The organism is Dyella psychrodurans, assembly GCF_003363265.1.
Taxonomy (GTDB): domain Bacteria; phylum Pseudomonadota; class Gammaproteobacteria; order Xanthomonadales; family Rhodanobacteraceae; genus Dyella_B; species Dyella_B psychrodurans.
Window position 1 is genome coordinate 1 of record NZ_QRBF01000004.1, and the last position, 57,490, is coordinate 57,490.

Here is a 57,490-nt window from a genome sequence, read left to right on the forward strand (position 1 = left end):
GTCTTTCCAAGCCGTGCGGCGCAGCCTGCGGGCCTTCTGGACATCACCCATCATTAAAATTTCAGCACGTGGGGCCAGCTCTGTTTGTCCGCATGCCTTCCTCGCTCCTCAGAGCAGGGCACATCCATGTGCCCTCCCCGCGTGCGGTCCGTCGTCTCGACAGACGGCCAGTCTGCCTTCGCCGACGGCCCTGTGGCCTGCGAACAAACAGAGCTGGTGACGCCTACGAAGAATGGATCAGAGCATCCCTAACACTTTCCCGGGTGCTGCCGATTACTTATTGATGTGGGCCATGGCGGCCGGCGCGTAGCGCGCACCGGCGACGGCCTCGATCGGGAAGATCTCCGCGATGGAGGCAAGCTCGGCCTTGCTTAGCTCCACATCGAGTGCGCCGAGGTTTTCGTCCAGGCGCGAACGGCGCTTGGTGCCCGGAATCGGCACGATGTCCCGACCCTGCGCCAGCACCCACGCCAGCGCGAGCTGCGCGGGCGAGCAGCCCTTTTCTTCCGCGAGCGCTTCGACCTGCTTCACCAGCTGCAGGTTGCGCGTGAAGTTCTCGCCCTGGAAACGCGGGTTGGTGCGGCGGTAATCGTCGGCGTCGAAATCTTCCGGACGGGTGATCGCGCCCGTGAGAAAGCCGCGGCCCAGCGGCGAATACGCCACCAGCGCGATGCCCAGCTCGCGGCAGAGTGCAAGCGTGTCGTTCTCTTCCGGATCGCGCGTCCATAGCGAATATTCGCTCTGCAACGCGGTGATCGTGTGCACCTTGCTCGCGCGTTCGATGGTCGTTGCCGAAGCTTCCGACATGCCCAGGTAACGCACCTTGCCGGCCGTTACCAGCTCGGCCATCGCGCCGATGGTTTCCTCGATCGGCACGGTCGGATCGACACGATGCTGGTAATACAGATCGATGTGATCCACGCCCAGGCGCTTCAGGCTGTTGTCGCAACTGGCGCGTACGTAATCCGGACGGCCGCTGACGCCGCGGTTCTGCGGATTGGCCGGATCGCGCACGATGCCGAACTTGGTCGCCAGGAACACCTGATCGCGGCGCCCCTTGATGGCCTTGCCGACCAGCTCCTCGTTGGTGAACGGTCCGTACATGTCGGCGGTATCGAGCAGCGTGACGCCGCGATCCAAGGCGTGGTGGATGGTGGCGATCGACTCGGCATCATCCCGCTGTCCGTAGAAATCGCTCATGCCCATGCAACCGAGCCCGAGCGCGGAAACGGTGGGGCCATTCTTGCCGAGTATGCGTGTCTGCATGGTGGGGTCTCGCAGTGGGGAAAGAGTGCGCGCATCTTCGGCTCGTGCGGGGTTTCGATAAATGCTCAATAATGAGCATCACCATTCCATTTGGATCAACAATCCATGGACCGCCTCGATGCCATGCGCCTGTTTGCGCGAATCGTCGAACTGGGCAGCTTCACCGCGGCGGCGGACGACCTGAACCTGCCGCGCGCCACCGTCACCCACGCCATCAAAGGATTGGAAGAGCGACTGCGAACGCAGTTGCTGCAGCGGACCACGCGACGCGTGCGCACCACGCGCGATGGCGAGGCGTACTACAACCATTGCGTACGCCTGCTGGCCGACGTGGATGCGGTCGAAACCGATTTTCGCGAGACCAATGTGCAGCCGCGCGGGCGCTTGCGCATCGATCTGCCGGCGCAGATGGCCAAGCTCTGGTTGATTCCGTCATTGCCGGCTTTTTTTGCGCGCTATCCGCAGATAGAGCTGGATATCGGCACCGGCGATCGCCTCGTCGACTTGCTGCGCGAAGGCGTCGACTGCGTGCTGCGCGTCGGTCAGTTGCCCGATTCCGGATTGGTGGGGCGGCGTGTCGGCACGCTTGAACAAGTCACCGTGGCGAGTGCGGCTTATGTGCGTCGCGAAGGATCGCCGCGCACACTGGCGGATCTGCAGGACGGTCACTACGCGGTGAACTGGGCGTCGCCGACGACACATCGCTCCGAACCGCTGGATTTCATGGTGAAACGCAAGCGGCGCGAGGTGGTATTGCCCGGGCGCGTGACGGTCAGCGGGGTCGAGGCGTATTTGAGTTGTTGCGAGGCGGGTTTGGGCATTGCGCAGTTTCCGCGGTATCGGGCGGCGGAGGGATTGGCGAGTGGGCGGTTGAAGGAGATTTTGCCGGAGACGCCGCCGCCTTCGTTGCCGGTGACGGTGCTTTATTCGGCGCATCGGCAGATGCCGGCTAGGTTGAGGGTGTTTGTGGATTGGTTGGTGGGGGTGATGGCGAAGCAGCTTTGATGTCGCTTGTGCTTTTGCTTCGTTGCTCGCGTCACGTCTCCTGGTCGTCATCCCGGCGTAGGCCGGGATCCAGTGGCGTCGGTTTTTAGTTGTGCGTTGACGCCAGATTGCTCGCCTACGCGGCGGGCGTTCCGACCGCCTGCCGGCGGCCGGGTCACTTTTCTTTGCTTGCCCAAAGAAAAGTAACCCAAAGAAAGGGCAGCCCCGAGTACCCGCTTTGCGGGCTTTGCCCGCAAAGTGCGCGGAGGGATTACGGGGTTTTTCGACAGCACATCCTGTGCTGACGAAAAACGAGCCGGCATCCATGCCGGCTCCCCTACGGGCTGATCCTCCATCCCTCCGCCGGGTCCAAGGGGCCCCAAGGTCAAGAGCAGGAGCTAGAGCCAGAGCAGCGCGCGATGTGCGCCCTCGATGCCGGCGCGTAGCGCCGGAAAGAGCGGGTGTGTCGTTGCATGCCGCTCTTTGCTCTTTTGCACGGGCTCTAGGGTTTTAGCTCTTTTTAAAAGTGCGCGCTGCGCGCGCCCCGGGCCCCGTAGGCGGTGAGTGAGCTGGGGACGAAAAGGCCCGCAGGGGGATCGGCAGGGATGCCGATCCCTTTTCGCCAGGGCAGGAGCCCTGTCGAAAAGCCCGGCCCCAGCTCACGCCTCGGAGGGCGTAGCCCGGAGAGCACCGGCTCCGGGGTGCCCTTCTCTTTGGTTATCTTTCTCTTGGGCAAGCAAGAGAAAGTGACTCGGCCGTCGGCAGACGGTCGAAACGCCCGCCGCGTAGGCGAGCCATCTGGCGAAAACACACCAGCACAGCCAAAAACCAAAGTCACTGGGTCCCGGCTTCCGCCGGGACGACGAGCGTGATGCATTGCGCGAGCAGTGAGGCGACTAGGCGCGGACCAAAACCATGGAACAACAATAAAAATCAGCCCCGCGGAAACCCATAACGCGGCACCCCACACCCCATCGTCCACTCCGTAAGCGGCGCCCCCGCCGCCACCAACGCCTCACGCTGCTGCGCCAAAGGCAACCGCAACATGCTGTCCTCCAACCGCGCCAACTTCTGAAACGAAGGCAACGCAAGCATCCGCTGCACAAGCGCCGCCACACGCGGCCACTTCTCGGCATCCACCGCATAACGCACAAACGACGCGGTACGGAAATAACAGGCAAGGCTGATATCCGCGATCGACAGTTCACCGAAAACAAAGCCGTCCACCGGCAACTGCGTCTCCAGATAATCGAGCGCGGAAGGAATATCCACCTCGCGCGCTTTCTGCACCACGGCCTCGTCTGTCGTCTCGCCAAACACATGCCGACGAATCGCCAGCTGATAAAACAGCCGCCATATCAGCACATCCGCCAGCCGCGTATCGGCAAACTCTTCCAGCCAGCGCGCTTTCGCGCGTTTGACGATATCGACCGGATAAAGCGAGGGCGTCGGATATTTGTCTTCCAGGTACTGGCAAATCACCGACGAATCGTTGAGCACAAGATCGCCATCGATCAGCACCGGCACCCGCCGCAATGGACTCAGGCGTGTGAATTCGTCATTGCCGATAAAGGGCGCGATCGGGTCGATCGCGTAATCGATTCCCTTCAGGTCCAGGCATACCAACACCTTGCGGACGTAGGGCGAGACGTAATTGCCAATGACGGTCAGTGTGCTCGACATGGGCGATATTCCTCAGGCAGAAGGCAATGATGGCACCGACGTGGGCGAACCGTTGGAATCCAGCGCGATCATCACGAAGCGGCCGGTGGTGCATACGCGGCGATCGCCGGTAAGCGGATCTTCGGCAGTCATCTCCACTTCCACCTGCATCGAGCTGCGCCCGGTGCCGACGATGCGCGCCACCAGTTCCACCAGCTGACCGTTGCGCACCGGCACGCGAAAGTTCACTTCTTCCGAGCGCGCCGTGACCACGATGCGCCTCGCGTGGCGCGAAGCGACGATGAAGGCCGCCTTGTCCATCCACGCCAGCGCCTGGCCGCCGAACAGCGTGCCGAGATGATTGGTGTGATCGGGGAAAACCATTTCCAGCAGGCGGGCTTCGGGCAGCGTAGGGCTCATGGGTTGCGGGGTGTGGGAGGGGAGCGCACACAATACGGCGTGGCCTGTCCGGGCGCCATCGTGCCAAGTACCTTTGGCAGGGGTCGGGGTGTGCGGCGGGCATTACGATGAAGGGTGGTGACAGTGTTGGGGTGGCCGCATCCGCGGCCGTTCGTTTTTCAAGGGGAGTAAGCATGCATTCGAAGATCGGCATGTCGCGCCTGTACGGCGCTCTGGTGTGCGGGCTGTTGGCCGCCACCTCGTATGCGGGCAACGCCGCGGCCCAAGGCCGTACGCTGACGGCGCAGGATTATGCGCAGGCCGAGCGTTACATGGTCTACAACACGCGGCCGCTGGTGGACCATGACGTCGGCAAAGTGCACTGGCTGGACGATGCGCACTTCTGGTATCTCGACCACGATGCATCCGGCGATCATTACAAGCAGATGGATGCGAGCAATGGCAACGTCTCGCCGCTGCTCGATCAGGCGAAACTCGCCGCGGCATTGAGCAAGGCCACCGGCAAGCCCGTGAAGGCCGACAAGCTCGAGATCACCGATTTCCGCGTGGCGGCCGATGGCCGCGACGACATCGAAGTGCACGGTACGCACTACCTGTGCGACTTCAAGGGTGCCGGTCATTGCGTGGACAAGAGCACGGTCGTGAAAACCGGCAAGGAGCCGGGCGTGCTTTCACCGGACCGCAAGCAGGAAGCGTTCATCCGCGACTGGAACCTGTGGGTGCGCGATGTCGCCACCGGCAAGGAAACCCAGCTCACCACCGATGGCGTCGAGAACTTCGGCTACGCCACCGACAACGCCGGCTGGAAACACACCGACAACGCCATCCTGGAGTGGTCGCCCGATTCCAAGCAGATCGCGACCTTCCAGCAGGATCAGCGCAAGGACGGCGACATGTATCTGGTGACGACGAAGCTCGGTCACCCCGAGTTGCAGTCGTGGAAGTATCCGCTGGCCGGCGACAAGAACGTCACGATGATCGAGCGCGTGATCATCGACGTGCCCGGCCACAAGGTCGTGCGCCTGAAGATGGAGCCCGACGAGCATCGCTCCTCGCTGTGCGACGACATTAGCTGCGGCGAAGACGGCGGCTGGGATGACGTGAAGTGGGCGCCGGACGGCAACACGCTCGCGTTCGTCTCGACCTCGCGCGATCACAAGCACGAAACCTTCCGCATCGCCGATGCGAAAACCGGCGAAGTGCGCACCGTGTTCCACGAAGACGTGCCCACGTATTACGAAAGCGGCAACGGCGCGGTGAACTGGCGCTATCTGCCGGGCACGAACGAAGCCATGTGGTTCAGCGAGCGCAACAACTGGGGCAATCTGTATCTCTACGATCTCGCCGACGGCAAGCTCAAGCATGCCATCACCACGGGCGACGGCAACGTCACCGAAGTGCTTAAGGTGGATGCGAAGACGCGCACGGTGTGGTTCCGCGGCGTGGGCCGCACGCAGGGCGTCAATCCGTACTATCAGCAGTTCTGGAAGGTAAGCCTGGACGGTGGCGAGCCCGTGCTGCTGTCGCCGGAGCCGGCCGATCACACCGTCACGATGTCCGACGACGGCAAATACTTCGTCGACAGCTATTCGACCACCGACAAGCCGCCCGTCACCGTGCTGCGCGATGCGAACGACGGCCACACGGTGGCGACCGTGGCCAAGGCGGACATTTCGCGCCTGCTTGCCACGGGCTGGCAGCCGCCGCAACAGATCATCGTGAAGGCGCGCGACGGCAAGACCGATCTGTACGGCTTGATGTTCAAGCCCACGCATTTCGATCCGAGCAAGAAGTATCCGGTGATCGATTACATCTACCCGGGTCCGCAGACCGGTTCGGTGTACACCTACGGCTTTGCGCCGGCGCAGGCCGATCATCAGTCGCTGGCCGAGCTGGGCTTCATCGTCGTCGCCATCGACGGCATGGGTACGCCGTGGCGCTCCAAGTCGTTCCACGATGCGTGGTTCGGCAACATGGGCGACAACACGCTGCCCGACCAGGTGACTGCCATCAAGCAGCTCGGGCAGCGTTATCCGTGGATCGATCTGGATCGTGTAGGCATCTGGGGACACTCCGGCGGCGGCAACGCCACGGCGGACGCGATGTTCAGCTACCCGGACTTCTTCAAGGTCGGCTGGGCCGAAAGCGGCAACCACGAAAACCGCGAGTACGAGGACGACTGGGCGGAGAAGTGGCAGGGTCTGCTGGTCACCAACAAGGACGGTACGACCAACTACGACAATCAGGCCAACGAGAACATCGCCAAGAACCTCAAGGGACGCCTGATGCTGGTGCACGGCTCGATCGACGACAACGTGCCGCCCTACAACACCTTGCTGGTGATCGATGCGCTGATCAAGGCCAACAAGAACTTCGACATGCTGTTGATCCCGAACGTGCATCACGGTTACGCCGCGGCGACGCCGTATGCGACGCGTCGTCGCTGGGATTACTTCGTGACGTATCTGGCCGGCGACACACCGCCGACGGAATATCAGCTCAAGGCCTGGCCCTGGCGCTGAGGCAAGCGATGCGAGCAGCAGCAAGCGCAACGTGTCTGCTGCTGCTCGCGGCATGCCTGCCGGTGGTTTGCGCGGCATCGTCGCCGGATATCACGGCATCGTTCGCCGCTTTCTGGCAGGCCGCGCAAGGACAACCCTTTGCGAAGCAGGAACAGCTTTGGGATGGCGAGATCGAGGCGCCGCGTCGCGATCTCTATGCATCCGTCGTGTGGGAAGAGCAGGATCATCCGGATTGGCAGGCGCGCAAGCAGCGGTTCCTGCAGGCGCGTTTCGCCGAATATCCGAGGATCGCCTCGGATATTCCGGCCGAGTCGCGTGCGTTGCAGAAAGCCGTCGATACGCACTACCCAGACTTCCGCCGCCTGTTTCCCGATGCTGCCGAGCATCCGCCGATAGCGTTCGTGCTTGCGCCCAATTTCGATGCCAAGAGCGGCGTACTGCCCGATGGGTCGCTGGTGCTGGCCTTTGCGGTCGACTCGCTGTTGCTGGAGCAGGCGAATCTCGACATCGTCGTGCCGCACGAATCGTTTCATGTCTATCACGCCATGCACGCCGGCATTCGCAACGACGGCGTGATGCCGGGCGTGGCGCTCACGCTGCCCTTGTTCGAGGAAGGGCTCGCCACGTACGTGAGCGGAGAACTTTCGCCGGGACATACGGATGGCGAGCTGTTGTTGCAGGACGATCTCGGAGCGATAGCCAAGAGTCGCCTGCCCGCCATCGCTTCGCGCTTTCTGACCGACGCGCGCAGCAAGGCGATCGATCCCGAGCACCCGGAAATCTTCAAGCGCTGGTTCAACGCCGCCGCATCGCCTTATCAGCAGGATCTGCCCAACAGGTCGGGTTACTGGCTGGGATTGCAGGTGATTCGTCATCTGCGCAAGACATACGCCTTGACGCAGATCGTGAGCTGGTCGCCCGCGCAAGCCGATGCGCGCGTCATGACGGCGCTGGCGCAGATCATCCACGGGCACGAATGATGTCGTGTGTTTTCAGGCGGAGCGGGTTGCGACCAAGGGCGGGACGGCCGCCGCGCGCAACGCAGGGCCGAGCACGGCCAGCTGGCCAAGGAGCCATAGTGCGACAGCGCTGAAAGCCACATAGGACACGGGCAATCGTGGTTGTTCGTAATGCGTCATCAGCAGCACATTCAGCGCATACGCCAAAAGCGAGCCGAGCACGATGCCGGTCGTGACGATAAGAAAGTTTTCCGTCTGGAAATAGCGCAGGATGTCGTGACGCGTGGCACCCACAGCGCGACGGATACCGATGGATCGCTTGCGCTGCTGCACCCAGAAACTGGCGAGGCCGGCAATGCCGAGTGCGGTGACGAACAGCAGTCCGGCGGCCGCCATGATCAGCAAGCCGATCATGGTGCGGTTGCGATGAAAGTAGTCGGCGCGCAGCTGCGTGAACGTCTGTGCATGACGAAGAATGCGGTTGCCGTATACGCGGTTCAATACTTCGGGCATTTCCTTCAGTACGCGGTCGCGGTTCTCCGGCGAGGTGCGAAGCACGTAGGTGACATCATTCCCATCCGGCAGCATGGGTAACAGCGTCGCGTACTCGCCTTCGTCGCCGTCATGCGTATGCGGGCGAATAAGGTGATCCACGATGCCAACGATACGTACGGGTTTTTCGTCGGGGTAGATCGATTTGCCGAGCGGATCCTGCCCGGGAAAGAGTTGATTGCCCAGTGCGCGGGTGATGATCGTGACAGGGACGCGATCGATGCCCGCCCAGTCGTGCGCGGTATCCAACGGCACGTATTCGGCCGGCAGGAAATCGCGACCTTCGACGAGATGCAGTCCGAGTGTCGCCAGTTCGCCGGGCGTGCCATTGAAGGCTGTCGCGGCGGCACGGGCAGGGCCGTCCTGCACGAGGGCGATGCCGTTGCTCCAATCGTTGAGATTGAACGGCAGCGCATCGACGGCGGCGGCGGACTTCACGCCGGTTATCGCACGCAGCGCGGCGAGGTCGGTGTCATGGCGTACGAGTTGCGGGGCGCTGCCGTCGAGATCGGTGCTTTCGATCGACACCAGTTCGTTTTCGGCCACGCCGCTGGGAAGGTGTAGCTGCGTCGCGCGATGCACGATCATGAAAGCGACATTGCAAACAATGGCGCACGTCAGGCTTACCTGCAGAACAAGAAGCCACGCGGTGAGCTTGTGGCGGGTGAGGCTGGCGACGATAGGTGGCAACGGCATGATATGGCCTCACTGGGTCTTGAGTTGCAAGGCAGGCGTGACGTTGCACGCGCGCCAGGCGGGCAGCAGTCCGGCGAGCAGGCTGGCCACGACAGCGAGTGCGAATGTTTCCAGCAACATCGCCATATCCATTTGCGCCAGCTGCGCGTAGCCATCCGGCCGCTGCCGCACGCTCCAGAGGCCGAGCTCTGCGATGACCAGGCCCAGAACGCCGCCGGCCAGGCCGATGACCGACGATTCGATGCCCAACTGCATAAAGATGTCGCGTCGCCGCGCGCCCAACGCGCGACGCACACTGATCTCGCCAGTTCGACGCAGAAACTTGGCAAGCAGCAGGCCGACGATGTTGACCATGCATACGAAGAGAAAACCCAGTGCCAGCCAGAGCTGCAGGCGCAGGTCTTCGGGAATGACGTGCTGGACGGTCAGCCAGTCGAGCAATCCGTAAAGCTGCGGATTGACCGGGCGCGGAAAACGGCCATGCGCCTGTTGGTCGTGCCAATAATCGGCGAGAAAATGGCGATAGGCGTACGCGTTGACGGGGTTGTCGAGTTGAACCCAGAACTGCAGCCAGGCGCAGTGATCGCTGGTGCGTGCATCGCCGCCGCTGCCCCAGCACGTCATGCGTCCATTGAAGTCGAGTTTCAGTTCCTGCGCGGTTTCCAGCGGCAGGAAAAACTGATCGCCACGGCCAAATGCGCGATCGTCGATCTGCGCGTAGAACGTCGGTTGGGGACGCCAGTCGTCCAGCACGCCGATGACCCGGAAATCCGTATTCTTCAGCCGCACCGTTTTCCCGATACTGGGCGCGGTGCCGAACAGCTTGCGGTTGAGCTCCGCATTGAGTACGACGACACGTGCGCGTTCGGCATCATTCTGCGCTGTCCAGCCGCCACCGGCGTGGAAGGGCGTGCCGAACATCAGGAAGAAATCGGCGGTGACGTAGTGCCCGAATTCGAAAAACGGATGCAGCGCGTTCTCTGTCGGCCGAACAGGCAAGGCACCGGCTGCCATTGCGGCTTGTCGATCTGCGCGAGCGGCATGCAGCAAGTACATCGCGTCCGGCCAGGTCATGTTGCCGTCCGGTGTCGTATCTTTGGGCTTGATGCCGCTTACCGGACGCGGGTCAATCAAAGGTACAAACAGTTGCGCACTGCGTCCCGGTAGCGGGTCGCCGGACATCACATGTAACACCGTGATCATGGTCATGCTGGCGCCAATGCCCAATCCGATGGCGAGAATCATCAGCGCTGTCATGACCCGGTTGCGTTTCAGGCTGTAGAGCGCCAACACAAAGTAATAGCCAAGCATCGATAGTCTCCGCGAAACGAAGGTGCAGCAATCCGTGCTGCCCGGCGGCGTGGGCAGTGCGAGGTTCTTTGGGTGATGGTGTGGCGCCGTGCGGTTGTCTGCGAGATGTCAACCGGCAGTCAACCGCACAGCGGGCGGTGCCATCTCAACGATTCGCTGGTTCGGCGAGGCCTTTGGACACCGCATCGTTCAGCACTTTGTCGAGTTGCCGATCGACTTGTTCGGATGTTGCTTTCTGTTGCGCCTGCATGGCTGCTTCGCGCTTGGACAGATCAGCTTCCTGTTTCGCCAGATCGGCCGCAGCCCGGTCGAGCATCGTATGCTCGCGTGCTATTTCCGCCTGTTCCATATCCAGGCCGCGGAGCTGGCCTTGCAGGCTCGCTTCTTGCGCGGCCTCTTCCTGGGCTGTGGCATTGGCCTGCATGGCAGCGCGTTGCGATTCGAGCTCTGCACGACGACTTTCCAGTTCGGCCTGACGGCTCGCGAGCGCGCCTTGACGTGCAGCCAATCCGCTCTGCTGGCCTGCCAGCGCCCCCTGCTTCCCTGCAAGCTCGCCTTGCGCACGTGCCAGCTGATTGGCGGGCTCATAGACTTTCCGCGCCTGCCGGATCACGTTCGCATCGTGAATCACATAAGCTTCTTCGCCGCGCCGGTACCACAGCAAAGGCTGGTCTTTACGGCTCAAGCGATGCATCGCGGCAATGTCTTCGTCGCTGCCATTGACGATCACGGATTCACCGTCATACATCGCGATGCCACGGCTTGCGTGAGGCTCGGTATCGATGTCCAGGAAGCGAGCGTTGAAGCCCAGATTGTGTTCGTAGGGTGGAGCAGGTGGTGCCGGAGGAGCTGGAGGAGCAGGCGGTGAAGCGGGCGCGGGCGGTGCTGCTGGCACCGGTGGTACAGGCGGTATCGCGAGTGAAGCATGTCGCGCTGACGAAGGCTTTGCGAGCGCTGCCGGCATGGGGTGAGCCGCCGGAATAGCGGATGCGGCCGGAGCAGGTGACGAAGATGTCCTTGGTGCAGGCGAAATGGCCGGTGCCGGGGCAGGCGATACGCTGCTGTCGTCGGTCGTTTGTGTTTCGACGATGACGTGTTCCGAACTGGTCGCGGTGACGCGATAAGGAAGAACGCCTGCCAGCGCAATGGCAGCCACCAGCAGCCACCCGCGCGTCCGCGGCGTATCGTTTACGCTTTGCTGCAACATGATCAGCCGCCTCTTCAGACTCAAAAACGTGGAAGACGCGCCAGCCAGGCTGGAGTGCACGGGACTTGCCACGCCGAGGCGCAGCAACAGGTGGCCGTAACGTTGCGGCGTGGCGCGATGGCGCTGAAGTACTTGTGCATCGCAAGCGGCTTCTCGGTAGATCCCGTACTCGCGCATCGCCCATTTCACGAGCGGATGGAAAAAGAACAGGCGCTGCGCAATGGCGGGCACCCAGCCCAGCCATAGATCGCCGCGACGAACGTGCGCGAGTTCGTGAGCCATCGCCATCGCGAGTTCTTCGGGGGACAGCATGTCTTCAGCAGGCAGCAGCACGATGGGACGCCATAGGCCGGTGACCTGCGGCGATATGATCGCGTCCGACCTGCGCAGCTGCGGAACACGGCGCAATGCCAACGTACGCGCTTGCTGTGCGCACAACGTCCGCAACGTGGCGTCTTGCACGGGTTTGGCATGCTTGCGCAGCGAACGGCTCTCCCACCATTCCCGGGCGGCGAAAAGACATTGCAACAACACGCCCAGCAGCCATGATGCGACGATGGCTTCGGACCACGACCACGTGTGGGTGGTGGCGTCGGACACTTGAGAAGCGTTCTGCTCTAACGAGGCAACGGGTGCAGCGGCAGATACCGTGTTCGTGACGGCAGGTGTTTGCGTGATCGCTACGCGGGTCGTTATCGCAGCGGGCTGCATCGCAGGCTTCAGCCAATGCAGTTCCACTGGAGTGCTTACGGTGATGCCGAGCACCAGCTGCAAACCGACCAGCCACCACAGCATGCAACGCATCGCGGCTGAAAGTCGTGGCATGTAGCGCATCAGTAGCCACAGTGCGCCGATCAGAAGCGTTGCCTGCGCTGCAGTCCATGCAAGGCGCACGAACAGCGTATCGATGATGTTGGCGAACATATCCATCTCAACTCTCCTTGCGCCGCGACTGCAGTTGCGCCACCAAGGCTTCGAGTTCGGCCAGTTCGCTGTCGCTGACCTCGGCTTTTTCGGACATCCATGCGACAAACGGCGAGAGCGATCCGGATAACGTCTTTTCGACGAATTGCCCCACCGCATTGCTCATCACTTCGTTCGGGCCAGTCGCCGTGCTGTAGCGATAGATGCCTTGGACATGGCGTCGCTTCAGATAGGACTTGGCGCGCAGGCGCTCCATCATGGTGAGGACCGTGGAGCGGGCCAGGCCGCGCTCCTCGCCGTAATCGGCGGCCACTTCGCCCACCGAGACGTTCTCGTGCTCGGCCAGGTAGTGCAGGAGGGCAAGTTCCTGGTCGCCGATGGATGGCTTGCTCATGGGGGTCGACTTCCTTGACTACAGGTGTAGTCAAGCTACGCCATGACTACACCTGTAGTCAATAGGCCGCCGGGCAACCGAATATGAACGCAATCCGGCCCCGCATGGCGGCGGGCGTAGCGCGAAGGTCACCCCTTGAGGTCACATAAGGCGTGCATACTTTCTTCGATGCCTGCATCGTGCCGGCGCCCCTAAGCAGTCCAACGGATACCCCATGACTCCCCAGGAACAACTTCTTCTCGATGATTTCCTTCAGCGCCTGGCCGCCGTCAACGGCGTGGCCAAGGACGCGCAAGCCGATGCGCTGATCCGTCAGCGTCTGGCGGGTCAGCCCGATGCGCTTTACCTGCTGGTGCAGCGGAGCCTCTTGCAGCAGCACGCGCTCGATGCCGCGAAGGCGCAGATCGCGCAGTTGCAGGCTCAGCTGGGTCAACAGCAGGGCGGCGGCAGCTTCCTTGGCGGTCAATCGGCCTGGGGCAACACGCCTCCGCCGATGCCGCAGGCGCCGCAACAAGCAGCCCCGACATGGCGTGAGCGCCTGTTCGGCGGCGGCGCGGCCGCCGCGCCGCAAAGCGCCGCGCCGAGCTTCCTGCAGAGCGCCGCGACCACGGCCGCGGGCGTCGCAGGCGGCATGTTCCTGTTTGATGGCATCGAAAGCCTGCTCGGCGGCCATCACGGCGGCGGCTTCTTCGGCGGTCAGCCGGAAGTGATCGAAAACGTCACCGAGAACAATTTCTTCGACGATGGCAACCGCGACGGCTTCGGCGGCGGCAATCAGGATTTCTCGTCGACGGATTTCAACGACGACAACTTCAGCGGCGGGGTCGACGACGACAGCAGCTGGACGTAACGGATACAGCCGCGCATGTCCGATGGGCGTGCGCGGTCGTCTCAGTCATCATCGCCGACCGACAGCTCTTTAGTGAAGGTGAAGCGACGATTACCGGGCGGATCGCAGGGAATCGATCCTAGTTCGCGCCAACCATGTCGACGATAAAACTCCGGCGCCTGGAATGCATGGGTGTGCAGCAGGCCGACTCGGCAGCCGCGGCGCGAGCCTTCCTGCTCGGCCATCTTCAACAACTTGCTCCCAACGCCGGCGCCACGCAGGGCTTCTGGTAGAAAGAGCATGTCCACGAAGAGCAGCCCGCGCGATGTGCGACCGGTAACGCCGCCTATAACCTGCTGCGAGTCGGGATCTTTGACCCATATGGCCAGCGGTCGCTGGTCGTCGATACCGGTGGCCGTGGCGTTGAAGTGATCCAGGCCGGCACGAACGACGGCCAGGTCCGCGGGGTCGGGCTGGTCCGTGATATCGATAATCGGTGTTTGCATGGCCTTGATGATGATCAGAACGCCATGTCGAATGCTACCTCACCGCCCACGCCCACCTGATAGGCCGACACGCGGCGTTCGAAGAAGTTGGTGACTTCCTGCACGTCCTGCAGATCCATGAAGTCGAAGGGATTCTTCGAGCCGTATTTCTTCGGCAAGTCGAGTTGCGTCAGGCGTTGATCGGCGCAGTATTCCAGATACTGACGCATGTCCTTCACCGACAGGCCGGCTACGCCGCCGGAAAGCACGTCTTCCGCGAACTGCGTTTCGCAGGCGATGGCTTCTTCCAGCATCGTCTCTACTTGCATGCGCATCTCTTCATCGAAGAGTTCGGGTTCCTGCGCACGCACGGTGCGCACGACGTCGAAGGCGAAAGCCATGTGGCCCGATTCGTCGCGGAACACCCAGTTGGTGCCCGAAGCCAGCCCATGCAGGAGGCCGCGCGAGCGCAGGAAATATACGTACGCAAACGCCGCAAAGAAGAACAGGCCCTCGATGCACGCCGCGAAGCAGATCAGGTTGAGCAGGAACTGCCGGCGCTGTTCGCGCGTTTCCAGGCGCTGCAAATTCTGGATGGAGTCGATCCACTTGAAGCAGAACGCGCCTTTCTGACGGATCGACGGGATGTTCTCGATGGCGGCGAACGCCTTGTTGCGCTCGTTCGGATCGGGAATGTAGGTGTCCAGCAACGTGAGATAGAACTGCACATGCAGCGCCTCTTCGTACAGCTGGCGCGAAAGATACATGCGCGCTTCGGGCGCATTGATGTGCTGGTACAGGTTGAGCACCAGGTTGTTCGCCACGATCGTGTCGCCGGTGGCGAAGAAGGCGACCAGGCGATGAATGAGGTGGCGATCCGCATCGGTCATCTTCGACTTGAGGTCGGTGACGTCCAGCGAAAAATCCACTTCCTCCACCGTCCAGGTGTTCTTGATCGCGTTGCGATACATCTCGTAGAACTCGGGGTAGCGCATGGGGCGCAGCGTGAGTTCGAAGCCAGGGTCGAGGATGTTTTGGGATTTCGGGGCGTTCAATGTGATCTCCTCAATGAGTCGTGTAGGAAGTCACTGGGTCCCGGCTTTCGCCGGGGCGACGGACGTGAGGGTTGTTGGAGGATTTGCCGCAAGCCAGCTGCCGACGAAGATCGGCAGCATGAGATTGCGACAGCCCTGTGTTTATATGCTTGCCAGCAAACGGAACGGCGTTCTGTACGTTGGCGTAACGTCCGATTTGATTCGGCGAATTTGGCAGCATCGTTCCGGTTTTGTTTCCAGTTTTACCAGGCTTCATTGCGCGTACGGCCTTGTCTGGTATGAGCTGCACGGAACCATGGAGTCCGCGATAAGAAGGGAAAAGTTGCTGAAGAAATGGCATCGCAAATGGAAGTTGGAGCTTATCGAGCATAGCAATCCGTACTGGAACGACCTCTATCCAACCTTGCTTTAACTCCGTCGTCCCGGCGAAAGCCGGGACCCAGTGTCTTGAGCGCCTAAAAGTGCGAAGACGCTGGGCCCCGGCTTTCGCCGGGGCGACGAGCTGTTACTGGCAGGCTTCGCAGTATTCGGGATTTTCCAGCGAGCAGAAGACGGCGGCAGTCGCTTCTTCCTGCGCATCGGCGACCGGCTTGGCGGCGGCGGTTGCCGTCACGGTGGTCTTGGCGATCTTCGTCGCCGGGCGCGAGCGCAGGTAGTAGGTCGTCTTGATGCCCGATTTCCACGCGTACATGTACATGGAGCTGAGCTGTCCGATGTTCGGGTTTTCCATGAACAGGTTCAGCGACTGGCTCTGGTCGATGTATGCGCCGCGCGCGGCGGCAAGATCGATCAGCGCTTTCTGCGGCAGTTCCCACACGGTGCGATAGATCGAACGCAGGCGTTCGGGAATCGCCGCGATGTTCTGGATCGAACCTTCCGCCAGCTTGATCGCGTCGCGGATGTCCGATGTCCACAAGCCGAGCGTCTTGAGTTCTTCGACCAGATAGCGGTTCACCACCAGGAAGTCGCCCGAGAGCGTTTCGCGCTTGAACAGGTTGCTGACCTGCGGCTCGATGCACTCGTAGCAGCCGGCGATGGAGGCGATGGTGGCGGTGGGCGCGATCGCGATCAGCAGCGAGTTGCGCAGGCCCTTGGTCTTGATCGCCTCGCGCAATGCATCCCAGCGCGCGTGGTCGTGCGGGGTGGCGCTCTGCCAGTAATCGCATTGCAGCTCGCCGTTCGCGGCGCGGGTTTCGGAGAAGCCCGGATGCGCACCGTGCTGTTCGGCGAGCGCGTTCGATTGCGACAGCGCGTTGAAGTAGATCTCCTCGGCGATGCGCGTGGAGAGCTCCAGCGCTTCGGCCGAGTCGAACGGCAGGCGCAGCTTGAAAAACACATCCTGCAAGCCCATCACGCCCAGGCCCACCGGACGCCACTTGCGGTTGGCGACCGCGGCGGTGTCGATCGGATAGAAATTCAGGTCGATCACGCGATCGAGCTGGCGTACCGCCGTGCGCACCGTGGCGGCGAGCTTGGCGAAGTCGAACGCGCCATCGACGACATGGCGGGCGAGGTTGACCGAGCCCAGATTGCACACCGCCGTTTCGCCGGCGTTGGTGACTTCCAGAATCTCGGTGCACAGGTTCGAGAGGTGGATGACATTCTCGGCCTTGGCCGTCTGGTTGCTGGTGGCGTTGCTGCGGTCCTTGAAGGTCATCCAGCCGTTGCCGGTCTGCGCGAGCGTGCGCAGCATGCGCGCATAGAGCTCGCGCGCCTTCACCGTCTTGACCGCCAGGCCTTCGGCTTCGGCCTTGTGGTAGGCCTGTTCGAAGGCCTCGCCCCAGGTGTCCACGAAATGCGGCACGACCTTGGGATCGAACAGCGACCAGTTGCCGTCGTGCTCCACGCGGCGCATGAATTCGTCGGGAATCCAGTTGGCGAGATTGAGATTGTGCGTGCGGCGGGCTTCGTCGCCGGTGTTGTCGCGCAGTTCGAGGAATTCCTCGATGTCCGCGTGCCACGGCTCCAGGTACACGCAGGCCGCGCCTTTGCGCTTGCCGCCCTGGTTTACCGCGGCGACTGAGGCATCCAGCGTTTTCAGCCACGGCACCAGGCCGTTGGAATGGCCGTTGGTGCCCTTGATCAACGAGCCGCGCGAACGCACGCGCGAGTAGGCGAGACCGATGCCGCCCGCGAACTTGCTGAGCTTGGCCACATCGCCGTATTTCTCGTAGATCGACTCCAGCGAATCCAGCGGCGAATCGAGCAGGAAGCACGAGCTCAATTGCTCGTGCGCGGTGCCGGCGTTGAACAGCGTCGGCGAGCTGGCGATGTATTCCAGCGACGAAAGCAGGCGATACAACTCCAGCGTTTCGGCAATGTCGTTGCCGCCCAGCGAGCAGGCGATGCGCATGAAGAAATGCTGCGGCGTTTCGATCACTTTGCGCAGCTGCGGATGACGCAGCAGATAACGGTCGTACACCGTGCGCAGGCCGAAGTATTCGAAGCGGCGCGTGCCGTGCGGATCGACCGCATCGTTGAGCTTGCGCGCATTAGCCGCGACGAAATCGCGCAGGCGCGCATTGAGAATACCCAGCTCCGCGCCGCGCGCGACGGATTGCGAGAAGCTCTGGATTTCCTGGCCGCTCACTTCCTTTTCGATGAAAGCACCGAGCAGGCGCGCTGCAAGTTGGCCGTATTCGGGTTCTTCCGCGGTGAGCGCGGCGGCCGTGCGGATGGAAAGCTGGTCGAGCTCCTGCGTGGTCGCGCCGTCGTATAAGCCACCGATGGTCTTCAGCGCCACGCGCAGCGGATCGACCGCGTGCAGGCCTTCGGCGCTGCGTGTCACCGCGCGCACGATCTTGTTGACGTCGACGACTTCCTGGCCGCCATTGCGCTTGGTCACGCGCATCTGGCCCGGGTTGTGCGGAGGAGTAAGAGCGAAAGGTGCTTCGGCGGTAACGGACATCGTGGCGTGGTGGGCAGTGGCCGAGGTCGAGTCGGCGGAAAAAGCGGGCGTGTCCGCGCGAACGTCGGAGCGCTCGCGCGATTCGGTATCGATAGGTTGCATGTGGACGCTCCGGGCAGTGGAGCCTTCCCTTGGCCGGACCGCGATCCGGGTAAGCGGGAGAAGCTCCAGGACTCAACTACCTGCTCCCGCGCGCAGGGCTGACGTGGCGGATGCCGCGGAGGTCGTGCGACACGAGCGACTTCCGCGTCACACGAGGTGCCTCCCCGCGGAGGCCGTCACTCTCGGCACGACGCTCCGGTCGTGTCGTGTCGGCAGGTCTTCGGACTCGCGGACCTGGGCCTTGCGGCCCTCCTACTTGCCCAGCTTCCCGGCCCCAAAGGACCAGTGCATGGATGGGCGTTCGTTTCCACTTACCGCTGCGGGGCAGTCCCGGATTTACACCGGATTCCCTATTAAGCCAGCCTGGCACGAAGTCCGGGGATGGCACCGACAGACACAACATATCGGGGTCCGGGTGATCGGTCAACCCAATAGTTTGTGGATAAAGGGGTGGATAAGGCAGTGGATAAGCCGCGTGGAATCAGTCCGGGCGCGGGCTGGCGGGCTTTGTTGCGTGCACCGCAAACCGGTCGTGACCGGACGGACGCGTTTGCGACAGGGCGGTCAGGGAATGATCGCGACGATGACCGCCAGCCACATCAGCACCAGGCCGGTGGCGAACGTGCGCCGCGCCGGCACGATCCTTTCGCTGCCGTCCTCGGTGGGCGACGTGATGATCCAGATGGTGGAACCGAACGCCAGAAAGCCGAGGAAGGCCAGGCACACCACCACGATGTCGCTTGCGCGCCAAGGTACGGGTTCGTGGACGCCCCAGTAACCCAGGAATGCCATGCCCATCGCGGACATGGTGGCGGAAGCCGAACAAAGTCCTACCACCGAGCCTGTGGGTGCGCGCATGTCGCGGATTCCGATAGCGATGGACGATGTGCGCAAGCGTACTGCACGTACGCGAGATGGGACGTTATCCTCGCAATGGTTCCATCGGAAAGGTCGATTGCGCGATGAGTCAACGCAAGCTCCGGATGTATTCCCTGCTGGCCATGGTGTGTTCGCTGATATGGCCCTGGATGGCGACAGCCTCGTCGATCGACGAGGCATCGCTGGCGCGAACGCCGCCGATGGGCTGGAACAGTTGGAACCATTTCGGTGCCGACGTGACCGATGCAGACATCCGTCATGCGGCCGATGCGCTGGTCGCCAGCGGCATGGCGGCGGCGGGTTATCGCTACGTCATCATCGACGACGGATGGCAAGGCCAGCGCGATGCACAGGGCGCGATGCATCCGAATGCGAAGTTTCCCGACATGAAGGCGCTGGCCGATTACGTGCACGGCAAGGGCCTGAAGTTCGGCATCTATTCCTCGCCCGGCCCGCAAACCTGTGCCGGTTACGGCGGCAGTCTCGGCCACGAAGCGCAGGACGCACGCACCTACGCAAGCTGGGGCGTGGATTATCTGAAATACGACTTGTGCAGTTTTCGCCGCAGCATGGACGGCCAGTCGGATACCGCGCAAACCGCGATGATGAAAGCGGCCTATCGCCTGATGCGCCAATCGCTGGATGCCACGGGTCGTCCCATCGTCTTCGCGCTTTGCAACTACGGCTGGGGGCGCGTGTGGGAATGGGGTGCGGAAGTGGGCGGCAATCTGTGGCGCACGACCGACGATATACAGCCCAACTACGAAAGCATCCTGTTCAACGCCGGTGCGCAGCAAGGGCTGGAGCGCTTTGCCGGTCCCGGCCACTGGAACGATGCGGACATGTTGGAGATCGGCAACAAGGGCATGGACTCGCCCGACATGGAACGCACGCACATGACCCTGTGGGCGCTGCTCGCCGCGCCTCTGATCGCCGGCAACGATCTATCCAAGATGAGCGCCGATACGCGTGATGTACTCACCAATGCGGAAGTGCTGGCAGTCGATCAGGATGTGCGCGGCACGCCAGGTCGTCGCGTGATGCAGGAAGGCCCGATCCAGATCTGGGCGCGCACCCTGGCCGATGGCACGCAAGCGGTCGGCATCATCAACACACTCAATCATTCATTGACCGCCAAACTGGATCTGCATGCACTGGGCCTATCCAGCCCGGTGCCGGCGCGCGATCTTTGGCAACATCGCGATTTGGGCAGCCTCGATTCGAAGCACGTGTTCGATGTGCCTTCATTGGGCGTAGTGATGCTGAAACTCGGTGCGTCGAAACGCTAGCGGGAAATCAGTGCTGGCGAGTTGGATCGTGCATCACGCGCGCGACGAAAGCATCGTTGCGAATTCACGCGCGAAGCGATGCACATCGCCCGGCCAGCGTGCCGAAAGGTAGTTTCCATCGCGAATGACGAAGGCCTGCGTGTCGTCGTTATCGCTGTCGCGCACCAGGCCAGATGTCTTGCGACGATAGTGCGTGGCTTCTTTGGGTACATCGAGAAAATCGGTCGGGTCGGCCAATGCGCGCGACACTTCCTGCTGCACCGACATATAGCCGACGGGCTGGTCAGGTGCTTCGCGATAGGTGCGATAGTAATCCGGGTCCCAGAAGCGGGTGATGCGCGTCAGCGACCATGCGGATTTTTCCAGCGCCCAGGTGAGTCCGGTCGTGCGACGGCCGTAAAGCACCGAACGAGCATCGCTGCGCTTGCTGCGCGCGACGAGCAGCACGCCATGACAGATGGCTGCGACGGGCTTGTCGGCAGCGAAGAACTCCGCGACCAGATTCTTCAGCCGATCGCTTTCAAGATACTTGCGCATGCCGCGCGCGCAGTGGCCGCCCGGCAACAGCAGGCCGTCGAAATCGGCGGCCTGCACGGCATCCCAGCGCAGCGGTGCGCAAAACGCGGCATCCGTCACCAGCGCAGCATGATCGCGCCGCGCATCGTGATTCGCGCGCAACAGCAATCCGAACAAGGGAAGCTTGCGCAAGCCAGGTATCCATCCCCATGGATCGAGCCCTTCACCGCTGAGCATGATCGGATCGGCTGCTGCGATACCGCCATCCGGCGTGGCGAACATCACGTTGTGTCCGGCTTGCGTGAGCACGCGCCATGGCACGGCGACCTCGCTTGGGTCGTAGTCCCTATGGGGAAGCGGGATCAGCACCGTCGCCATACGCGACTTATTTGGCGCTCATGTCGATGACGATGGGGTAGTTCGCGGAACCGGGAAATTTCGGCGGCGCCGGAAATGTCCATGTCGAAAATTGCGCGGCCACGCATCGCGCGACCGGTATGGGAGCGCGTACTTCCACGTTGAGCGGGTGACCGTCCGGCGAGATGTCCGCCACCAGCGTAAACGGCGTTTTGTCCCCGGCGTTGCTGGCGATGCAGCCGCGATACGCGTCGGTCATCGCGTTGCCGGTCTTGTCCCAGAACTGCTTTTGATACCCGGGGCCACTGGCGGCGCCTTCGGCCATGTGCGCGCGGTGCTCGCGTTCGGTGAATGTGTCGGCGACCGCTGCGGCTTGCGGCGCGCCCGCCAGAAAGGCGAAAGCAAGGACGCTGAACATGGCGGCTCCGGGGCGGTATCGAAGCGCTCACGGTAGCAGCTTGCGCGCACCCCGGTAAGAAGCTTGCTTTGGCTCTCAGTCGGCCCGGTGCGGGAGCGCCAGATATTCCTCGCTCTGCATCTCGATCAGGCGCGATTCGGTACGGCCGAATTCGGCGCGCAGGCGTTCGCCATCATAAAGCTCGGTGATGGGTGCGGCTGCCGAGAGGATCAGCTTCACGTGACGGTCGTAGAACTCGTCCACCAGCTGCACGAAACGTTTTGCCGGATCTTCGCTGTAGATCGTGAATTGCGGCACGTTGGAGATGATGACGGCGGGACCGGTCCTGGCCAGGGCGATGTAATCGGCCACTGCGCGCGGACCGTCGCACAGCGCCGCGAAGTCGAACCACAGAATGTTGTCGGCGCGCTTGCGAACCGGAATGGGGCGATCGTTGACGATCAGTTCGCCGCCTTCGACGATCGAGCCTTGTGCCTGGCTCGAAAAGATCTGCGCCAGGGCGCGTTCGGCTTCCGCGCTGGGCGGCGTGTGATACACCGGCGCATGCGTGAGCGCGCGCAAGCGCCAGTCGTGCGCGGAGATCATTTCCACGACGTGGCAATGCGTTTCGATCGCGGCAATCGCCGGCAGAAAGCGTGCGCGCTGCAAACCGTCCTTGTAGAGATTCGACGGCGCGGTGTTCGATGTCGTCACCAGCGTGACGCCGCGCGCGAACAGCGATTCGAACAGATTGGCGAGGATCATCGCGTCGCCGATGTCGTTGACCAGGAATTCGTCCAGGCACAGCACGCGGCAGCGCGCGGCGATGCCCGCGGCGACTTCGACCAGCGGATCCTGCCGTTCGCCCAGTTCGCGCAAGCGTTCGTGCACTTCGCCCATGAAGCGGTGGAAATGTCGGCGCAGGGCCACGCCGTGCGGCAGGCTGGCGGCAAACAGATCCATCAGGAACGTTTTGCCGCGACCCACACTGCCCCACAGGTAAAGGCCGGGCACGGCGGCACGTTCTTCCGCGCCGAGCAGGGATTTCAGGCGGCCGAACAGGCTGCCGTTGTTTTCGTTGCCGGCGCACAGCGCCGCGTGCATGCGATCGAATTCCGGCAGCACGGCCAGCTGCGCCGGATCGGACGTCCAGCGATGCGCGGCGACGCCTTCCTGGTAACGCGCGCTGGGCGCGCCGGGTGAGATGTCAGGCATAAAACTGAGTTTCAGTCGCGGAGTGGCGGCAGCCAATCCTGGATGGCGTGTTTGACCGAGCCGCGCAGATCCATCAGGCGACGGTGGAAGAAGTGGCCGGTTTCCGGCATGCGGATCAGTTCGGGCGGCGGCTCGAGGCTGTCGATCCAGTCGAACACGGCTTGCGGCTCGACGACTTCATCTTCTTCGCCCATCACCACCAGCCAGGGGCAGGTGGGCAGCGCCAGCGTTTCGTGGGCCCAGCGTCCGATCGGCGGGGCGATGCTGATCAGCGCCTCGGCCTTCAACGCCACTGCATTGCGCAGCGTGACGTAACTGCCGAACGAGAATCCGGCCAGCCACAGCGCATCGTTCGGGCGCACGGTACGCACCCACTTGACCACGGCGGCGAGATCGTCGCTTTCGCCGATGCCGTTGTCATAGGCACCTTCGGATTCGCCGGCGCTGCGGAAATTGAAACGCACGGTGTCCAGTCCGGATTCGCGCAGGCTGCGCTCCAGCATGGTGACCACCTTGTTGCGCATGGTGCCCCCATCCTTGGAATTGGGATGGCAGATCACCGCGACGCCGCGCCGCGCGCAAGGGCGTTCGGCCGTGTCGCTGATGGCCTCGAGCGTGCCGACCGGGCCTTGCAGCGTGAATTCGGACAGTTCGTCCGGAAAACCGGACGGATCGGGGGAGGGGGCAGCGGATGTCATGCCGCTAATAATAGCTGGCCGGTCGCCCGCGCGTTTTCCGTTGGACATCCAGCGCGAAAACGGCAACGCCGCCCGAAGGCGGCGTTGCGAGCGTATCGATGGACCCGAATTACTTCGCCTGATCGACGATCCAGGTCACCGCGGCCTTCACCTGCGCATCGGTCAGCGACGGGTTGCCGCCCTTCGCCGGCATGAAATTGCCGTCGGGGCCGTGATAACCGTCGGTGGCGTGCTTGATCAGCGTATCCAGGCCTTCGGCAATGCGCGGACCCCACATCGCCTTGTTGCCCAGTACCGGAGCACCGGCCACGCCGGCAGTGTGGCAGGCATGGCACAGGTTGTCGTAGATGGTCTTGCCGTCGGTGGTGCCGCCATAGGCGACTTGCGCGGCGGCGGCCTTGGCCGCGGCGGCTTGCGCGGCCTCCATCGCGGCGCGGCCGGTATTGCCGGCATAAACGGAACCGTTCGGAGCGAGGCTGGCGGCGAGCTGCTTGGCGGCGTTCGGATCGACTTCCTTCGGCTCGTGCTCGTAGATCGTCCAGGCGGTGAAGATAAGCACCAGGGTCAGTACGCCAAGGCCGGCGATAAGCAACGAAAACTGATGCAGGAAACTCCGGTCAGACTTGCTCATGGAACCGCTCACGCAATACTCCAGTCATCGAATGATTAATCTGGAACGCCGCCACGGCCGCCGTGGCGCCCCTCGCCGCCCCCTGGCGACCATGTACCGAGGATTTTCGGCGACGCCGAACCTGCCACGGACAGTAATTGCCCGAGTATAGACGAAGCCAACCGCAACTTTGAAAGCCTGGATTCAAGGGCCGCGACGCCGAGCACATGCCCCGATTGTGTAAAGAATGGTCAAGAACAATGCACCTTGCCGTTGCAGGCGCGCAGTCACGTTAGGCTAGTAAGCTTTGGCAAGATGGACCCTGCCATCGGTCATAAGGCACCCATGTCAACTGGCATTGTCCAACGTTGACGAGCAGCCCCTATGCTTGTTTCCGAGGCCTAGGGCAGGTGCGCTCGCACCGATGGGGTCGGACGGCCTAGACGTTTAATCCAGGAGTTTCACATGTCGCGTTTTTGGAAGATCGCGCTGATCGTGATCGCCGTGCTCGTGGTGGGCGGGGTTGGATTCCGCCTGCTGCACAAACCAGAGGAAGGGGCAGGTGCGGCGCATCGTCGCGGGGGCGGTCAATCGACGGCTCAGGCCGCCGGCAACGGTCAGGACAAGGACAATGCGCCGGTGCCGGTGACGGTCGAGCCCACCGTCAAGCAGAGCGTGCCGGTTTATCTCACCGCGCTCGGTACGGTCACGGCGTTGAACAACGTCACCGTCAATCCCGAGATCGGCGGCCAGTTGTGGACCATCAACTTCAAGGAAGGCCAGGCCGTGCACAAGGGCGACGTGATCGCCCAGATCGACCCGCGCACCTATCAGGCTGCCTATGATCAGGCCGTGGCGAAGCAGAAGCAGGACGAAGCCTCGCTCGCTACCGCGATCAGCACGCTGGATCGCAACCAGACGCTGGTGGCCAACGGCTATGTCGCCGCCCTGAACATGGACACCTACCGCAACAACGTCGCACAGCTGAAAGCGACGGTGATTGCCGACGAAGCGGCCGCACGCTCGGCCAAGGTGCAGTTGGATTTCACCAAGATCGTTTCGCCGATCGACGGCGTGGCCGGCATCCGCAACGTGGATCCGGGCAACGTGGTGACCACCACCAGCTCGATCGTCACGCTGACGCAGATCCAACCCATCTACGTGATCTTCAGTCTTCCCGAGCAGAATCTGGAGGCCGTGCGCGATGCCTTCCAGAACGGCGCGAACAAGCTCCAGGTGATTGCGCTGGATCGCAGCGACGCGCATCCGCTCGACACCACCGGTTTCCTGCAGGTGGTCGACAACCAGATCGATACGTCCACCGGTACCTTCAAGCTGCGCGCGCAGTTCAACAATCCGGACAGCAAGCTGTGGCAGGGCCAGTTCGTCAACGTGCAGCTGCGCGTGAAGACGGTGGCCGGCGGCCTGGTGATTCCCGCACAGGCGGTGCAGCGCGGTCCGGATGGCGATTTCGTCTACAAGCTGCAGTCGGATCAGACCGTGGCCATGCAGCCGGTGACGGTGGCGGGCGAGGTGGGCGACAGCCATGTCATGGTGGGCAACGGGCTCACCGAGGGCGATCAGGTCGTCACCGAAGGCCAGTTCCGCCTGAAGCCGGGCAGCAAGGTGCAGGCGCTCAAGCCTGGCGAAGTTCCGCAGGCGCCGACCGCATCGGATACGGACAAGAAGAAAGGGAAGAAGGGCAGTGGTAAAGGCAGTTCGTCCGCTTCCTGATCGGTGCAGGACGACTGCAGCGCGTCCGACAGGGTCGGGCGCGCTGCAAAACGCCGGTTACATCGCTTTGCCACATTGTTTTCACGGACGGTCACACGCGACCGCAACCAACTGACGGTTCCGACGACCCATGGGATTCTCATCGCTCTTTATTCGCCGGCCGATCGCCACAGCACTGCTGATGGTGGCCGTGCTGCTGCTAGGTGTACTCGGTTATCGCGAACTGCCGGTATCGGCACTGCCCGAGATTGAAGCGCCGAGCCTGGTCGTCACCACGCAGTATCCGGGCGCCAGCGCGTCGACCATGGCATCGCTGGTCACCACGCCGCTGGAGCGCAATCTCGGCCAGATCTCCGGCCTGGACATGATGACGTCCGACTCGTCGGCGGGCCTGTCGACGATCGTGCTGCAGTTCAACATGGATCGCGATATCGACATCGCGGCGCAGGATGTGCAGGCCGCCATCAACCAGGCGCGCGGCACGCTGCCGAGCACGCTGCCGTATCCGCCGGTCTACAACCGCGTGAATCCGGCCGACGCGCCGATCATGACGCTGATGCTCACGTCCGACAGCCGTCAGCTGCGCGATGTGAACGACCGCGCCGACTCGATCCTCGCGCAGAAACTCTCGCAGGTGCAGGGCGTGGGCCTGGTGTCCATCGCCGGCAACGTACGCCCGGCCGTGCGCATCCAGGTGAATCCTGCGCAGCTGGCCAATCTCGGCCTGACGATGGAAGACGTGCGCAATGCGCTGACCGAAGCCAACGTCAATGCGCCCAAGGGCACGCTCAACGGCGCCACGCAGTCGTACACGATTTCCACCAACGATCAGTTGGCGACTGCCGCCGAATACAAGAACACCATCATCTCCTACAGCAGCACCAACAACGCGCCGGTGCGCCTGGCGGATGTCGCGAAGGTGGTGGACGGTGTCGAGAACGATCAGCTCGCCGCCTGGGCGAACGGCAAGCCGGCAGTGTTGCTGGATATCCGCCGCCAGCCGGGCGCGAACATCGTGCAGACGGTGGCGCAGATCCGCCAGATCCTGCCGCAGCTGCGCAGCGTGCTGCCGGCCGACGTGCATCTGGAGGTCTTCGCCGATCGCACCATCACGATTCGCGCATCGGTGGAAGATGTGCAGTTCACGCTGCTCTTGACCATCGCGCTGGTGGTGGCGGTGATCTTCGTGTTCCTGCGCCGCCTGTGGGCCACGATCATTCCCTCGGTGGCGGTGCCGCTGTCGCTGCTCGGCACCTTCGGCGTGATGTCGTTCGCCAACATGTCGCTGGACAACCTCTCGCTGATGGCGCTGACCGTCGCCACCGGCTTCGTGGTGGACGATGCGATCGTGATGATCGAAAACATCGTGCGCTACATCGAGCAGGGCAAGAGCGGACCGGAAGCGGCCGAGATCGGCGCGAAGGAAATCGGCTTCACCGTGCTGTCGTTGACCGTGTCGCTGATCGCGGTGTTCCTGCCGCTGTTGCTGATGCCCGGCGTCACCGGCCGCCTGTTCCATGAATTCGCATGGGTGCTCGCCACTGCCGTCGTCATTTCGATGCTGGTCTCGCTGACGCTCACGCCGATGATGTGCGCGTACCTGCTGAGCCCGGACAAGCTGCCGGAAGGCGACGACGCGCACGAACGCCACGCTGCCGCCGGCAAGCGCACGGTGTGGGCGCGCACGGTCGGGGTTTACGAAAGCTCGCTGGACTGGGTGCTCGATCATCAGCGTCTGATGATCGTGGTGGCCTTCGCCGCGATCGCGGTGACGATCTTCCTTTACATCGTCATTCCCAAAGGCCTGCTGCCGGAGCAGGACACCGGCCTGATCACCGGCGTGGTGCAGGCCGACCAGAACGTCGCGTTCCCGCAGATGGAACAGCGCACCAAGGCCGTCGCCGACGCGCTGCGGAACGATCCCAACGTGGCCGGCGTGGCGGCGTTCATCGGCGCAGGTACGATCAACCCGACCCTCAACCAGGGCCAGCTCAGCATCGTGCTGAAGGATCGCAGCAAGCGCGGCAGCCTCGATGACGTGGTGGCGAGTCTGCAGAACGACGCGGCCGATATTCCGGGCGTCGCGCTGTATCTGAAGCCGGTGCAGGACGTGACGCTGGATACGCGCGTGGCGGCCACCGAGTACCAGTACTCGATGTCCGACGTGAATGCGCAGGAGCTTGCCAACTACGCCACGCAGATGACGCAGGCATTGGGCCAGCGCCCCGAACTTGCGGACGTCGGCAACAATCTCGCCGATCAGGGTACCGCGCTCAAGCTCACCATCGACCGCGACAAGGCCAGCACGCTGGGCGTGCCGGTGCAGACCATCGACGACACGCTGTACGACTCGTTCGGCCAGCGCCAGATCTCCACCATCTTCACGCAGCTGAACCAGTATCGCGTGGTGCTGGAAGTCGAGCCGCAGTTCCGTTCGAGCACTTCCCTGCTCAACCAGCTGACGGTGAAGAGCAACGGCAGCGGCGCGCTGACGGGCAGCAATGCGACCACGTTCGGTCAGGCGGCATCGAGCAACTCCTCGACCGCCACCGGCATCGCCGTGGCCAACACCGGCATCATCCTCGGTACCGGCGGCACCATTCCGCTGGCGTCGCTGGTCAACGCCGAGGTGACCACCGCGCCGCTCGTCATCAGCCATCAACAGCAGCTGCCGGCGGTGACCATCTCGTTCAACCTGGCGCCGGGCTATTCGCTGTCCGAAGCCGTGGATGCGATCCATCAGGTGGAGAACAAGCTCAACATGCCGCCGCAGGTACGCGGCCAGTTCATCGGCAAGGCGGCGGAATTCTCCTCCTCGCTGAGCAACGAAGCCTTGTTGCTGCTCGCCTCGATCATCGTGATCTACATCGTGCTGGGCGTGCTGTATGAAAGCTACATTCATCCGATCACGATCATCTCCACGCTGCCGCCCGCGGGCGTCGGTGCATTGCTGGCGCTGATCCTGTGCAACATGAGTCTGTCGGTGGACGGCATCGTGGGCATCGTGCTGCTGATCGGTATCGTGAAGAAGAACGCGATCATGATGATCGACTTCGCGATCGAGGCGCAGCGCACCGGCATGAACCCGCGCGAGGCGATTCATCGTGCCTGCCTGCTGCGCTTCCGGCCGATCATGATGACCACCGCAGCGGCGATGCTCGGTGCCTTGCCGCTGGCGCTGGGCAACGGTATCGGCGCCGAATTGCGGCGTCCGCTCGGTGTGTCGATCGTCGGCGGCCTGCTGCTGTCGCAGCTGGTGACCCTGTACACCACGCCCGTGATCTATCTCTACATGGAGCGTTTTTCGGATTGGCTGCGCGAGCACAGGGAACGCCGCGCGCTACGCCAGGCCGCGCGCGGCGCAACCTGAGTGACGCGCTTTTCGCATTGGCCTCCACGATGCGAAGTGGATCGCCTGCTCTCGCCAAGATCTATCTCTTCCCCCCGGATCGAGTCCGGGGCAGGCTCTACGTGCAGCAGGGGAGGGATGGGGCGGGGTGAAGCCATCAATCTTGCGGCAAGCTCGCACTACCGTTCCTCAACCTTCATCTACTTGCAGCGGAGAGGGACGAGAAGCCTCAACCTTTCCGCCCCTCGCACGTTGTTTCAAGCATGAACATCTCAGGCCCCTTCATTCGTCGCCCGATCGGCACCTCGTTACTGGCGATGGGGGTCTTCGTGATCGGCGTGATCTGCTATTCGCTGCTGGGCGTTTCGGCCTTGCCGGATATGCAGTTTCCGGTGATTTTCGTCTCGGCCAGCCAGGCCGGCGCCAGCGCCGACAACATGGCCGCCACGGTCGCCGCGCCGCTGGAGCGTCATCTGGGTCAGGTGCCGGGCATCGACACCATGCGCTCGTCCAGTTCGCTGGGCAGCACGGAAATCTTTTTGATGTTCAACGCCGGCCGCAACATCGACGATGCGGCGCGCGACGTGCAGGCGGCGATCAATGCGGCGCAACCGGATTTGCCTACCGGCCTCAACAGTCCGCCGAGCTATGAGAAGGCCAATCCCAACGACGATCCGATCATCGTCTTTGCCCTGACTTCCGAGACGCAATCGGCGCGCGATCTCTACGACGTGGCCGATTCGCTGCTTGCGCAGCGCGTGCGTCAGCTCAAAGGCGTGTCCGAAGTGGACATTACCGGTGCGGCCACGCCGGCGATACGCGTGGATGTGAATCTGCGCGCGCTCAATGCGATGGGCATTTCACCCGATCAGTTGCGCAATGCGCTTACCGCTGCCAACGTGTTCGAACCGCAGGGCTTCCTGTCCGACGGCAAGACCACCATGGCCGTGCAGGCGAACGATGCGCTGCATACCGCCGACGATTTCGCCAATCTGGTGATCTCGACCAACGGCAAGGGCGTGCCCGTGCGTCTCAAGGACATCGCCAACGTCTACGAAGGACTGCAGGACGCTTATCAGGCCGCGTGGTTCCAAGGCAAGCCGGCCATCCTGATGTATGTCTACAAGCAGTCCAATGCCAACATCATCGGCACGGTCGACCGCGTGAAGGCGGAGGTGCCATTGCTGCGCAGCTACCTGCAGCCGGGCACTACGCTCACCCCGTATTTCGACGACACGCCCACGATTCGTGCGTCGCTACACGAAGTGCAGGCGACCTTGCTGATCAGCCTGGCGATGGTGGTGATGGTAATGGCGCTGTTCTTGCGCCGCCTGGCGCCTACGCTGATCGCCGCGATCGCGGTGCCGCTGTCGCTGGCCGGTGCCGCCGTCGTCATGTACGCGATGGGTTTCACGCTCAACAATCTCACCTTGCTGGCACTGGTGATCGCGATCGGCTTCGTGGTGGACGATGCGATCGTGGTGATCGAGAACATCATTCGCCATATGGATCAGGGCATGACGCGCATGGAAGCGGCGCTCGTCGGTGCGCGCGAGATCGGCTTCACCATCGTCTCCATTACCTTGTCGCTGGTGGCGGTGTTTATCCCGTTGTTGTTCATGGGCGGCATCACCGGCATGTTCTTCAAGGAATTCACCATGACGCTGGTGGCGGCGATCATCATCTCCGCGCTGGTGTCGCTCACGCTTACCACGTCGTTGTGCGGCCACTTCCTCAACGGGCACGACGAAACGAAAAAGCCGTCCAAATGGGGTCTTGCGCTGGAGCGTTTCCACGAGGGCATGCTGAAGATCTACCAGGTGTTGCTGGATTTTTCGCTGCGGCACGCGCTGTTGCTGTCGCTGACGCCGTTGATGCTGATCGGCGTGACGGTGGCCATTGCCATGTCCGGCCAGATCAAGACCAGCTTGTTCCCGACGCAGGACACCGGCCTGTTGCGCGGTCGCGCCACGTCCGGCGCCACGGTATCGTTCCAGGATTCGGCCAATCGCCAGCAGCGGCTGATCGACATGTTGCTGCACGACCACGACGTCGCGGTGGTGGGTTCGCGCCTGGGCAGCACGCGCCAGGGTGCGGCGGGCAGCTTCGATATCCAGCTGAAAACGCACGCCGAGGGCCGCAAGGACGATACGTTCGCGGTGCTGGCGCGGCTCAGCAAGAAGGCGGCCAAGTATCCCGACCTCAACGTGCGCCTGCGCGCCATTCAGGATCTGCCCAGCTTCGGCGGCGGCGGTACCAATCAGGGCGCGCAGTATCAGATTTCCCTGCAAGGCAACGACACGGCGGAACTGCAATTGTGGCTGCCCAGGCTGGTCGACGAGCTGCGGAAAAATCCCAAGCTGCGCGACGTGGGTAGCGATCTGGACGATGCCGGCTTGCAGCAGAACATCGTGATCGACCGCGACAAGGCGGCGCGCCTGGGCGTGAATGTCGGCACGATCGATTCAGTCGTCTATGACTCGTTCGGCCAGCGTCAGGTCAGCACCATCTATTCGGATCTGAATCAATACAAAGTCGTGGTAAATGCGTTGCCGGGACAAACGGCGACGCCGAGGGCCATCGACGACGTGCTGGTGCCCGCCACGAAGGGAACGATGGTGCGACTGTCGGCATTTGCGCACCAGGAGCCCGGCCTCGCGCCGACGCAGGTGTCGCACATGAACCAGTACACCACGATGGATCTGAGCTTCAATCTCGCGCCGGGTTCGAGCATGGGCGAGGCGCTGCAGATCGTGCAGGCGACAGCCACCAACATGCGCATGCCGGGCGACATCAAGCTCAACATCGGCGGCGACTTCCGCCGCTTCCAGCAATCGCAAAGCGGCATGTTGTGGCTGGTGTTCGGCGCGATCGTGACGGTCTACATCGTGCTCGGCATTTTGTACGAGAGCCTGATTCATCCGGTCACCATTCTCTCGACCCTGCCAGCGGCCGGCGTCGGCGCATTGCTGGCGCTGTGGTTCACCAACACGGAATTGTCGATTGTCGCGCAGATCGCCTTGGTGTTGTTGATCGGCATCGTGAAGAAAAACGCGATCATGATGATCGACTTTGCGCTCGTGGCGCAGCGCGAGCACGGCAAGTCGCCGTTGGAAGCGGCGCGCGAAGCCAGTCTCGTGCGTTTCCGCCCGATCATGATGACGACCATGGTGGCGATTCTCGCGGCACTGCCGATTGCGATCGGCCTGGGCGAAGGTTCCGACCTGCGTCGTCCGCTGGGTATCGCACTTATCGGCGGACTGCTGATCTCGCAGAGCCTGACCTTGCTCAGCACGCCGGCGCTTTATGTCATCTTCTCCTGCCTGAGTGAGCGCTGGGCGGCCAGGCGTGCGCGGTGGCGCGGGCGTCATGGCGTGAGTCCCATTTCGGCCAAGGAATTTGGCTGAGCGACTGGATCGTGCCTCATGTGTCGTAAGTGCACGTCAATGTTCTGTGCGCATATAAAAACCCTCCCCTACATGCAGGGGAGGGTGCGGGTACGACAACACTCGTCGCTCTGCTGAATGAGCAGCGCTAGAAGAACTTCTGCTCGTATTTCAGGTAAACCACGCGGCCGATGTCGTATTGCGGGTTGTACGGAAACTGGCTGTAGCCGTCGGTTCCGGTGGGCCCCAGCGGACCTGCCACGCTGAACACGCCGGTGTACGACAGCGGTGCCTTGCGGTTGAAGATGTCGGTGGCGCCGACCGCAATGCGTCCATGCCAGGGTGCGTCCCAGTTCAGCTGCAGATCGTTGAACGCGATGCCGCCTTGCACATTCAGGCCGTTCGGCGAGTTGACCAGGTCCTTGTTGGGATTGTTGCAGGGGAACACTTCGCTCAATGCGGGGTTGGGCGGAATGCACGGCTCCGACAGCGATGAGTAGTAACGGACCGTCCAGGTCGCGCCGAAATGCTTGTAGCTCCAATTCAGATTGACCGTGGAGCGGAAGCGCCAAATCGGGCCAAGCACCGTGTCGTAAGCGCCGAGCGTGTTGGAAATGACCGGGCCGCCGTGCGTGATTTGCTCTTTCACCGAATTGATATAAGTGCTGTTCGAATCGATCTTGAACTTGCCGACGGGCGTATCCGGGAAGAGATAACTCAGGTCCAGATCGTCGCCGCGCTCTTCCACGAAACCCTCGTTGACCAGTGCCTGCAGCAGATCGATCACTTGTCCATAGGCCGGGCCCGCCGCAGTCGTGCGCTGGAATTGCGAGCATTGCTGCGATTCGCCCAGCAAGTAGCAATTGTCGAGAATGCTGCTGGCCGTCGGCAAGGTGATGACGTTGGCGATCCGGATGCGGTACCAATCCAGCGTTATGTTGAGGCCGGTCAGGTAATGCGGGCTGTAGACGATGCCCGCCGTGTAACTCCTGGACGTTTCCGGCTTCAATGCCGAATTGGCGCCGGTGAAGTACGGCGTGGTACTCGTGAAGTTCGGCGCCGGCACCGGTGAACCGTTGGCAGTGAGTTGCGTGAAGCCGGCAGGCAATGCAGGCAGTCCGGCGAAGCCGTTCAAGCAACGCTGCTTCACGACGGGATTGCCCGTCAGGCCGAAATTCACGTCGCATGGATCGGTGTACGTCGTAAAACTCTGCATCGTGCCGCCGTACAGATTGGCGATGGCGGGTGCGCGGAAGCCCGTGCCATAGCTGGCGCGGACAAGCACGTCGGTGATTGGTTGCCAGGACAACTTGAACTGGTTGTTATTGGTGTTGCCGAAGTTGGTGTAGCGCGAGAAGCGGTGCGCAAGGTCGAAGTTCAGCAGTTGCGCGCCCGGCATATCCTTCAGCACCGGGAAGTTCATTTCCAGATACGCCTCATTGAGGCCATAAGAACCGCGTCCCGGGTTCTGTTGCAGATTGGTGTTGAGTCCGAGCTGCGTGTACTGATCGGGCGTGGCGGCACCGGATACGCCGCGATGGTCGGCGCCGATCGCGAAGGTCGCATCGCCGCTACCCAACGATTCCGGGAACGTGAACATGTCGCCGCTCAAATCGACATTGGCGATCTTCATCTCGCTGTGGGAAGCGGTGCCGGCGACGATGTTGAGGTAGTTGATCTCGGCGGGTGTAAGGCCGCCCGCGCCGGAAAACGGATTGAGCGGCACGCAGCCTGCGATCACGTTGCCCGGTGTGCCGCATTGCACGACACCATTGGCGCCCAGGAACGATGGCCCGACGGCGTTGTACAAGTGGACCAAGTTGAGATTGCCTGGGCCAAAACTCGATTGCGTGTAGCGATAGTCGCTATAGCCCGCATCCCAGTTGAACTGCCTTTCGCCGATCGAGAAGTCGCCATCGAGACCCGCGCGCCAGCCGTACTGTTTGATCTTGTTGAACACGACGCGATTGGGGTACTGCAGCGGCAGATTGAACTGCACGTTGTTACCCGGCAAGGGGTTGTAATAACTGTTCGCCGACAACGTCGGGAAATACGTGGCCGGGAATGTACCCGGGGGAAGACCCAGCGCTTCAGCGAGGTGTGCACCGTTGGCCGGCGTCAATGAACTCAGCGGATAGCCGCCGATACTCACGGTCGAGTCGTTGGTGTTGTACGTGCCGATGAGGCTGGCATTGACGTGGTCGGTCACCTTGTAATCGCCCTTGAACAAGTAGGATCGCAGGCGGTTGTTCGGTATCAACGTTTCGAGGAATGCCGAGTTGGCATAGTCGTTGTTGAAGTAAGGCGACGGATATTGCACGCCGAACGTATTGACGTGGTAGTTGGCGATGTCCATGCCGTTCTGGCCCGCGTTGACCGTGAGCGGGCCATTGGCCAGCTGCGGCAGACTCACCGGCAGGCCGGTGGCCGGATTGAGGGCCCCGGTGATCGTGCCGTAAGGCGACTGCTGCTCGCTTTGCGGATAGTTCGGACCAAAGCTGAAGTAGCCGTACTTGCTGTAGGCGCGATCGTTCGCGGTCAGGCCATTGGTGTTCTGGATCGTCATGTTGACCAGGAACGAGCCCCGCGAGAACTTCTTGCCGCCGGTCAGGCTGAACTGGGCGTTCCTCCCATCGTTTCCGGGTGCATACGTGCTGTTGTAGGTATCCAGCTGCACGCCATCGAAATCCTTTTTGGTGATGATGTTGACCACGCCGGAAATCGCGTCGGAACCGTAAATGGCCGATGCGCCGTCCTGCAGGATTTCGACGCGATCGATGATCGAGCTGGGAATCGTGCTCAGATCGGTCTGACCGAAGATGTCCGTGGTCCATCGTTGACCGTCGACCAGCACCAGCGTGCGTGGCGCACCGAGGCCGCGCAGGCTCACGTACTGACCGATGATGTTACCGAGCGAACTCTGGTTACTGGTGCCTGGCGAACCTACCGAGGCCACGTTTTGCAGAATCTGGCCGACGCTGACGAAGCCTTGTTGTTGCAATGCTTCGTGCGAGAGTTCCGTCACCGGTTGCGCCGTTTCGACGTCCACGCTGCGGATCATCGAGCCGGTCACCGTGATGCCTTGCAAGGTGACGGTTTTCTGCGGTGCAGGTGCCTGGGCTTGTCCGGGTGCCGTTTGTGCAGGCGCTGCCTGTGGCGGCGAGCTTGCCGGCGGTGTTGCGTTGGATGATGAAGACGTCTGCGTTGTGACGGGTGCGGAGGAGGGTGCGGTAGTTGCCGTCTGTGCCGTGGCAACCGTCGTCAATACACAGCCTCCCACTGCTAATGCCATGCGTATGGCAATAGCGAGGTTTTGATGTCGAGTGTTCACGACAAATCCTCCCTGCGAGCTTGGGTGTGGGGACACGCATGCCGATTTCCTTCCCTGACTTAGAGGGCCACCGAGGTTGCGTTACGTGGAGGTGCGCAACCCATGAAGGTTTTATGAAGAAATCGAGGATTTCTAAAGAGCCAATTTGTTCGCGGATTCGTCGAATAAAAAACCACCGCGAAATCTTGTGCGGCGCGTGTCTCCTATACGCCGAGACAGTATTTGCAGTGTTGAAATTTATACGCGTCAGCTATGTGCGCGCCGGTCGGCGACGTGCCACGCGCGACTCCGCGCGAGCCCCAAAATCAATGCGTTATTCAAAGCCGGTGCCGACAGTAGCAACGCAGTTTGGATCAGCGGCTTTGCCGCTTGTCACAAAACATTTGCTGCAGTGCGTTATCGCCGATCGTCGCCTGGGAGCGGCGAAAGACTTTGCGTGCTTCGTCAGACGCGGATTCGCTGATTCTTTCGGCTCGAAAACGGCCTGCTTGTTAAGGCTGGATGAACCGAATGGCCGTCTAAGCGGTTAAATACGCGTAGCCATCTCGATATGCAGCAGATCGCCGCAAATCTCGCGCAGGCGGGTCAGCAGGATATGGCGATGTGCGCCGACCTCCGCGGGAATCCGTCCGATGCCGTGAAGTTCCGCGCAGCGCAATGCGGCCTGATAGGCGAGCAAGGGGCCGGGCACTTCCGAGCGACGTTGCGCATCGCCTTGCCACAGCACGGCGATCCATCCTTCTTCCCGTTCGGTGCTCGATTCGTCCACCGGCATCAGCAACGTGCCATCGACCAGCGAGAGCGCGCAGTCGTGGCCATCGGCAAACTGGAACGTATACAACGGCATCAGCTCGGCGATGTAATCGACGATGCGCTGGCTCAATCCGTTCATGCGACTCCCCTGTCCATGCTTAGCTAGCAAATACTAGCCAGTTCGGTTCGCGTGCGTCGATGTCTTCGCCTAAGTCGAAGGCATGGGCGCGAGCGTAGTCATGGCTGATTGATGGCCGACGTGAGTTCGGCGAGTTCTGATGCGGAGACGTGGCTTCTCATTGGCGCGATGCGATGCCCCTGATACAGATAAACCGTGGCCGTTCCGTCCTCGTGTTCGTACACGGAGACCTTGTCGCTCATTCCGCTCGAGTCCTGCAATTGAAATTGCAGGGTGGGGTGTTCGGGAATGTCCGCGCTCATGCCCGACCAGTTGTTGCGCGCCTGGATCCAGTGCGTCACCGCGGCGAGTTGAGTGCCGGTCAGCGTGCGGCCTGGCGCGTCATCGTCCGCAGGTTGCACGGACACCTGCGCGGACGTGAAGTCATGGACTTCGAGGCGCTGTGCGCATCCGACAAGGAGAAATAAACTCATCGACATGAAAATCGAAGCAGTGCGTCCAGACATGGCTGTCCCTTTCACAAAGCGGTTCGAGTCGTGACGGCTGGCCGGTGCTCGGGCAGGTGAATCGTCAAACTGTTGCGCGTCCGGCAGTCCTGCGCAAGTCGTCGAGCATCGAGCAGGCAACAACATCCCGGGCGGAGGAAAAGAGGGCGGCCGGCAAGGCGTTGCCCATCGTGCCGGGGAATCCGTACGCGTCCGTACGCCATGCCGGGAGGATCAGGCAAGAGCATCGTTCTTTTGCGCAAGGGGCAGAACTTGGATTTCTGCGACTCACCCCAAGCTTTGGGCCACCTCCGCTCGCGCGGAACCGGCCGCCAAGGCACACGTTGAAGACATCCCTCGCCAAGCTCTTGCAGCGCTTTCCCCTCTTCGCCGAAAACGCGACAATGAGAGGGTTTCGCGGACGTTGGCTGTCCTCCTCGCCGACCGAGCGCACAGTGCGGTGCCAGGTTTCCATCACGGTAGCCGCCTATCCCCACCCGATTTGCCGTAGCAACTAAAGGCCCACGCAGACCATGTCCCAGACGCCCAAGATCATCTACACGCTAACGGATGAAGCCCCCTACCTCGCCACGCAGTCGCTGCTGCCGATCATCAAGGCCTACACCGCCACGGCGGGTATCGCGGTGGAAACGCGCGATATCTCCCTTGCGGGCCGCATCCTGGCGCAGTTCCCGGACATTCTGAAAGATAGCCAGAAGGTTTCCGACGACCTCACCGAACTCGGCGAGCTGGCCACCACGCCGGACGCCAACATCATCAAGCTGCCCAACATCAGCGCCTCGATGCCGCAGCTGAAGGCCGCGATCAAGGAGCTGCAAGCCCAGGGTTATCCGTTGCCGGACTACCCGGAAGAGCCTAAGGATGTCAGCGACTGGAACATCCGCGCGCGCTACGACAAGGTGAAGGGCAGCGCGGTGAATCCGGTGTTGCGCGAAGGCAATTCCGATCGCCGCGCGCCGTTGTCGGTGAAGAACTACGCGCGCAAGCATCCGCACAAGATGGGCGCATGGAGCAAGGACTCCAAGACGCACGTCGCCCACATGGACGGCGGCGATTTCTACGGCAGCGAAAAATCCACGGTGGTCGAGCAGGCCACGGTCGCCAAGATCGAATGGACCGGCAAGGACGGCAGCACAACCGTCCTGAAAGAGAAAACCAACCTCACCGCCGGCGAGATCATCGACACCGCCGTGATGAGCAAGAAGGCGCTGGCCAGCTTCATCGATGCGCAGATCGAAGACGCCAAGAAGCAGGGCGTACTGTTCTCGCTGCACCTGAAGGCCACCATGATGAAGGTCTCCGACCCGATCATGTTCGGGCAGGTGGTGACCGAGTTCTACAAGGACGTACTGGCCAAGCATGCCGATACGCTCAAGGGCATCGGCTTCAATCCGAACAATGGCATCGGCGACCTCTACGCACGCATCGGTTCGCTGCCGGCCGACAAGCAGGCGCAGATCAAGGCCGATGTCGACGCCGAATACGCCAAGCGCCCGGCGTTGGCGATGGTGAATTCCGACAAGGGCATCACCAACCTGCACGTGCCCAGCGACGTGATCATCGATGCCTCCATGCCGGCGATGATTCGCGACTCCGGCAAGATGTGGGATGCCGAAGGCAAGCTGCAGGACACCAAGGCCGTGATTCCGGATCGCAGCTATGCCGGCGTATATCAGGCGGTGATCGAGGATTGCAAAGCGCACGGCGCCTACGATCCGACCACCATGGGCAGCGTGCCGAACGTGGGCCTGATGGCGCAGGCGGCCGAGGAATACGGTTCGCACGACAAGACCTTCCAGATCGCCGGCGACGGCGTCGTTCGCGTCACCGATGCCAACGGCAAGGTGTTGCTGGAACAGAATGTGGAAGCCGGCGACATCTGGCGCATGTGCCAGACCAAGGACGCGCCGGTGCAGGACTGGGTGAAGCTCGCCGTGTCCCGCGCACGTCTCAGCAACACGCCGGCCGTGTTCTGGCTGGACAAGAACCGCGCGCACGACGCGCAGATCATCAAGAAGGTCGAGCGCTACCTGAAGGATCACGACCTCAGCGGCCTGGACATCCGCACGCTGTCGCCGGTCGATGCCACCGCGTTCTCGCTGGAGCGCATCCGCAAGGGCCAGGACACCATTTCGGTGACCGGCAACGTGCTGCGCGACTATCTCACCGATCTGTTCCCGATCATGGAACTGGGCACCAGCGCGAAGATGCTTTCCATCGTGCCGCTGATGGCCGGCGGCGGTCTGTTCGAGACGGGTGCCGGCGGTTCCGCGCCCAAGCATGTGCAGCAGTTCCTGGAAGAAAACTATCTGCGCTGGGATTCGCTAGGCGAATTCCTCGCGATGGCCGCTTCGCTGGAACATCTCGGCAACCGCTACGGCAACAAGGCGGCCGGCGTGCTGGCCAAGACGCTGGACCAGGCCAACGGCAAGTTCCTCGACAGCAACAAGTCGCCCGCGCGCAAGGTTGGCGAACTCGACAATCGCGGCAGCCACTTCTATCTCGCGATGTACTGGGCGCAAGCCCTGGCCGAACAGAACGACGATGCGGCGCTGAAGGCGAAATTCGCACCGCTCTCCAAGGCGTTGACCGAGAACGAAGCGAAGATCGTCGGCGAACTCAACGGCGCGCAGGGCAAGCCGATCGACATCCACGGCTACTACCATCCGGATATCGCGCTGGTGAGCAAGGCGATGCGTCCGAGCGAAACCTTCAATGCCGCGCTCGCTACGTTGTGACCGGTGCTGCCACGCGTGAAAAACGGGGCCCTGCGGCCCCGTTTTTTTGGGCGGATGGGCGCCAGACTCGTGGCACACGACGAAGGTCGGCGATGTCGTTAAGATGATTGTGCATCGAGGATTCGGTTTCTTGCGTTCAAGGAGCAATCACGCATGCGCGTCTCCGTCGTCTTAGGGCTGCTGGCTGCGTTTCTCGTCCCGCCAGTCTGGGCGCAATCCGCGCCTGCTTCGTCCGGCACCGCGCCGGCGCCTTCGCGCGAGAACGCGAAGTTGCTCGAGACCGTCACGGTTACCGGCGAGCAACCCGGGCCGGGATTGTGGAAAGTCAGCAAAGGCGATCACGTGATGTGGGTGCTGGGCACCTTGTCCCCCTTGCCCAGGCACATGGAATGGCGGTCCGCCGAAGTAGAGCAGACGATCGCGCATTCGCAGGAAATGCTCGAAGCGCCGACGGCGGAATTGAAAGTCGACGCGGGATTTTTCAGCAAGCTCGCGTTGCTGCCTTCCGTGTATAGCGCGCGCAAGAATCCGGACGGCGAAGATCTCCAGCAAATTCTTCCATCGGACATGTATGCACGCTGGCAAGCCGTCAAACCGCAATATTTCGGCACCGACAGAAGCATCGAATACTGGCGGCCCCTGTTGGTCGCATGGAAGCTCTACCAGAAAGCCCTCGACAAGGCGGGCCTGACCAGTGCGAGCGGCGTTACGAACGCCGTACAGAGGCTGGCGGACAGGCATGACGTCACACGCACGCCAGTCAAATACGAGCTGGTGGTGGAGCACCCGGGCGAGGCGCTGGATACGATCAAGCAGACCAACCTGCACGACATCAGCTGTTTCAATCAGACACTGAACATCGTCGAGCACGACATGGGATCGCTGACCGCACGCGCCAATGCATGGTCCACGGGCGATATCGGTACCTTGCGCAGCATGTCGGTCAACGATCGCCATGAGTCGTGCCTGATCGCCGTGATCAATGCCGACGTCGCGGAGCAGATGGGGTTGCACGATTTGCCCCAGCGCATGGAGGCGGTATGGCAGCAGGCCGCCATGGCCGCCATGGCCCGCAATCCGCAGACTTTCGCCATCCTGCCCATGCGAGAAGTGCTTTCGCCGGACGGCTACCTGGCCCATCTCAAGGCCATGGGATACGCCGTGCAGTCCCCGGAAGATTTGGACCCATAGACCGCCCTCACGGAGCCCCGGCTCCTGCTACATTTGGACGGGGTACATGGAGTCATCAAACCTAGGGGGAAGGAATGAAACGGTTCTTTATAGTGCTTGTCGCGCTGCTGTTGGCGTGCGCGGGTGAAACGGCTTTCGCGCAGAGGAGTGCCATCTCGTCCCTGCCGTGGCAGATGGGTCCGACGACGGTCAAGCTTGGCGGCCATGCCTCGCTGAATGTTCCCGATGGCTATGCGTTTCTGGATCCGGCGGGAACCCGGTCGCTCAACGACGTCCTGCACAATCCGCCGGCCGAGCGGGATCAATACACGCTTGCGCCAAAAACGCTGAACTGGATTGCGTTCTTCGCGTACGAAGACATCGGCTATGTGAAAGACGACGAGAAGCTCGAACCGGATGCCATCCTGCAGTCCTATCGCGAAGGAACGGCGGAAGGCAACAAGGAGCGCAAGGCGCGCGGTTGGGACGAGCTGAACATTCTCGGCTGGAGCGCCCAGCCCGAATACGACACGCAGATCAAATCGCTGGCGTGGTCGATCCTTCTGGAAGATGCGCAGACACACCAGCACATCGTCAACTACAACACGCGCCTGCTGGGACGTCATGGCGTGATGGACGTCACGGTCGTCACGCCGCCGAGCAAGCTCGATGCGGCGATCGTCGACTTCAAGAGCACCTTGCCCGGCTTCCAGTATCTGCCCGGCGAGAGCTACGCCGAGTACCGCCCCGGCGATCGCGTAGCCGAGTATGGCCTTGCCGCATTGATCACCGGTGGCGCGCTGGCGGTCGCGGCCAAGAAAGGCTTGTTTACCGTGATCGGCGGCTTCCTGGTGGCGGCATGGAAGTTCTTGCTGATTGGCTTTGCCGCGGTAGGCGCCTGGTTCAAGAATCTCTTCAAGAAGAAACAGCAGTCCTGATGATCCTGCACGATGGGCTGCTGTTGCTGGGCGGAGTCGTCGCGCTGTATCTGTACGACTCCGCTCTGCTGCTTTATCACAATGAAGTGATTCTTGTGAGCCGACGCAGCGGATGCGACATTTCAGGCGGCTCCGCGTTCGAGCTTGGCGGCAGGCACGTGTTCCTGCCGCAACCGCTATGCCCGCATCAACCACTCTTTCGCTTGAGCTGGCCGGAGCGTGGCATGGTCGATGCGAGTCCAAAACCCATGCGTTCCCGACGCACCCGAGTGGCGTTGTCGGTGATCGCGCCCTGGACGTTGCTACTGATGATGCTGTTCGTAGTCGGCCTGCCTTACACCTTGTTCGCCTCCAGCAGCTTGGCCGCGTTGCTGGCGTGGATCGTCGCGGTATACGTGGTGATCGTGGTCACCATGATCCATGTGTATCGCTACAGGAAGGCGCTGAATCTTTCCGGTCGCGCCGTCATGGCCATCGCCCTGGATGCGGTGCTATGCGCGCCGTTCGCGTTGAACATTGTGCGCAAGATCAGTTTGCGGCAGCGCTTCGACGTGGATCTGCACTCCCTGGCGGCGACGATGTTGCCGTCGCCCGCAGTGCACGATCTCACCGACATTCTCGGTCAGCGCATCAAGGTCAGCCTTGGATTTGTCGAGCCCGACAGCACCGAATCGCGCGCGCTGAATGCTTATCTCAACTCTTTCGAGGATCTGCGGAAATGACGGCTGTCGATATCGTGGTGATCGCGGCGGGCCTGTTCTTTGGCTATCGCCTCGTCAGCAATTATCTGACGCCCAATACCGGCGACGGGCAGTCTGGCACGCGTGCCCGCCATGAGCCGCCGCGACAGGACTGGGAGAAGCATTGGGAGCCGGCTGCGTCGAAAGCGCCGCCGTGGTTCGAGGTGCTCGACGTTGCGGAAACGGCCAGCGCGGCTGAGATAGAACACGCGTATCGCGTGAAGATCAGCCAATACCATCCTGACAAAGTCGCTCAGCTTGGTGATGATATAAGGCGGCTCGCCGAGACGAAATCCAAGGACATCAATGCGGCCTACGATATGGCGATGCGTCTGCGAAGGCAGTAGTCCCCCATGCTGCGCATCGTCCTGCCAAAGCCGGAACGATGCACCGAAGGCTCTTTGAGCTTTGTACGACGTCGAAAATACGTGCAGGCGCTACGCGCTGGCGCGATCGAGTGCGCCGATTTCGTCGACGCTGAGAGACAGCCTTGCCGCACCGATCAATTCCTGAAGCTGCTCAACGCTTGTAGCGCTCGCGATGGGCGCGGTAATGCCCGGACGAGCCATAAGCCACGCGAGCGCGACCTGCGCCGTCGTCGCCTTGTGCGCGGCGGCGATATCGTCCAGAACGGCGAGCACCTTCAAGCCCTGCGGATTGAGGTACTTCTTCACCGCCCCTCCGCGTGCGCTGCTCTTTGCCAGATCCGCTTCGCTGCGGTATTTGCCGCTGAGAAAGCCGCTGGCTAGCGCGTAGTAGTTGATGACCCCGATGTTTTCCTGCCGGATCAGCGGCTCCAGTTCCTTTTCGTAACCGGCGCGACTGACGAGGTTGTACTCGGGCTGCAGGCTTTCGTAGCGTGGCAGGTTGTGGGCTTTCGACACCTTCAGCGCCTCGGCGAAGCGGTCGGCGCCGTAATTGGACGCGCCAATGACGCGCACTTTGCCTTCCTCGATCAATCGTGCGAACGCGCCCAAGGTTTCGCTCAACGGCACCGTCGCATCGTCCTCATGCGACTGATATAAATCGATGTGATCGGTTTGCAGGCGTTTGAGCGAACCTTCCACGGCCTCGCGGATATTCATGGGCGACAGCCCGCGATGCTCCACCCACTTGGCCACCTTGGTCGCGATCGCGACACGATTGCGTTTGCCGCTGCGGGTGAGCCATTTGCCGATGATGGTTTCCGATTCGCCGCCGCGGTTGCCCGGCACCCAGGCGGAGTAGACATCGGCGGTGTCGATCAGATTGAAGCCGGCATCGACAAACGCATCCAGAAGTTCGAACGAACGCTGTTCGTCAACGCTCCACCCGAACACATTGCCGCCGAAGGCGAGCGGTGCGATGGAAAGGTCGGAGCGGCCCAGTTGGCGCAATGGCATGGAAAGTCCTCGGAATGGAGTGCGCGGGAGTGCCGCTACGCGGCGGCACAAGACTATTCCGAGGTGGGTGCCCGAGCGCGTGAATCAAGCTGAGCAGGCGCAGTCTCTTTCGTTGCAGCGGTCGGACAAGGGAAGTTGGGCGACGTCCACTTCGATTTGGCTGGCCGTCGGGCGACCGCAGGACGCCGCGTCCGGGCGCCAAGCGAGTTGGGTGGGCGTTGCGTATCCGTGCAGAAACAGCAGGTCGATCCATGGCGAGCGCATGGCGGGTTCCAATCCGGGGTTGGGGAGTGCTCAAGGTAATGGCATGTCCCGACCCGAAAAAGCGATATATTCGCAAGGCAGATTTGAGGGATATTCAACATGAGTCGAGTTCCACTCAGTCTCTTGCAGCAATTCGTGCATGTGGCACGTTTGGGCAATCTTTCGCGCGCGGCGGATCAGGCCAACCTCACCGTAAGCGCGCTCAGCCATCAGATGCGCCAGTTGGAAGAACGCCTGGAGCGGCGCCTGTTCGAGCGTGGCCCACGTGGCGTCACCCTTACGGTGGAAGGCTGCGAGTTGCTCGAAGCGGTGGGCGAGCATTTCGACGGCATCGAGCATGCGCTGTCGCGCTATCGCGAGCGTCGCCACGATGCGCTGAGCCTGAGTGCGAGTCCCGGCATTACCTCCAGCTGGCTGATGCCGCGACTGCCGCGATTGCTGGCGGCGTATCCCGAGCTGCAGCTCAATCTGCAATCCACGTCCGCGCTGGTGAATTTCGAACGCGAGGCGGTCGATGCCGCGTTGCGTTACGGGAAAGGCGAGTGGGAGGGATTGCGCAGCGAGTATCTGTTCGGGGAGTGGATTGCGCCGGTGGCGGCGCCGGAGCTGGTGGAGCGCATGGCCGGCGCCGATCCGCTCGATCTGACGCGGTGGCCGTTGATTGGTGATCCCAATCGCAACAATCGTTGGAACGATTGGTTTGCGCACTACGGCGGACAGCCGCCGCACCGTTACGTGGCGCACGTCGATACCGTGGATGCCTTGCGCCAGGCCGCGCTCGAAGGACTGGGCGTGGCGCTGGGGCGCATGGTCACGTCCAAGTCGCTGATCGATGCCGGCCGGTTGGTGGTGCTGGGCGATCGCTATCTGCCCGTGCCCGAGGCGTATTACCTCGTGTATCCGCCGCGTTCCGAAGATCATCGTGGCATGGCCACATTTCGCCAATGGCTGCTCGAAGAAGCCGACAGCTATTGTCGCCAGATGCCGCAACTGCGTCGTGACGACGCAGTTGCATGATTCGTCGGCGACGCGCCGTCCTACGGGGCGAGTGGCGTTGCCAGGCTCAAGTTCGGGTCGAGCTGCGTAAGGCCCTGAGTGGGGATGGCATCCGGAGTGACGGGCGCGGCGTGCTCGGCTTGCAGCCACGCAATCGGTTGACGCGGACCGGGAATATAACCTTCCCACTTGCCGTACGTGTCCTCGTCGTGCCCCAAGGTGTGGATGTTGAAATTCACGGGGACACGCACGTACCAGTAGGGGTAAGAAGTCTGCTTGCCCGTCGTCGGCGTGTTGAAAGTCCATTCCCTTGCTGCTTTTAACGCCGCATCTTCTAGCAGGCCCCGGTAGTAGCGCATCTGATTCTCGCTACCGTATTCCCCAAGATTGACCTGTTCGGCGGCGACATCTTCCACTTGCCCTTGTTTGCCGATGCGCAGCAGCAGAAAAACGGTGCCGTCGACTCGCGCATCGACCGCCGTTCGCGGATAGCGAGGCGTGGTGATGTATTTCTCGCTGACAATATCGCTGCTCTTGTCGCCGGTCTCGCCAAAGGTCGCGCCGATGATGCCGATGGAATTGTGTGTGTCGTCGACGCGTTTCGCGAGGATGCGCAAATTCATGCGTGCGCGTTCTATCACGGCAACTTTGTCATCAAGCTTGAATTTCCAGCTTGGTACGTTGTTTTTGATGAGTTGAAGGACGACGAGAGGAATTTTTTCCGGGTGATCGATGGAATAGTCGTGCACGCTGCCGTCGGGCATGACTTCGATCCATCCTGTCACCAGCATGCTGGCTTCAGCGGTTTTGCGAATGTCGCTTGGTCCGGCGGCCAACACTGCGCTCGACATCGCCGCACACAGCAGTGCGGCCATCCAATGCTTTGCGTACATAGGTCCCCCCTGATGTAGTCCGAGTATAGCGTTGTGTGCAGCAAGGAAATGACGGGGCGCGCCGACAACCCCCACGACGCATCCACGTAGAATACGCAGGCCGACCACCTATAGGTCGACACCAACAGCCATCCGCAACATCCATAAGGATTTCCTATGTCCAGCACCGCCATCCTCGTCGACGGCGCCTTCTTTCTTGCCCGTTACCGCAAGGTCTGGGCCGACCGCGATGCCAACGACGCGCGCACCGTGGCCAAGACCGTGTTCGGCATGGCGCTCGAACACCTCAAAGCGCTGGATCGTCCCCGCGAAGCGCTGTATCGCATTTTTTTCTATGACTGCCCGCCGCTGGAAAAGGTGCTGGTGAAGCCGATCAGCGGCGAGAGCATCGACTTCTCCCGCACCGCCGCCGCCTCCTTCCGGCGCGACCTGCACGACCAGCTGCGCCGCCAGCGCAAGATGGCGTTGCGGCTCGGTCGACTGGCCGATCGCGGCGAATGGAAGCTCAGGCATCAGGCCTATCAGCAACTGCGCGACGAGTCCCTGTACTGGGATGAGCTGGGCGACGAGCATTTCGAACCGGATATGCGCCAGACGCAGGTGGATATGAAGATCGGCATCGATATCGCCGCGCTGGCTTACAAGAAGCAGGTGGACCAGATCATCCTGGTCGCCGGCGATGCCGATTTCATTCCGGCCGCCAAGCTGGCGCGCTACGAAGGCATCGATTTCATTCTCGATCCCATGTGGCAGGGCATCGCGCCGGACTTGCACGAGCACATCGACGGCCTGCAATCGGTCTGCCCGAGGCCGTTCTAACTCGACGAGTCTTTGGATGACGAGGCTGCAACCCGGCCTTCTTGGGCCGGGTCGTACGCGCACGTGTTGGCAGAGTGGTCGCGCAGTTGACGTAAATTAAATGTAAAATGTCGACGCTTGCTGTACACGACCGGCGGTAACCTGCCGCGGACACCGTTGTAAGGAGTTGTCATGAAAATCAGGCTTGCCTTCGGATTGACCGCCGTCCTGCTGCTCGCTGGCACGGCTCACGCGCAGCAAGCGGGGCAGGATCAGCCCACGGGTGACCTGGTGCCGCCGACCAGTGCCAGCGATTTCACCGCCAACCAATTGGACGCCGTATTGGCCGGTTCCTGGCGCTCGGCTACCAACAAGGCGCGCGATGTCTATCGCCATCCCAAGGCGACCTTGCAGTTCTTCGGCCTTCAGCCCGACCAGACGGTGATCGAGATCACCCCCGGCGCGGGCTGGTATGCCGAAGTGCTCGCGCCGCTGTTGCGCGACAACGGCCACTACATCGCCGCGGTGGCCGACAACAACGCCGAATCCAAGCAGGACGCGGCCGCGTTGCGCACCAAGTTCGCGGGCGACTCGGCCGAATACGGCAAGGCGAGCATCGTCACGTTCAATCCGCAGTCGCCGATGTTTGGCCGTGCCGGGTCCGCCGACATGGTGTTGACCTTCCGCAACGTGCATAACTGGGCGATGGCCGGCACGGCGCAGGCGATGTTCAAGGCTTTCTTCGCAGTGCTCAAGCCCGGTGGCGTGCTCGGCGTGGTCGATCATCGCGCGGCGCTTGGCGCGACGCTGGATTCGGTGAAGGGTTCGGGTTATCTGCCGACCGACTACATCATCAAGCTCGCCACCGATGCCGGCTTCAAGCTGGATGCGCAGAGCGACATCAACGCCAATCCCAAGGACACCAAGGACTATCCGAAAGGTGTCTGGACCTTGCCGCCGACCTTGGCGCTGGGCGATCAGGACCGGGCAAAGTACCTGGCGATCGGGGAGTCCGATCGCATGACGCTGCGCTTCGTGAAGCCTGCTGCGAGCAGTGCGTCGCCCGGTTCATCCTCGAGTGCGGCGACGCACTGAGTGACTCCCCTCGCATGCTGATCGCGCTGAACAAGCCGTTCGGTGTGCTGTGCCAGTTCACCACCAACGATGGACGTCCGACGCTGGCCGATTACGTGCGCCAGAAGGACGTCTATCCGGCGGGTCGGCTCGATCACGATAGCGAAGGTCTGCTGCTGCTTACGGACGACGGTGCGCTGGCGCATCAGCTTACCGATCCGCGGCACAAGCAACCCAAGACCTATTTGGTGCAGGTCGATGGTGCGCTGACTGATGACGCGCTGCAGGCGTTGCGTCGCGGTGTGGTCTTGAACGACGGACCGACGCTGCCGGCGGTTGCCGAGCATGCCGACGAGCCGGCGTGGTTGTGGCCGCGCGATCCGCCCGTGCGTTTTCGCAAGAGCATTCCCACCAGCTGGTTGACGATCACCTTGCGCGAAGGGCGCAATCGGCAAGTTCGTCGCATGACGGCAGCGGTCGGGTTTCCGACGTTGCGGTTGATACGTGTGCGGATCGGTGGCTATGCGCTGGAAGGTCTGCCGCCAGGCGAGACCAGAGTTCTCGCATCATAAAGGTGTCCCCACTTCCCTCGCCGGAATGATGGAAGAGCGTAGGGGTTTCGCACTTTGAAGTGACGAAACAAATGGGGGTTTATTTAAAGTCCGAAGAACGCAGTGGCCGTCGCAGTGCTGTGGGCCGCGGTCATCTCCACGGGCTCGCCACGATCGCGCGCGATTTCCTCGCAGATGTGCTTGAGATACATCGGTTCGTTGCGCCGATGGCTCGGCTGCGGCCGCACCGTGCGCGGCAAGAGATAAGGCGCATCCGTTTCGATCATCAAGCGATTGGCAGGAATCTCGCGCACGAACTCGCGCAGGTGCGTGCCGCGTCGCTCATCGCAGATCCAGCCCGTGATGCCGATATGGCAGTCGAGCGCGAGATAATCGCGCAACGCTTCGCGCGTGTCGGTGAAGCAATGCACGACCGCGGCGGGTACCTTGTCGCGGTAACGCGAAAGCATGGCGACAAAATCGTGATGCGCATCGCGCTGATGCAGGAACAGCGGCTTGCCCACATCGACGGCAATCTGCAGCTGTCGTTCGAATACCCGCAACTGCACATCGCGCGGAGAGTAATTACGGTTGTAGTCCAGTCCTGTTTCGCCGACCGCGCGAACTTCGGGCGCACGCGCAAGTTCGCGCAAGCGAGCGTCCGTCACATCGCTGTAGTCGATCGCATGGTGCGGATGCACGCCGGCCGTGGCATGCAGCATCCCGGGATGGGCGCGAGCCAGATCGAGGGCGTGTTCGCTGCCGGCGTGTGACGCGCCGGTGACAACCATTTGCACCACACCATGCGCCCGGGCACGGTCGAGCACGGCGTCGAAATCGTGCCGGAACGACTCATGGGTAAGGTTGGCCCCGATATCGACGAGCTGCATGCGAACCCTTTCAAAGCTTTTATTGTCTCATCCAAGGGTGCCCCGATCCATCCGGTGCCGCTGACATCGCCGATTTGGATCGAGTCGTCCGGACCTTACCGCCCAGTCGCAGCATGAACGGCCGGTCACACTGCGCGCAGGCGCCGCCCGACAAGGCTCGCCAGCCGCTTCACGGTTGTGTTACGAATGGGATTCGCCTGTTCGACGCGAAGGGAAGCCGGGTGGGCCGGCGTTGTATTGAGACGTTAGTCACAAGCGGGGTGGAATATGTCGGCAGTCGTAAAGCCGGCGTCCTTAGGGGCGATGAAGGCCACGGATGACCATGAAGAAGCAGTGTGTGCCCTGCTGGTCGAGCGTGGGCGCCTGAAAGACAACGATCTGGCACGTGCCCGGCGCCTCCACGAGGAGGCCCCCGAGGGCACCCTTACGGCATTGCTGGCGCGTCTGGGGCTGATGTCTGAGCGCGATCTTGCCGAAGCCTGGGCCGAGCGCCTGCATGCCCCTCTGCTGGCGGCGCGCGAGGCGCCGGACATGCCGCCCGCGGATATCGACATTTCTGTTCGCTTCCTCAAGCAGCAGCACGTGGTACCGGTGCGTTTCGGCGACGACGGGCTGGCGTTGGTGGTGGCCGACCCCGCCGACCCCTATCCGTTGCATGCCGTGCGCCTGGCATCGGGCAAGCCGGTGTCGTTGTGCATCGGCTTGCGTTCGGAAATCGACGATCTGATCGAACGCTATTACGGTCAAGGTCGTTCCGCGATGGGCACCATCGTGGAAAACCTCGACGGCAGCGCGGCGGAAGAAGACGACGTGGAACACCTGCGCGACCTCGCCTCCGAGGCGCCGGTGATTCGCCTGGTCAATCTCATTCTTCAGCGCGCAGTGGAGCAGCGCGCGTCGGACGTGCATATCGAGCCGTTCGAGAACCGCCTGAAAGTTCGCTACCGCATCGACGGCGTGCTGCACGAAGTGGAAGCGCCGCCTTCGAGTTCCACCGCCGCCGTGATCAGTCGCGTGAAGATCATGGCCAAGCTCAACATCGCCGAGCGCCGCCTGCCGCAGGACGGCCGTATCCAGTTGCGCGTGCAGGGCAAGGAGCTGGATCTTCGCGTGTCCACCGTGCCGACCAGCTTCGGCGAATCGGTGGTGATGCGTATTCTCGATCGCGAAACCGTGGTGTTCGATTTCGCGTCGTTGGGTTTTACGGAAAATTTCCGCCAGCGTTTCGTGGACGTGCTGCAGCGTCCGCACGGCATCCTGCTCGTCACCGGTCCTACCGGTTCGGGTAAAACCACGACGCTTTACACCGCGCTGTCCAAGATCAACACGCCGGGCGTGAAGATCATCACCGTCGAAGATCCGGTGGAATACCAGCTCGAAGGCATCAACCAGATCCAGGTGAAGCCGCAGATCGGCCTGGACTTCGCCAATGCCTTGCGCTCGATCATGCGCCAGGATCCGGACGTGATCATGATCGGCGAAATGCGCGATCTGGAAACCTGCCGCATCGCCATCCAGTCCGCGCTCACCGGCCACCTGGTGCTTTCCACCTTGCACACCAACAGTGCATCGGGCGGCGTGACGCGCATGCTGGACATGGGCGTGGAAGATTATCTGCTCGGCTCCACCGTCAACGGCATTCTCGCGCAGCGCCTCGTGCGCAGGCTCGATCCGGACACGGCGATTCCGTATGAGGCGCCGCCCGAAGTCATCGAAGAGTTCGAGCTGGAGAAATACACCGACGAGCGTCCGATCCGCTTGTGGAAACCGGGTACCAGTACGACCAATCCCACGGGGTATCGTGGCCGTCGCGCGATCATGGAATTCCTGGTGATGAGCGATCCGCTGCGGCGCCTGGTGATGCAACGCGCCGATGCCGGCGAGATCGAACGCCAGGCGCGCGCGGAAGGGATGCGGACCATGTACGAAGATGGCATCGCCAAGGCCGTGGCAGGCATCACCACCATCGAAGAGGTGTTGCGTGTTACGCAGGAAGGATAATCGCCGCGACTGTGCAGCACGATTCCACGTCGCGCCGCAACGCTCAACCTCCCCCTGCACGCAGGGGGAGGAGCCAAGGTCATGAGCCAGTTCCGCTATCGCGCCGTCAGCGCTGCCGGCGAAATCGTGCAGGGACAGATGGAAGCGGCCAGTCTCGACGAAGTGATCGTGCGCCTGCAGGACCAGGGCCACACGCCACTGGAAGCCAAGCCTGCCGACGCGGGCGGCGAGGGCAGCGGTTTTGCCGGTCTTTTCAAACGCGGACCTTTCAACGGCGACCAGCTTGCGCAGTTCACGCATCAGCTGGCGACGTTGCTTGGCGCCGGACAGCCGCTCGATCGCGCGCTGGGCATCCTGATGGATCTGCCCGAAGGCGAGCATGCAAAAAAGCTGATCGAGCGCGTGCGCGATCGCGTGCGTGGCGGCACGCCGTTGTCGCAGGCGCTGGATGAAGAACACGGCGTCTTTCCCAAGCTCTACGTCGCGCTGGTGCGCGCCGGCGAAGTCGGCGGATCGCTGGAAGACACGCTGCGTCGCCTGGCCGATTATCTGGAGCGCTCGCAGCAACTGCGCGGCAGCATCATCAACGCATTGATCTATCCTGCGTTCCTGATGGTGGGTGTGCTCGGTTCGCTGCTCTTGCTGCTCACCTACGTGGTGCCGCAGTTCGTGCCGATCTTCCAGGACATGCAGGTACCGATTCCGTGGATCACCAGCGCCGTGCTTGCGCTGGGAACCACGCTGCAGAACTGGTGGTGGCTGATCCTGGTGCTTGTCGTGGGCAGTGTGCTCGTGTGGCGCGCGCGCATGCGCGATCCTGCGTTGCGCCTCGCCTGGCACGAACGCCTGCTGAAAATGCGCATGGTCGGTCCGCTGGTTTTGAAGGTGGAAACGGCGCGTCTGGCGCGCACGCTCGGCACGCTCGTCAAGAACGGCGTGCCGTTGCTGTCGGCGCTGGGTATTGCGCGTCAGGTCACATCCAATCGCGCCTTGGATGAATCGCTGGTGCAGGCGACCGAGATGGTCAAGGGCGGCAACGGACTCAGCCTCTCCCTGGCGCAATCGCAACGCTTTCCGCGACTGGCGATCCAGATGGTGCAGGTTGGCGAGGAGGCCGGGCAGCTCGACACGATGCTGCTCAAAGTGGCCGACACGTTCGAACTGGAAAGTCGCCGCGCCATCGATCGTTTGCTTGCCGCACTGGTGCCCGCGCTCACCATCGTCATGACAGTCTTTGTCGCGATCATCATGGCGGCTATCCTGCTGCCCCTGCTCAGCCTCACCAGCAACATTCAATGATCGGCGCTGTCCGATAGACATCCTTTTGTTCATGCGTAAGAAACGGAGAAATCACCCCATGCAGTACAGATATTCACGAACCCGGTCCCTGCGTCACCCCCGCCGCAGCGCCGGTTTCACCCTGCTGGAAATGCTGGCGGTGATCGTGCTGATCGGCATCGTCGGCGCCATCGTGGTGCGCCAGGTCGGCAGCAGCGTGGACAAGGGCAAGTACGGCGCCGGCAAGGCGCAGCTCACCACGCTCAGCCAGGCGATCGATGCCTATTCGCTGGATAACGGTTCGCCGCCGGCGCAATTGGGGGATCTCGTCGCCAAGCCTGCCAGTGCCACCAACTGGCAAGGCCCCTATGTGAAGCCTTCGCAGCTCAAGGATCCGTGGGGTCACGACTTTGGCTACAAGTATCCCGGCGAGCACGGCAATTACGACCTGATTTTCTATGGTCGTGACGGCAAGCCCGGCGGTGACGGTTACGACGCCGACGTGGGTAACTGGCAGTGACAAACCGCAGACCGATCATGTGTGTCGGATCGCGGGGCGAAGCAGATTCGCCCCGGTTCGCCGCCGTGCATCGGTCGCCCTCGCTGCGTGGCATGCGTGCGTTCACGCTGCTGGAGATGCTCGCAGTGATCATCCTGATCGGCATCGCGGCTGCCGCGGTATCGATTTCCGTCGCGCGCGGGCTGGCCAGTGCGCGCATCAACGCCGCCGCGGGCGAGCTCGCGGCGGCCCTGCGCGCCACGCGCACGCAGGCGATCATGCATGGCCAGCAACGCATCTTTCAGGTCGATACGCGCGAAGAGACGTATCGCGGCGCGGACCGTCGCGACGTGCGTCTGCCGAAAGGCCTGGAGCTGTCGGTCACCAGCGCGACCAGCGACCAGACCGGCGGCGACGTCGCCCGCATCCGTTTCTTTCCCGATGGCAGTTCGACCGGCGGACGCATCACCTTGCGTAGCGGCCGGCGCGAATGGCACGTCAATGTGTCGTGGCTCACCGGCGCGATCAACGTGTTCGACACGGGGACGCACACATGAACGCACCGCGGCGTCGCACACGCGGCTTCAGCCTCATCGAGGTCATCGCGGCGATCCTGTTGCTGGCCATCACGTTTGCGGCGCTGATGGAAGTGGCGGGCGGGTCGATCCGTCTTTCGCAGAACGCGGCCGAATACAGCCAGGTCGCGCTGTGGGCGCGCTCGCTGCTGGATACGCGCTACACGCTCGATCCGATCCAGCCGGGTGTGAGCGAAGGCCACTTCAATAGCCGCTATCGCTGGCGCTTGCAGGTCACGCCCTGGACGGTTCCGGGCGTTCCGCCGGCGGGCAACGGCAGCAGCACGCAGATGTATCGGCTCGATCTGGACGTGATGTGGGGCGTGGAGCCCTTCGAGCGTCGCGCGCATTTCAGTACGTTGCGCATCGGCAGCAACACATCGGCAACACCTGCGCCATGAAACGCACAGCCGGATTCACCTTGCTCGAAGTGCTAGGCGCCATGGCGCTGCTGGCGCTCTTGCTGCTGGGCGTGTATTCCGGCGTTCGCTCGGCCACGCACACGGTGCAGGCCGGCACGGTGAAAATCGAACAGCTCGACGAAGTGCGCTCCGCGCAACAATTTCTCCGCCGCGAGCTGGCGCAAGCCATGGCGCAACCCATCGCGCACGACAGCGATGGCAACAATATCTATTTCGTCGGCAGCGAAAGCGAGATGCGCTTTGTCGCGCCGTTGCCGGGGTATCTCGGCAGGATGGGACCGCAGCTGATCCAGTTGAAACTGGTTCCCGGTGACAAAGGCAAAGGCGAGCGGCTAGAAGCCAGTCTCGCCGTGCTTCCGCCGGACGGCAGTGCGCCCAAGCCCTTGGGCGATCCGCAGGTATTGGTCGACGGGATCAAGGGCGGCGGCTTCAGCTATCGCGGCGTGAACCAGCAAGGCCAGCCGATGGATTGGCAGAGCGACTGGAAATACACCGGCACCATGCCGAACGTCGTCAGCATCCATCTTTCGCTCGACAATGGCCGAGAGTGGCCGCTGATGAGTGCCAGCCTGCTCGTCAATCCGGCGGCGACGCAAGGGCCGGGCAATCTGCTTCGCGGCTTGCGGGGCCCGGGAGTCGGGCCATGAAGCGCACGCAACGCGGTGTCGCATTGCTGGTGGTGATGTGGGCGTGCACGCTGCTCGCCATCCTGCTTGGCGGCTACGCCACACTGGCGCACAACGAAGGTCAGCAAGCCGGTTACCAGTTCAACCAGGCGCGTGCGCACTACGCGGCCGAGGCAGGCCTGATGCGCGCCATCTATGCGATGCAGGCGACGAACGTCGCCGATCGCTGGATCGGCGACGGACGTGTCTATCCCTTCGTGTTCGACGGCGCCAAGGTCGGCATTTCGGTGATTTCCGAAAACGGCAAGGTGGATCTCAACGCCGCCACACCCGATGTACTGGCCAATCTGTTCCATGCGGCAGGCGCCGATCCAGTGCGGGCCGCGGCCGTCGCACAGGCGGTGGTCGACTGGCGCAGCTTTGCGATATCCCCGCAGCAGTCGTCGCAACGCGCCGCTGCCTACGCCGCGGCAGGGCGCGATTACGGCCCCCGCAACGGCCCGTTCGCCAGCGTCCAGGAACTGCAGATGGTGCTGGGCATGGACCCCGCGCTCTATGCGGCCGTCGCGCCCTACGTCACCATCTGGTCCGGCAGGTCCAGCCCGGATCCGAACACCGCCCCGCTGCTGGCGCTGGCATCGCTACCGGGCATCGATCTGCAACATGCGGCGGCGATGATCGCTGCTCGCCCGCCGGCGGCCGCGGCCAATGCGGTGGCGGGTCTGGCCGGCAACAATGGCATCACGCATAGTATCCGGTCAGAGGCGGTGCTCGCCGATGGAACGCGTGCTGTTTTGCATGCCACGGTACGCTTGCAGGGATTTCGACAGGGTTCGCAATCTTTTGCGGTGTTGCGCTGGCAAGAGGGGGATGAGGAGTGAATTCCGCTACGCAGACACTGCGACCGCAGATCGATCGCGTACGCCGCGCATGGCGCGGCTCGCCGATGCCGGCCTTCATGGCCTGGTGGGGCGGCGAGTTGCGCGCCCTGCTGCCGGCGCGCTGGCAGGCGTTTTTCCGCGGCGGCGATGTCTGGTGCCTGTTGCGTCATGAAGACAGCCTGTGGCGTGTGCACCGCAGTGGCCAGAAGGAAAGCGCTCCACCCTGGAGCGATGCGCTCGATGCGCCCGCGCAACAGGCGATGCTGAACACGGCCGTCGCCGGCGTGGATCGTCAGGATCTGCGCCTTGCGCTGTGCCTGCCTCCAGAAGGTGTATTGCGCCGTCGTCTCCTTTTGCCGGAGGCGGCACGCGACAACCTGCGCCAGATCGGCGCGTACGAAATGGACAGGCAAACGCCATTCCGCACCGAGCAGGTCTACTACGACCTGCGTGAAGTGCGCGGGTCCGCACCGGCAGGCCGCATCGCCGCCGAATTGATCGCCGCGCCGCGCGCTCTGGTGGATGCCAAGCTTGAGCGCCTGCGCAATGCGGGTATCGCCATCGACGCCGTGGATCTGTGCGACGGCGACGCCCGCCTGGGTGTGAATCTGTTGCCGCCGGAGATGGCGCGCGTGCATCGCGATCCGCGTCGACGCCTTAATTTGGCACTGGCCGCGGCAGCCATCGTCCTGCTGTTGTTGTGTCTGGGAGAATGGCTGCACAACCGGCAGGAAGCGCTGGCTGCCATGCAATCGCAAGTCGACGACATGCGCGCCGATGCGCAGAAGATTTCCGAACTTCACAAGCAGCTTGAAGACAGCAGCGGCGCGGCGGGTTTCCTCGCGCATCGCAAGACCGACTCCGTTGCCGTGGTGGATGTATTGCAGGATCTGACCGCGCGCATTCCGGACGACACCTGGCTGGAACGTTTCACCATCGACAGCAGCGGCCGGGTCGGCATCCAGGGACAAAGCGCGAAAGCGGCGTCGCTGATCGATACCTTGCAAAGCAGCAAGCAGATCACGGGAGCGAACTTCCAGGGCGTGATCCAGCGCGATCCGGCGACCAACAAGGAGCGTTTCTACATGGATGCGCAATTGCGCATGCCCAGCACCAAGCCTGCATCAAGCAGCAGTGCGGGAGCCGCACGATGAATCTCAGACCCATGAAACCCGCAGAAAGCCGCATTGCCGCGATCGGCTTGCTGGTGCTGGTCGTGCTGCTGGCCTACTTCGTGCTGCTGCATTGGTGGTTCGTCGCGCCGTTGCGCGACATCGACAGCCAGATGGACGACCTGCGCGACACGCAGAGCCGCTACGCCGCGGCGATTGCTCAGAAA

Annotated in this window: 49 protein-coding genes and 1 riboswitch (1 of these 50 cut by a window edge); of the genes, 27 read left to right on the forward strand and 22 right to left on the reverse strand. The window is 62.3% G+C overall.

What is annotated here, in order from left to right; all coding sequences use genetic code 11:
- Positions 1-273: 273 nt before the first annotated feature.
- Positions 274-1,266 carry an aldo/keto reductase gene (locus DWU99_RS11495; protein WP_115478208.1) on the reverse strand — a complete coding sequence of 331 codons (993 nt, stop codon included), beginning with the start codon at positions 1,264-1,266 and terminating at the stop codon, positions 274-276.
- 105 nt (positions 1,267-1,371) lie between these two features.
- On the opposite strand from DWU99_RS11495, the gene DWU99_RS11500 reads away from it, so the two are divergent.
- Positions 1,372-2,271 (forward strand): LysR family transcriptional regulator, encoded by a 900-nt coding sequence (locus tag DWU99_RS11500; protein WP_115478209.1) that lies wholly within the window; start codon positions 1,372-1,374, stop codon positions 2,269-2,271.
- Positions 2,272-3,183: 912 nt separating this feature from the next.
- Here the strand turns inward: DWU99_RS11500 and DWU99_RS11505 are convergent.
- Entirely contained in the window at positions 3,184-3,933 is a 750-nt protein-coding gene (locus tag DWU99_RS11505) for a glutathione S-transferase family protein (RefSeq protein WP_115478210.1), read from the reverse strand.
- A gap of 12 nt (positions 3,934-3,945) precedes the next feature.
- Complete coding sequence (locus DWU99_RS11510; RefSeq protein ID WP_115478211.1) at positions 3,946-4,332, reverse strand: acyl-CoA thioesterase; 387 nt, start codon at positions 4,330-4,332, stop codon at positions 3,946-3,948.
- A 173-nt stretch (positions 4,333-4,505) separates the two neighbouring features.
- Here DWU99_RS11510 and DWU99_RS11515 point away from each other — a divergent pair, with 173 nt between their 5' ends.
- Positions 4,506-6,854 (forward strand): S9 family peptidase, encoded by a 2,349-nt coding sequence (locus tag DWU99_RS11515; RefSeq protein ID WP_115478212.1) that lies wholly within the window; start codon positions 4,506-4,508, stop codon positions 6,852-6,854.
- Positions 6,855-6,862: 8 nt separating this feature from the next.
- Positions 6,863-7,834 (forward strand): hypothetical protein, encoded by a 972-nt coding sequence (locus DWU99_RS11520; RefSeq protein ID WP_115478213.1) that lies wholly within the window; start codon positions 6,863-6,865, stop codon positions 7,832-7,834.
- A gap of 12 nt (positions 7,835-7,846) precedes the next feature.
- Here the strand turns inward: DWU99_RS11520 and DWU99_RS11525 are convergent, their stop codons facing one another.
- The 4 genes from DWU99_RS11525 to DWU99_RS11540 all read right to left on the reverse strand — a co-directional run bounded on the left by DWU99_RS11525 (position 7,847) and on the right by DWU99_RS11540 (position 12,897).
- Positions 7,847-9,061: an ABC transporter permease gene (locus DWU99_RS11525; protein WP_115478214.1), complete on the reverse strand. Its 1,215-nt coding sequence runs from the start codon at positions 9,059-9,061 to the stop codon at positions 7,847-7,849.
- A gap of 9 nt (positions 9,062-9,070) precedes the next feature.
- Positions 9,071-10,372 (reverse strand): ABC transporter permease, encoded by a 1,302-nt coding sequence (locus DWU99_RS11530; protein WP_115478215.1) that lies wholly within the window; start codon positions 10,370-10,372, stop codon positions 9,071-9,073.
- 145 nt (positions 10,373-10,517) lie between these two features.
- Positions 10,518-12,509 (reverse strand): M56 family metallopeptidase, encoded by a 1,992-nt coding sequence (locus DWU99_RS21340; RefSeq protein WP_115478216.1) that lies wholly within the window; start codon positions 12,507-12,509, stop codon positions 10,518-10,520.
- Position 12,510: 1 nt separating this feature from the next.
- The gene (locus tag DWU99_RS11540; RefSeq protein ID WP_115478217.1) at positions 12,511-12,897 is read right to left on the reverse strand and encodes a BlaI/MecI/CopY family transcriptional regulator; all 387 of its coding nucleotides are present in this window, start codon (positions 12,895-12,897) and stop codon (positions 12,511-12,513) included.
- Between the two features lie 214 nt (positions 12,898-13,111).
- Here DWU99_RS11540 and DWU99_RS11545 point away from each other — a divergent pair, with 214 nt between their 5' ends.
- The gene (locus tag DWU99_RS11545; RefSeq protein WP_115478218.1) at positions 13,112-13,747 is read left to right on the forward strand and encodes a DUF2076 family protein; all 636 of its coding nucleotides are present in this window, start codon (positions 13,112-13,114) and stop codon (positions 13,745-13,747) included.
- A 41-nt stretch (positions 13,748-13,788) separates the two neighbouring features.
- Here DWU99_RS11545 and DWU99_RS11550 read toward each other — a convergent pair whose 3' ends face one another.
- A complete protein-coding gene (locus tag DWU99_RS11550) occupies positions 13,789-14,232 on the reverse strand; it encodes a GNAT family N-acetyltransferase (RefSeq protein WP_115478219.1) in 444 nt (147 codons plus the stop codon).
- Positions 14,233-14,246: 14 nt separating this feature from the next.
- Entirely contained in the window at positions 14,247-15,206 is a 960-nt protein-coding gene (locus DWU99_RS11555) for a ribonucleotide-diphosphate reductase subunit beta (RefSeq protein WP_233511122.1), read from the reverse strand.
- A gap of 205 nt (positions 15,207-15,411) precedes the next feature.
- Between DWU99_RS11555 and DWU99_RS11560 the strand changes: the two genes are divergently transcribed.
- The gene (locus tag DWU99_RS11560) at positions 15,412-15,678 is read left to right on the forward strand and encodes a GIY-YIG nuclease family protein (RefSeq protein ID WP_325048473.1); all 267 of its coding nucleotides are present in this window, start codon (positions 15,412-15,414) and stop codon (positions 15,676-15,678) included.
- Between the two features lie 93 nt (positions 15,679-15,771).
- On the opposite strand, the gene DWU99_RS11565 is transcribed toward DWU99_RS11560, so the two are convergent.
- Together DWU99_RS11565 and DWU99_RS11570 are read right to left on the reverse strand one after the other, a co-directional pair.
- Positions 15,772-18,174, reverse strand: a complete 2,403-nt coding sequence (locus DWU99_RS11565; RefSeq protein WP_115478501.1) for a ribonucleoside-diphosphate reductase subunit alpha — start codon at positions 18,172-18,174, stop codon at positions 15,772-15,774.
- Between the two features lie 296 nt (positions 18,175-18,470).
- Positions 18,471-18,682, reverse strand: a riboswitch (cobalamin riboswitch).
- Positions 18,683-18,840: 158 nt separating this feature from the next.
- Entirely contained in the window at positions 18,841-19,134 is a 294-nt protein-coding gene (locus DWU99_RS11570) for a hypothetical protein (RefSeq protein ID WP_115478221.1), read from the reverse strand.
- A gap of 104 nt (positions 19,135-19,238) precedes the next feature.
- Here DWU99_RS11570 and DWU99_RS11575 point away from each other — a divergent pair, with 104 nt between their 5' ends.
- Positions 19,239-20,444 carry a glycoside hydrolase family 27 protein gene (locus DWU99_RS11575; RefSeq protein ID WP_233511070.1) on the forward strand — a complete coding sequence of 402 codons (1,206 nt, stop codon included), beginning with the start codon at positions 19,239-19,241 and terminating at the stop codon, positions 20,442-20,444.
- Between the two features lie 33 nt (positions 20,445-20,477).
- Here the strand turns inward: DWU99_RS11575 and DWU99_RS11580 are convergent, their stop codons facing one another.
- The 5 genes from DWU99_RS11580 to DWU99_RS11600 form a co-directional block, all read right to left on the reverse strand.
- Positions 20,478-21,338 (reverse strand): type 1 glutamine amidotransferase domain-containing protein, encoded by an 861-nt coding sequence (locus tag DWU99_RS11580; protein ID WP_115478222.1) that lies wholly within the window; start codon positions 21,336-21,338, stop codon positions 20,478-20,480.
- A gap of 7 nt (positions 21,339-21,345) precedes the next feature.
- A complete protein-coding gene (locus DWU99_RS11585; protein WP_115478223.1) occupies positions 21,346-21,735 on the reverse strand; it encodes a peptidase C13 in 390 nt (129 codons plus the stop codon).
- A gap of 75 nt (positions 21,736-21,810) precedes the next feature.
- A complete protein-coding gene (gene zapE, locus DWU99_RS11590; protein WP_115478224.1) occupies positions 21,811-22,929 on the reverse strand; it encodes a cell division protein ZapE in 1,119 nt (372 codons plus the stop codon).
- 11 nt (positions 22,930-22,940) lie between these two features.
- Complete coding sequence (locus tag DWU99_RS11595; RefSeq protein WP_115478225.1) at positions 22,941-23,627, reverse strand: alpha/beta hydrolase; 687 nt, start codon at positions 23,625-23,627, stop codon at positions 22,941-22,943.
- Between the two features lie 109 nt (positions 23,628-23,736).
- Positions 23,737-24,258, reverse strand: coding sequence for a c-type cytochrome (locus DWU99_RS11600; protein ID WP_115478226.1), 522 nt, complete (start codon positions 24,256-24,258; stop codon positions 23,737-23,739).
- A 444-nt stretch (positions 24,259-24,702) separates the two neighbouring features.
- Here DWU99_RS11600 and DWU99_RS11605 point away from each other — a divergent pair, with 444 nt between their 5' ends.
- The 3 genes from DWU99_RS11605 to DWU99_RS11615 all read left to right on the forward strand — a co-directional run bounded on the left by DWU99_RS11605 (position 24,703) and on the right by DWU99_RS11615 (position 32,727).
- Positions 24,703-25,971 carry an efflux RND transporter periplasmic adaptor subunit gene (locus DWU99_RS11605; RefSeq protein ID WP_115478227.1) on the forward strand — a complete coding sequence of 423 codons (1,269 nt, stop codon included), beginning with the start codon at positions 24,703-24,705 and terminating at the stop codon, positions 25,969-25,971.
- Positions 25,972-26,101: 130 nt separating this feature from the next.
- The gene (locus tag DWU99_RS11610; protein WP_115478228.1) at positions 26,102-29,341 is read left to right on the forward strand and encodes an efflux RND transporter permease subunit; all 3,240 of its coding nucleotides are present in this window, start codon (positions 26,102-26,104) and stop codon (positions 29,339-29,341) included.
- 242 nt (positions 29,342-29,583) lie between these two features.
- Positions 29,584-32,727, forward strand: coding sequence for an efflux RND transporter permease subunit (locus tag DWU99_RS11615; protein WP_115478229.1), 3,144 nt, complete (start codon positions 29,584-29,586; stop codon positions 32,725-32,727).
- Positions 32,728-32,854: 127 nt separating this feature from the next.
- Here DWU99_RS11615 and DWU99_RS11620 read toward each other — a convergent pair whose 3' ends face one another.
- The 3 genes from DWU99_RS11620 to DWU99_RS11630 all read right to left on the reverse strand — a co-directional run bounded on the left by DWU99_RS11620 (position 32,855) and on the right by DWU99_RS11630 (position 37,435).
- Positions 32,855-36,037, reverse strand: a complete 3,183-nt coding sequence (locus tag DWU99_RS11620) for a TonB-dependent receptor plug domain-containing protein (protein WP_147292916.1) — start codon at positions 36,035-36,037, stop codon at positions 32,855-32,857.
- 526 nt (positions 36,038-36,563) lie between these two features.
- Positions 36,564-36,929, reverse strand: a complete 366-nt coding sequence (locus DWU99_RS11625) for a hypothetical protein (RefSeq protein ID WP_199535779.1) — start codon at positions 36,927-36,929, stop codon at positions 36,564-36,566.
- Positions 36,930-37,027: 98 nt separating this feature from the next.
- Complete coding sequence (locus DWU99_RS11630; protein ID WP_115478231.1) at positions 37,028-37,435, reverse strand: hypothetical protein; 408 nt, start codon at positions 37,433-37,435, stop codon at positions 37,028-37,030.
- A 512-nt stretch (positions 37,436-37,947) separates the two neighbouring features.
- Here DWU99_RS11630 and DWU99_RS11635 point away from each other — a divergent pair.
- From DWU99_RS11635 to DWU99_RS21000, 5 genes are all read left to right on the forward strand, one after another.
- Complete coding sequence (locus tag DWU99_RS11635) at positions 37,948-40,173, forward strand: NADP-dependent isocitrate dehydrogenase (protein ID WP_115478232.1); 2,226 nt, start codon at positions 37,948-37,950, stop codon at positions 40,171-40,173.
- 153 nt (positions 40,174-40,326) lie between these two features.
- On the forward strand, positions 40,327-41,364 hold the full coding sequence (locus DWU99_RS11640) for a TraB/GumN family protein (protein WP_115478233.1): 1,038 nt from the start codon (positions 40,327-40,329) through the stop codon (positions 41,362-41,364).
- Between the two features lie 74 nt (positions 41,365-41,438).
- Positions 41,439-42,281 (forward strand): DUF2167 domain-containing protein, encoded by an 843-nt coding sequence (locus tag DWU99_RS11645; protein WP_115478234.1) that lies wholly within the window; start codon positions 41,439-41,441, stop codon positions 42,279-42,281.
- A complete protein-coding gene (locus DWU99_RS20995) occupies positions 42,281-43,003 on the forward strand; it encodes a hypothetical protein (protein WP_158543275.1) in 723 nt (240 codons plus the stop codon). Before DWU99_RS11645 ends, DWU99_RS20995 begins: the two co-directional genes overlap by 1 nt.
- Entirely contained in the window at positions 43,000-43,368 is a 369-nt protein-coding gene (locus tag DWU99_RS21000) for a J domain-containing protein (RefSeq protein WP_158543276.1), read from the forward strand. Before DWU99_RS20995 ends, DWU99_RS21000 begins: the two co-directional genes overlap by 4 nt.
- 90 nt (positions 43,369-43,458) lie before the next feature.
- Here the strand turns inward: DWU99_RS21000 and DWU99_RS11655 are convergent, their stop codons facing one another.
- Positions 43,459-44,403: an aldo/keto reductase gene (locus tag DWU99_RS11655; protein WP_115478236.1), complete on the reverse strand. Its 945-nt coding sequence runs from the start codon at positions 44,401-44,403 to the stop codon at positions 43,459-43,461.
- A gap of 363 nt (positions 44,404-44,766) precedes the next feature.
- On the opposite strand from DWU99_RS11655, the gene DWU99_RS11660 reads away from it, so the two are divergent.
- Complete coding sequence (locus DWU99_RS11660; RefSeq protein ID WP_115478237.1) at positions 44,767-45,684, forward strand: LysR substrate-binding domain-containing protein; 918 nt, start codon at positions 44,767-44,769, stop codon at positions 45,682-45,684.
- 20 nt (positions 45,685-45,704) lie between these two features.
- On the opposite strand, the gene DWU99_RS11665 is transcribed toward DWU99_RS11660, so the two are convergent.
- The gene (locus DWU99_RS11665) at positions 45,705-46,538 is read right to left on the reverse strand and encodes an energy transducer TonB (RefSeq protein WP_115478238.1); all 834 of its coding nucleotides are present in this window, start codon (positions 46,536-46,538) and stop codon (positions 45,705-45,707) included.
- A gap of 174 nt (positions 46,539-46,712) precedes the next feature.
- On the opposite strand from DWU99_RS11665, the gene DWU99_RS11670 reads away from it, so the two are divergent.
- The 3 genes from DWU99_RS11670 (at position 46,713) to DWU99_RS11680 (ending at position 49,000) form a co-directional block, all read left to right on the forward strand.
- The gene (locus DWU99_RS11670; RefSeq protein WP_115478239.1) at positions 46,713-47,375 is read left to right on the forward strand and encodes an NYN domain-containing protein; all 663 of its coding nucleotides are present in this window, start codon (positions 46,713-46,715) and stop codon (positions 47,373-47,375) included.
- Between the two features lie 171 nt (positions 47,376-47,546).
- On the forward strand, positions 47,547-48,449 hold the full coding sequence (locus DWU99_RS11675) for a class I SAM-dependent methyltransferase (RefSeq protein WP_115478240.1): 903 nt from the start codon (positions 47,547-47,549) through the stop codon (positions 48,447-48,449).
- A gap of 14 nt (positions 48,450-48,463) precedes the next feature.
- Positions 48,464-49,000, forward strand: a complete 537-nt coding sequence (locus DWU99_RS11680) for a pseudouridine synthase (protein WP_115478241.1) — start codon at positions 48,464-48,466, stop codon at positions 48,998-49,000.
- Between the two features lie 83 nt (positions 49,001-49,083).
- On the opposite strand, the gene DWU99_RS11685 is transcribed toward DWU99_RS11680, so the two are convergent.
- Positions 49,084-49,869 (reverse strand): TatD family hydrolase, encoded by a 786-nt coding sequence (locus tag DWU99_RS11685; RefSeq protein ID WP_115478242.1) that lies wholly within the window; start codon positions 49,867-49,869, stop codon positions 49,084-49,086.
- Between the two features lie 267 nt (positions 49,870-50,136).
- On the opposite strand from DWU99_RS11685, the gene gspE reads away from it, so the two are divergent.
- The 9 genes from gspE to gspM form a co-directional block, all read left to right on the forward strand.
- Positions 50,137-51,870, forward strand: a complete 1,734-nt coding sequence (gene gspE, locus DWU99_RS11690) for a type II secretion system ATPase GspE (protein ID WP_115478243.1) — start codon at positions 50,137-50,139, stop codon at positions 51,868-51,870.
- 81 nt (positions 51,871-51,951) lie between these two features.
- Positions 51,952-53,169 (forward strand): type II secretion system inner membrane protein GspF, encoded by a 1,218-nt coding sequence (gspF, locus tag DWU99_RS11695; protein WP_115478244.1) that lies wholly within the window; start codon positions 51,952-51,954, stop codon positions 53,167-53,169.
- A gap of 58 nt (positions 53,170-53,227) precedes the next feature.
- Entirely contained in the window at positions 53,228-53,668 is a 441-nt protein-coding gene (gspG, locus tag DWU99_RS11700) for a type II secretion system major pseudopilin GspG (RefSeq protein ID WP_115478245.1), read from the forward strand.
- 83 nt (positions 53,669-53,751) lie between these two features.
- Entirely contained in the window at positions 53,752-54,204 is a 453-nt protein-coding gene (locus DWU99_RS11705; protein WP_115478503.1) for a GspH/FimT family pseudopilin, read from the forward strand.
- On the forward strand, positions 54,201-54,623 hold the full coding sequence (locus tag DWU99_RS11710; RefSeq protein ID WP_115478246.1) for a type IV pilus modification PilV family protein: 423 nt from the start codon (positions 54,201-54,203) through the stop codon (positions 54,621-54,623). Before DWU99_RS11705 ends, DWU99_RS11710 begins: the two co-directional genes overlap by 4 nt.
- Positions 54,620-55,291: a prepilin-type N-terminal cleavage/methylation domain-containing protein gene (locus DWU99_RS11715; RefSeq protein WP_115478247.1), complete on the forward strand. Its 672-nt coding sequence runs from the start codon at positions 54,620-54,622 to the stop codon at positions 55,289-55,291. Before DWU99_RS11710 ends, DWU99_RS11715 begins: the two co-directional genes overlap by 4 nt.
- A complete protein-coding gene (locus DWU99_RS11720) occupies positions 55,288-56,151 on the forward strand; it encodes a type II secretion system minor pseudopilin (RefSeq protein WP_115478248.1) in 864 nt (287 codons plus the stop codon). Before DWU99_RS11715 ends, DWU99_RS11720 begins: the two co-directional genes overlap by 4 nt.
- Positions 56,148-57,305, forward strand: a complete 1,158-nt coding sequence (locus tag DWU99_RS11725) for a PilN domain-containing protein (RefSeq protein WP_115478249.1) — start codon at positions 56,148-56,150, stop codon at positions 57,303-57,305. The genes DWU99_RS11720 and DWU99_RS11725 overlap by 4 nt, the downstream gene beginning before the upstream one ends.
- Positions 57,302-57,490: the beginning of a type II secretion system protein GspM gene (gene gspM / locus DWU99_RS11730; protein ID WP_115478250.1), read on the forward strand. Its footprint extends 465 nt past the window's final position; the window shows 189 of its 654 coding nt (coding positions 1-189); it begins with the start codon at positions 57,302-57,304; the stop codon falls past the right edge of the window. The genes DWU99_RS11725 and gspM overlap by 4 nt, the downstream gene beginning before the upstream one ends.

Excerpts from the sequence above, each read along its gene's own strand:
- DWU99_RS11495 (WP_115478208.1), bottom strand. The coding sequence starts at position 1,266 with ATGCAGACACGCATACTCGGCAAGAATGGCCCCACCGTTTCCGCGCTC.
- DWU99_RS11500 (WP_115478209.1), top strand. The coding sequence starts at position 1,372 with ATGGACCGCCTCGATGCCATGCGCCTGTTTGCGCGAATCGTCGAACTG.
- DWU99_RS11505 (WP_115478210.1), bottom strand. The coding sequence starts at position 3,933 with ATGTCGAGCACACTGACCGTCATTGGCAATTACGTCTCGCCCTACGTC.
- DWU99_RS11510 (WP_115478211.1), bottom strand. The coding sequence starts at position 4,332 with ATGAGCCCTACGCTGCCCGAAGCCCGCCTGCTGGAAATGGTTTTCCCC.
- DWU99_RS11515 (WP_115478212.1), top strand. The coding sequence starts at position 4,506 with ATGCATTCGAAGATCGGCATGTCGCGCCTGTACGGCGCTCTGGTGTGC.
- DWU99_RS11520 (WP_115478213.1), top strand. The coding sequence starts at position 6,863 with ATGCGAGCAGCAGCAAGCGCAACGTGTCTGCTGCTGCTCGCGGCATGC.
- DWU99_RS11525 (WP_115478214.1), bottom strand. The coding sequence starts at position 9,061 with ATGCCGTTGCCACCTATCGTCGCCAGCCTCACCCGCCACAAGCTCACC.
- DWU99_RS11530 (WP_115478215.1), bottom strand. The coding sequence starts at position 10,372 with ATGCTTGGCTATTACTTTGTGTTGGCGCTCTACAGCCTGAAACGCAAC.
- DWU99_RS21340 (WP_115478216.1), bottom strand. The coding sequence starts at position 12,509 with ATGGATATGTTCGCCAACATCATCGATACGCTGTTCGTGCGCCTTGCA.
- DWU99_RS11540 (WP_115478217.1), bottom strand. The coding sequence starts at position 12,897 with ATGAGCAAGCCATCCATCGGCGACCAGGAACTTGCCCTCCTGCACTAC.
- DWU99_RS11545 (WP_115478218.1), top strand. The coding sequence starts at position 13,112 with ATGACTCCCCAGGAACAACTTCTTCTCGATGATTTCCTTCAGCGCCTG.
- DWU99_RS11550 (WP_115478219.1), bottom strand. The coding sequence starts at position 14,232 with ATGCAAACACCGATTATCGATATCACGGACCAGCCCGACCCCGCGGAC.
- DWU99_RS11555 (WP_233511122.1), bottom strand. The coding sequence starts at position 15,206 with ATGCGCTACCCCGAGTTCTACGAGATGTATCGCAACGCGATCAAGAAC.
- DWU99_RS11560 (WP_325048473.1), top strand. The coding sequence starts at position 15,412 with ATGCTTGCCAGCAAACGGAACGGCGTTCTGTACGTTGGCGTAACGTCC.
- DWU99_RS11565 (WP_115478501.1), bottom strand. The coding sequence starts at position 18,174 with ATGTCCGTTACCGCCGAAGCACCTTTCGCTCTTACTCCTCCGCACAAC.
- DWU99_RS11570 (WP_115478221.1), bottom strand. The coding sequence starts at position 19,134 with ATGCGCGCACCCACAGGCTCGGTGGTAGGACTTTGTTCGGCTTCCGCC.
- DWU99_RS11575 (WP_233511070.1), top strand. The coding sequence starts at position 19,239 with ATGAGTCAACGCAAGCTCCGGATGTATTCCCTGCTGGCCATGGTGTGT.
- DWU99_RS11580 (WP_115478222.1), bottom strand. The coding sequence starts at position 21,338 with ATGGCGACGGTGCTGATCCCGCTTCCCCATAGGGACTACGACCCAAGC.
- DWU99_RS11585 (WP_115478223.1), bottom strand. The coding sequence starts at position 21,735 with ATGTTCAGCGTCCTTGCTTTCGCCTTTCTGGCGGGCGCGCCGCAAGCC.
- zapE (WP_115478224.1), bottom strand. The coding sequence starts at position 22,929 with ATGCCTGACATCTCACCCGGCGCGCCCAGCGCGCGTTACCAGGAAGGC.
- DWU99_RS11595 (WP_115478225.1), bottom strand. The coding sequence starts at position 23,627 with ATGACATCCGCTGCCCCCTCCCCCGATCCGTCCGGTTTTCCGGACGAA.
- DWU99_RS11600 (WP_115478226.1), bottom strand. The coding sequence starts at position 24,258 with ATGAGCAAGTCTGACCGGAGTTTCCTGCATCAGTTTTCGTTGCTTATC.
- DWU99_RS11605 (WP_115478227.1), top strand. The coding sequence starts at position 24,703 with ATGTCGCGTTTTTGGAAGATCGCGCTGATCGTGATCGCCGTGCTCGTG.
- DWU99_RS11610 (WP_115478228.1), top strand. The coding sequence starts at position 26,102 with ATGGGATTCTCATCGCTCTTTATTCGCCGGCCGATCGCCACAGCACTG.
- DWU99_RS11615 (WP_115478229.1), top strand. The coding sequence starts at position 29,584 with ATGAACATCTCAGGCCCCTTCATTCGTCGCCCGATCGGCACCTCGTTA.
- DWU99_RS11625 (WP_199535779.1), bottom strand. The coding sequence starts at position 36,929 with ATGAACGGATTGAGCCAGCGCATCGTCGATTACATCGCCGAGCTGATG.
- DWU99_RS11630 (WP_115478231.1), bottom strand. The coding sequence starts at position 37,435 with ATGTCTGGACGCACTGCTTCGATTTTCATGTCGATGAGTTTATTTCTC.
- DWU99_RS11635 (WP_115478232.1), top strand. The coding sequence starts at position 37,948 with ATGTCCCAGACGCCCAAGATCATCTACACGCTAACGGATGAAGCCCCC.
- DWU99_RS11640 (WP_115478233.1), top strand. The coding sequence starts at position 40,327 with ATGCGCGTCTCCGTCGTCTTAGGGCTGCTGGCTGCGTTTCTCGTCCCG.
- DWU99_RS11645 (WP_115478234.1), top strand. The coding sequence starts at position 41,439 with ATGAAACGGTTCTTTATAGTGCTTGTCGCGCTGCTGTTGGCGTGCGCG.
- DWU99_RS20995 (WP_158543275.1), top strand. The coding sequence starts at position 42,281 with ATGATCCTGCACGATGGGCTGCTGTTGCTGGGCGGAGTCGTCGCGCTG.
- DWU99_RS21000 (WP_158543276.1), top strand. The coding sequence starts at position 43,000 with ATGACGGCTGTCGATATCGTGGTGATCGCGGCGGGCCTGTTCTTTGGC.
- DWU99_RS11655 (WP_115478236.1), bottom strand. The coding sequence starts at position 44,403 with ATGCCATTGCGCCAACTGGGCCGCTCCGACCTTTCCATCGCACCGCTC.
- DWU99_RS11660 (WP_115478237.1), top strand. The coding sequence starts at position 44,767 with ATGAGTCGAGTTCCACTCAGTCTCTTGCAGCAATTCGTGCATGTGGCA.
- DWU99_RS11665 (WP_115478238.1), bottom strand. The coding sequence starts at position 46,538 with ATGGCCGCACTGCTGTGTGCGGCGATGTCGAGCGCAGTGTTGGCCGCC.
- DWU99_RS11670 (WP_115478239.1), top strand. The coding sequence starts at position 46,713 with ATGTCCAGCACCGCCATCCTCGTCGACGGCGCCTTCTTTCTTGCCCGT.
- DWU99_RS11675 (WP_115478240.1), top strand. The coding sequence starts at position 47,547 with ATGAAAATCAGGCTTGCCTTCGGATTGACCGCCGTCCTGCTGCTCGCT.
- DWU99_RS11680 (WP_115478241.1), top strand. The coding sequence starts at position 48,464 with ATGCTGATCGCGCTGAACAAGCCGTTCGGTGTGCTGTGCCAGTTCACC.
- DWU99_RS11685 (WP_115478242.1), bottom strand. The coding sequence starts at position 49,869 with ATGCAGCTCGTCGATATCGGGGCCAACCTTACCCATGAGTCGTTCCGG.
- gspE (WP_115478243.1), top strand. The coding sequence starts at position 50,137 with ATGTCGGCAGTCGTAAAGCCGGCGTCCTTAGGGGCGATGAAGGCCACG.
- gspF (WP_115478244.1), top strand. The coding sequence starts at position 51,952 with ATGAGCCAGTTCCGCTATCGCGCCGTCAGCGCTGCCGGCGAAATCGTG.
- gspG (WP_115478245.1), top strand. The coding sequence starts at position 53,228 with ATGCAGTACAGATATTCACGAACCCGGTCCCTGCGTCACCCCCGCCGC.
- DWU99_RS11710 (WP_115478246.1), top strand. The coding sequence starts at position 54,201 with ATGAACGCACCGCGGCGTCGCACACGCGGCTTCAGCCTCATCGAGGTC.
- DWU99_RS11715 (WP_115478247.1), top strand. The coding sequence starts at position 54,620 with ATGAAACGCACAGCCGGATTCACCTTGCTCGAAGTGCTAGGCGCCATG.
- DWU99_RS11720 (WP_115478248.1), top strand. The coding sequence starts at position 55,288 with ATGAAGCGCACGCAACGCGGTGTCGCATTGCTGGTGGTGATGTGGGCG.